Genomic DNA, 57,671 nt, shown 5'->3' with positions numbered 1-57,671 from the left:
GGTGTACCACTGGTCCACGGATGCGTACCCGGCCAACCACGTGTCGCTGCGCAGCGTGGGCTGGGACAACGTGGTCATCATCGAGCGGGGCACGGACCGGACGCTGGCGGAGATGGACTTCCGCTCGGCGCACACGATGCTGCACGAGCAGGCCATCTACCAGCACGAGGGCGAGCAGTACCAGGTCGAGCGCTTCGACTACGAGAACCACAAGGCCTACGTGCGCAAGGTGGCGCCGGACTACTTCACCGACGCAATGACGTACGTGCGCGTGCACGTCATCCAGGAGGACCAGGGCGCGCCCATGGGGCCGGACCTCCAGGCGGGCATGGGCGAGGTGAGCGTCATCGAGAAGGTGGTGGGCTACAAGAAGATCAAGTTCCACACGCATGAGAACGTGGGCTACGGCGACGTGACGCTGCCGGAGATGCAGATGCACACCACGGCGCTGTGGCTGACGGTGCCGGAGTCGGTGGTGCGCTCGATGCGAGCGCCCCGGCCCGCGGTCATCGACGCGCTGCGCGGGGTGACGAACGCGCTGCGCACAGTGGCGTGCGTGGGGCTGATGATCGACCCGAGGGACGTGGGCAAGACGCTCGGCAGCCGGGACGACGCCGAGGGGCCGCCGCGCAAGGACGGAGGCGTGGGCTTCGACCCGACCATCTTCCTCTACGACAACGTGCCCGGCGGGGTGGGGCTGGCCGCGAGGCTGTTCGACCAGCGCGACGAGCTGCTGCTCCGTGCGCGCAGGCTGCTGGAGTCGTGTCAGTGCGAGGAGGGGTGCCCGGCCTGCATCGGCCCGGCGACGGGGACGACGCCAGGGAGCGCGCCAGTGGACCCGTATCCCCGCAAGCGGCTGGGGCTGGAGCTGTTGTCCGCGCTGGGCGTCGCGGGGATTCAGTAGGTGGGAGGTGGGCCGGTGGACCTGAAGCGAAAGCTGGCGCGGCTGACCGGTGTGGGCCCTGGAGGGAAGACTCCGGCGGCTCCGGGCGGCTCCGCGCCCGTCGAACCGGGCCACGACGCGAACAGGCTCACCGGCAACGCCCCGAGCACGCCGAGCCATGATGCGAGCACGGTCGCCAGCAACACCCGGAGCGATGCGGGCCAGGAGCGTGTCCCTGGCCTCACGCCACCGCCGAGCGTGCCGCGCTGGAATGCCGGTTCCATTCCCGCGGCGCCGCGTGCCGAAGCACGTCCTGCCTCGACGCCACCGGAGGCGGGAACCCACCCGGAGTCGCCCCTCTCGCAGGGACCTCATCCCGAGGCGCGCACAGGAACCACCCCCGAGCAACCCCGCTCGCAGGACCCACGGGTCGAAGCCCTCCGCCGGATGCTCGCGGACTGGTCGCAGCGCCAGGAGCTCTCCACCGCGCGCCGGCCTCCCGCGCCCACGCCGCCGCCTCCCGGCCCGCTGCCCGTGGAGGCCCGGACCACCGCCTACGGCACCGTCCACGTCTCCGAGTGCGTCCTCCCGCCGGACCACCACCACGGCTCCGCGCCGCTGGCGGCGGCGCTGGACGTGGAGGGCCCGCTCGTCGCCAGCCTCGCGCTGCACGCGGAGCTTGCGGGCGTGGACTTCCAGCGGATGCTCTTCCTGGACACGGAGACCACGGGCCTCGCCGGAGGCACCGGCACCGTGCCCTTCCTCGTGGGGCTGGCCTGGTTCGAGGGCCGCTCGCTCCGGGTACACCAGCTCTTCCTGCGCCGGCTGGGAGAAGAGGCCCCCATGCTGCGGGTCCTCTCCGAGCGCATGGCGCAGTCCTCCTGCCTGGTGACGTTCAACGGCAAGAGCTTCGACTGGCCCCTGCTGCGCACGCGCTTCGTGCTCAACCGCGTGACGGCGCCCGCCGAGCTGCCACACCTGGACTTGCTCCACTGCGCCCGCCGCGTCTTCAAGCACCGGGGCACCGGCACGCGCCTGGTGCACATGGAGGAGCACGTCCTGGGCCACCGCCGCGTCGGAGACGTGGATGGCTCGCTGATTCCGGAGCTGTACTTCCGCTACCTCCGGGGCGGAGATGGCTCCGCGCTGACGCCGGTGCTGGAGCACAACGTCAACGACCTGCTGCTCCTGGCCGCGCTGCTCGGCGAGCTCGTGCGGCGCTTCCGTGCGGGCGGCGCGGGCGCCTCCGTCCCTCCGGACGAGGACCCGAGGGACCTGCTCGGCTTCGCGGGCGTCGCGCTCCGGGCTCGGGACTACGCGCGGGCACAGGCCTTCGCCCGGGCCGCCGCCGCGGGAGACCGGGGCGCGGTGGGCGTGGAGGCCCTGGCGCTGGCCTCCCGGCTGGCCCGCAAGGTCGGCGACCCGGACGCCGCCGCCGGGCACCTGCACCAGGCGCTCACCTCCGCGAAGGGCTTCCAGGCCGCGACCCTGCACCTGGAGCTGGCGAAGCTCTACGAGCACCGCCTCAAGGACCTGCCCAAGGCCCTGCACCACGCGAAGCTCTCCGCCGCCGCCGAGCTCCCCGCCGACCACCAGCGCCGCGTCCTCCGGCTGGAGGGACGGCTCGCCCGGGGCGCGCGGGCGTACTCGCTGGACCTCACCGGACGGCCCCAGCGCCCCCCGGCCTGAGCGGCCGCGCGGGAGTGCCCGGGCCCCGTCCCGTACCGCCACACCCACGCTTCATTCCCGGCGCCGGAATCGAACAGAAGCCCGGAAAGGGCCGCCCGCTGCATTGTCAGTCAGGCACATCCTTGAGGCATGGTGCGTCAGCGTGCGCTATGAGGGCCCCATGAACATTACCAAGGACAGCGTCGTCTCCATCGACTTCCGGCTTCACCTCGGAGACGGAAAGGCAGTGGACGAGAGCGAGCCCGGTGACCCGCTCGTCTACCTGCAGGGCTATGAGGAAATCGTCCCCGGCCTCGAGAAGGCGCTGGAGGGCAAGACGCGCGGCGACACCCTGAAGGTGGTCGTCACCCCCGACGAGGGCTACGGCGACTACGACCCGGACGGGCTGGAGGAAGTCCCCCGCAGCGAGTTCCCCGAGGGCCTGGAGCTGGCGGAGGGCGGCGTGCTCAGCGCCACCGACCCGGACGGCGACGAGGTGGACTTCTTCATCAAGGAAGTGCGCAAGGACACCGTGCTGGTGGACTTCAACCACCCCCTGGCCGGCAAGACGCTCCACTTCGAAGTCACCGTGCGTGACGTGCGCGCCGCCACGGCCGAGGAGCTGGAGCACGGCCACGCGCACGGCCCCGGCGACGACCACGACCACTGACGCCGGAAGCAGAAAGCCCGTGGCGCCGTCCCCTGTGTGAGGAGGTGCCACGGGCGTCCTGTCGCTGCCCGGTGAGGGCTGCGGCTACTCCATGTTCATGATGTCCGACGTGAAGGAGAAGCCGGCGGCGACGTACGGCATCGCGCCCTCGCGGTTCGGGTGCTTCAGGTACCACGCCACGTTGACGAAGAGCGTGGGCCGGTTGAACGAGCCGCCCTCGTCCGTGCTGAACGCATAGGCCGCCATGGGGCCGATGCGCATGTGGCTGTTGTCCGGCTTGGTGACGCCCTCGGCCAGGTCCTCATACTGGGGGAACACCGCGCTGAACCGGGCGCCGAAGGTGAGCTGCGGCGACGCCAGCATCAGCAGGTCGGAGTCGTTGGTGAACACCCAGCCCTTGCCGGGGACGAGCGTGTCCAGGAAGGCGTCGTAGAACGTCGCCTGGTCGCCCTCGTTCAGGTCCACGTTCCAGCGCTCGATGGACGTCTTGCTGCGCACCACGAAGGACTTCACCTTCGCCTGCACCGTGGGCTCCAGCATGAAGTGCGTGCCGCTCGTGCTGTACGCGTTGTCCTTCGTCAGGTCGCGCGCGTCATCCGAGAAGTCCCCCAGCGGGCCCGGGTAGGACTGGAGGTAGCCGAACGCGCCGAAGTACTGGACGTACTCGAACGTGCCCTTCACGTTCAGCATCGCGATGGGCTGGAACGTCACCTCCGGGCCCACCTTCATCGAGGCCGGGTTGAGCTTCAGCGCCAGCGCGCCGCTGAGGAAGTTGTCGCGGAACAGCATGTTCTCGCTGTCAGACAGCCGCTTCTGGAGGATGAGGCGGTTCTGCGACTCGATGCCAATGGGGTTGGCGCGCAGGAAGTCGACGTTGGCGAAGTAGAGCCGGAGGCTCGGCGCCAGGGGGGGAGCAATCGGGGCGGCGCTCGCGGGAACGGCAGGAGACGCCTCGGAGGCCTCGGGGGTGGGCGTCTGCTGTGCCGCGGCGGGGGCTGCTTCTTCCTGCGCCAGGGCCGGAGCGGCGAGACCGAGACACAGGGACAGCGAGAACATCGACATCGGGGAGCGCATCATCTTCATTACGACACCTTCTCCGGAGTGGAGTTGGGGGTGGGGGACACTGCCGAGGAGTCCTGGGCTTCTGCGTTGCCGCGGGTGACGAAGAAGCCGAAGGCCGCCGCGGTGAAGTACATGATGAGGCTGTAGATGGCCGCGGGCATGGCCATGGTGGGATTGGCCAGCAGCGTGGGGCTCATGGCGATGGTCATCGCGAGCAGCCCGTTGTGGATGCCAATCTCCATGCCGATGGCCACCGCCTGCTTTCGCGGCAGTCGCAGCGCCAGCGGCACGAGGTAGCCCACCGCCATGCTGGCCAGGTTGAAGGCGAGCGCGGCCGAGCCCACCTGCTGGAAGTAGGTGCCCACATTCGCGCGGTCCTTGTAGACGGCGGCGGCAATCAGCGCCGCCAGGAACGCGACGGACAGGAGGCGGATGGGCTTGTCCAGCTTCAGCGCCACGCTCGGGCGCTTGGAGCGGATGAACATGCCCAGGCTCACCGGGCCGAGCACGATGGCGAAGACCTGCAGCACCTTGCCGAACTGCATGGGGACCGCGCGGCCCTCGCCCATGAAGTGCGTCATCGACAGGTTGATGATGAGGGGCAGGGTGATCAGCGTCAGCGCGCTGTTCACCGCCGTCAGCGTGATGTTGAGCGCCACGTCGCCACGCGCCAGGTGGCTGAAGAGGTTCGCCGTGGCGCCGCCGGGAGACGCCGCCAGCAGCATCAACCCCACGGCCAACTCAGGAGGCAGGCCGAACGCGTGCGCGATCAGCGCGCAGGCGGCGGGCAGCAGGAACATCTGGCACACCAGCCCGACAATGACCGCACGCGGATAGACGATGACGCGCTTGAAGTCCGCGACCGTCAGCGACAGGCCGAGACCCAGCATGATGATGCCGAGCGCGACCATCATGAAGTCTGTGGCGATGGAGTTGGCCTGCATTCTCCCCCCGTCGATTGTCCGGCGTTGAACGCCAAGCGTGACGCAGTTGGGCGTCTCGCTTCAAGCCACCCCCAGTCTTTGGGGGGGCTTGCCGCGAGCCCAATGCCTGACGCCGGGCGTCAACGTGCCGCGATGCGACAGAGGAGAATGAAGTGTCTTGCGACCCCTATGGGGCTTTGCTGACTCCCCCTCGCGTCCCCGTGGTGTCGAAGCGGCGGAAGAAGCTGTCTGGATTCCAGCGGGGGCGCTCGGGAGCGTCTGCCACTGTACGCGTCAGGTCGGACAGCATTCGGACGAACTCCACGGCGCCCTGTTTGTCCATGGGCTGGGCCAGGTCATCCGATGGCGCGTGGTACCGCTCGGTGTACCAGGCCTTGAAGACGCGCTCCTCCGGGGTGCCCGGCACGTAGCCGAACTTGAAGGACAGGGCCGGCACACCCTGGCGGATGAAGGCGTACTGGTCGCTGCGGATGAAGAGCATGCGGTGCGGCTCGTGGTCCTTCAGCGACTTCACGCCGTGCGCCGCGGCCACCTTCGCGAGCGAGCCGCCGAGCGAGGACTCGTCCGCGCCATACCCGACCACGGAGTTGAAGACGAAGAGGGGCAGGAACATGTCCAGGTTGAAGTTGGCCACCAGCTGCTCGCCGGGCACGGTGGGGCGCGCGGCGAAGTAGCGCGAGCCGAGCAGGCCCTTCTCCTCGCCTGTCACCAGCGTGAAGAGCACGGAGCGCCTGGGCCTCGCGGCCTGGAGCGCGCGAGCCACCTCCAGCACCGCGGCCACGCCCGTCGCGTTGTCCATGGCGCCGTTGTAGAGGTTGTCGCCGTTGACGGGCGCGCCCACGCCCACGTGGTCCAGGTGCGCGGAGAGGACGACGTACTCCTTCGCCAGCGCCGCGTCGCTCCCGGGCAGCACGCCCACCACGTTGGCGGACTTCACCGGCGCGTTGACGAACTCCACCCGGGCCTTGAGCCGCGTGGGCAGCTCGAACCGGGGCAGCGGCTTGTTCGCGTCCGACAGCGCGATGAGGGCCTTGTAGCCGTGTGGACTGCCGGCAAAGAGCTTCTCGGAGTGCTCCGGGTTGAAGGTGACGGCCACGCGCATGCCCTTGTCCTCGTTGAGCGCCGCGTCCGCGAACTGCATCGCGGGCTGGTGGCGCGCCCCGGCGACTCGAGACCAGGGCACCTCCTGCTGCTTCGGGTTCTGGATGAGGACGGTGCCGACGGCGCCCGCCTTGAGCAGCGCCTTCACGCGCTCGGCGCTGGAGGCGGAGTGCGCGCGCAGCGGTCCGGAGATGCTCGCGGGGCCGCCGTACAGGAAGACGGCCACCTTGCCCTTCAGGTCCATGTCCGCGAAGTCGTCATGGCCGGCCTCGGGGATGGACAGGCCGTAGCCGACGAAGACCATGGGCGCGTCCACGGTGCCCGTCTCGCCCGCGCGAGGGGAGATGATGGCGTCCTGGCCCAGCACCAGCGGCGTCTCCTGGCCGTCCCGGACGAGCGTCACACCCGAGCGCTCCTCCACCAGCCGGCGCGACACCAGGTCGATTTCCTGGAGGTAGCCGCCACCCGCCCCGGGCTGCACGCCAAGCGCCTGGAGCTGCTCGGCGACGTACGCGGAGGCCTTGCGGTAGCCCTCGCTGCCGGTGTCCCGGCCCTCCAGCGCGTCGCTGGCGAGGTACTGGACATGGCCCCACCAGCGCTCCACCTCGGCGGTGGAGTCCGGGGTGGGCTTCGGGGCCGGGGCGGTGGTGCAGGCGGCCGGGGCGGTGAGCAGCGCCAGCACGGGCAGGAGGAGGGGACGGCGCATCATGGGGTGGGCTCGCTTCCAGGGGCCGGACGGGATGAAGCAGGGGTCCTGGCGCGCGAACAGCGGAGGCGCGTGGGCATTCCGCGCGCTTTTCTCCGAGGTGGCCCCGGTCTCAGTAGATGACGCAGCGGGGCAGCGCGGCCCGGAGCTTCGCCTCCGTCCCGGGCGGGAGCTTGTTGTCGCGGATGCGCACTTCCTTCAAGCGGGGGAGGCGGGTCAGCGCATCGATGGGAAGCGACTCCAGCGCGTTGTGCCAGAGGCACAGCGTCTCCAGCGCCTGGAGTCGCTCGAGGTCCGCGGACAGCTCGCGCAGCTTGCAGCCCTCCAGCCAGAGCGTCTTCAGCGCGCGCAGCTCGAAGATGACGCGGGGCACGGTGCCGAAGTCATTGTGGGTCAGGTGCAGGAAGGTGAGCCGCTGGAGCTGGGCGAGCGAGTCCGGGAGCGTCGTCAGCCCGTTGTCACCGAGCTGCAGCGACTCCAGCCGCGTGAGCTGGCCGATGGCGTCGGGCACCCTTCCCCAATCGCAGCCATCGACATAGAGGCGGGTCAGCGCGGTGAGCGTGAAGAGGGGCCCGCTCGCGGTGACGGGGAGCCCGGTGTTCGACAGGCGCAGCTCGCGGAGCTGGTTCAGCCGCGCGAGTCCCGCGGGCAGTGCCCTCAGCGGATTGAACCGGAGGTCGAGCAGGTTCAGGCTGAAGAGGTCGCCGAGCTCTTCCGGCAGCGCGGAGAGCTTGTTCCCCTCGAGGTTGAGCTGGGCGACGTCCGGGAGGTCGCCCACCTCCGGGCATAGCCGGCTCAGGCCCTTCCAGGCCAGGTTGAGCGTGCGCTTCTGGAGACACTTGGCCAGCACGCTCCGCGTCTGGGGGCCGCTCTCCTCGAGGAAGTACCCGTCTCCCCGTCCGGAGTGCCGCAAGACCTCCTCCGCGAGGGTCCGCTCGTCCAGCCACCCGGTGCGCCCGAGCACCCGGATGCGCCGCACCAGCTTGACGGGGTTCGCCGTCGCCAGCGCCGGAGCGCAACCATGGACGAAGGCCCAGAGCGGCGCTGGAGCCTCGCGGCGGAAGCGGGCCCGGGCCCGGCGGCGCTCGTCGGCCTGGGGATGGACCTCCGCCGCGACGCAGAGCCGGGCCAGCTCCCGCGAGTCCCAGGGCCGCGCGGGCAGGTCCGCCTCCACTGCGATGGGACGCGCCTCGCCGGCGAGCTTCGTCCGTCCCGAGGCGAACAACACGTCCGCCTCTTCGGGAGAGGAGACCGTCACCAGCCCGGCGGCCTCCAGCTCGCGGCGAAGCTCCGACGGCCGGCGCTGCCGTGGGGCTCCCAGGACGTGGACGCGCCGGCCGGGCACCAGCGGGCTCGGACGCGCGCCCGCGAGCGCCACCTCCGCATAGGCCCGGACGCTCGGGTCCTCATCGTCCAGGGCACGCACCAGGGCGGGCACGTCCTTCTCGTTCCGCGCCTGGATGACATCGCCCATGAAGAGACAGAAGCGCACGCGGCGCTCCGTCGCGGGCAGCTCGCGGGTGCGCCGGAGGTGGGCCACCACGGCGCGGCCCGTGCGTGGCTCCGGCGTGTGGTTCCGCCCCAGCGTGAGGTTCGCGAGCGACTCCAGCTCCACGAGCCACGCGGGCAGGCTCCGGATGCGGTTGTTCACCAGCTCCAGCAGGGTGAGGCGCCGCAACGTGCGCACCTCGTCCGGGAGCCGCTCCAACCCCAGGTTGGACAGGTCGAGCGAGGTGGGGTCCTCCTGCCAGACGCGCGCGCGCCAGTCCTCGGGCGGTGGGCGGCTCGGCTCGGGAACCACAGGAGCGGGGGCCGGAGGGGTCAGCCGGACGCCGTGCTCGAAGCGGACCTCGCGGACGATGCGGGTGCCCGTCTCGTCGTAGTCGCGCAGCACGCCGTGGTACTGCCCCTTGGACACTTCGGCCTTGCGGGCCAGCGTGCCATCCAGGCGGTACGTGCGGGCCGTGCCGTGGCGCTTGCCGCTGCGGTAGGTGACCTCCTCGCGCGGGTGGCCGTTGTCCTCGAAGACGCGGTGCACTCCATTCGCGATGTCATTGCGCCACTCCGTCTCCTCCAGGAGCACGCCCTCGCGCGTGTGGTGGCGCAAGAGGCCCATGCGCTGGCCCTTCTCGTTCCACCGGCCGCTGATCCACCGGCTCTCGTGGAACGTGGCATTCGCGTCCACGGTGGCGGGCCTGGGCGGCAGCGGCGTGCCGTCCCTGCACAGCGCATTGCCGTCCGCGTCGAAGAAGCGCGTGGCGAAGAACACGCCGTGCTCGTAGTCCATCTCCATGCGGCGCACCTTCGGGCTCATGCCCCCGGCGTGCATGCCCTCGGTGGTGCGCTGCTCCGTCGCGAACCACGTCCGCGTGCCATGGAGCTCACCGTCCACGAAGGTGCACGTCTGCGACTCCTCGCCGCTCTCGTGGAAGCGCACCGAGGACCCGTGCGGCCGGTCTTCCACGAGGTCGCAGATGCAGCAGAGCGTCCCGTCCGGCCGCCAGTAGCGCACCTTCCCGTGGAGCCGTCCCTCGGCGTCACGGGGCCCGAGGATCCACTCCTTGTCAGGTGGGCTCCACCACGCCTCGGCGGGGACGGACTTGGGGCGCACAGGCTCGGTCATTCGCGGACGATACGGGATTTCATCGGTTTCCCAACGGAGAGGCAGGCTCCAGCGCCCGAGACAGCGGCGCCCGGGTCCGGTAGGAGAGGGGGCCATGAGTCGAGTCCTGGATGAGCTGTTGGAGCTCCTCAAGCTGGAACCCATCGAGGAGAACCTCTTCCGAGGCAGGAGTCAGGACCTGGGCTTCCGCCAGCTCTTCGGCGGCCAGGTGCTGGGGCAGGCGGTGTCGGCGGCCAGCCAGACGGTGGACGTGCAGCGGCACGTGCACTCGCTGCATGGCTACTTCCTGCGCGCGGGCGACGCGAGCCTGCCCGTCGTCTACACCGTGGACCGCGTGCGCGACGGCGGCAGCATCACCACGCGCCGGGTGGTCGCCATCCAGAAGGGCCAGCCCATCTTCACCATGATGGCGTCCTTCCACGGCGACGAGCCGGGCTACTCGCACCACGCGCCCATGCCGAAGGTGCCGGAGCCGGAGTCGTTGCCCACCGACATCGAGCTGCTCCGCCGCCAGGCCGACCGCATCCCCGAGCGGCTGCGCGAGAAGTTCCTCTGCGACAAGCCCATCGAGATGCGCCCGGTGACGTACGTGGACCCGTTCAGTCCCCAGGCGCACGAGCCCGTCAAGCACGTCTGGTTCCGCGCCGACGGGAAGCTGCCGGAGGATCCGCAGGTGCACCGGTACGTGCTCGCCTATGCGTCCGACTTCAACCTCATCAGCACCGCGCTGCTGCCGCACGCCGCCAGCTTCTTCCAGCCGCACCTGCGCGGCGCGAGCCTGGACCATGCCCTCTGGTTCCACGGCGACCTGAAGGTGAATGACTGGCTGCTGTACAGCATGGACAGCCCGTGGGCCGGCAACGCGCGCGGCCTCGCGCGAGGCAGCATCTACACCCGCGATGGCCGCCTCGTGGCGTCGGTCACCCAGGAAGGGCTGCTGCGCATCGTCCAGAAGGGCGAGCCACCGAAGTCCTGAGCCGGAAGGCCCCGGCCACCTCGTGCCCGCCGGTATGGGGGCGACACTCCACACCAGGTTGGGGGGTCGAGCCCACCCTCCCACCCCCGGGAATCCACGAGGGCTGCAACTCTGCGAGACCACTGGGGATTTCCGGACATGGCACCGGCATTGCTCGGATCGGGGTCGGCTCTTACCCCCGAGGCCATGCGTGTCGAAGACGAAATCCTGGGAGCTGTCGCGCCGGAGTGTCCTGAGAGGTGCCGCGGGCGCGGTGCTCGCGTTGCCCTGGCTCGAGGCGATGGCTCCCTCCGTGGCGAGGGCGCAGTCCAGCGGCACGAAGCCCCCGCTGCGCTTCGTGGGCATGTTCCACTCCGCGGGCGTCATCCCGGACCGGTGGTTCCCCACCACCGAGGGCACGGACTACGCGCTGCCGCCGACGCTCTCTCCGCTGGAGACGGTGAAGGGTGACGTGCTGGTGCTGAGCGGGCTGCGGCTCGGTGCGTGGGACTACTACGAGCGGACGCACGAGGGCGGCTTCTGGATGATGCTCACCGCGAGCGAGAGCATCGTCGCGGGCTCCACGGACTCCATCGACCAGGTGATTGCCGGGGCCACGGCCTCACAGGTGCGGGTGCCGTCGCTCACGCTGAGCGTGGAGAACAACGGGTACTACAACCCGGGCTACCAGGACTCCAACAGCGACGGCTTCATCGACCCGAGGACGTCGTCCTACGACGACACGCAGGACCACTGCAGCGGCGGCGAGCAGTGCATGGTGACGTTCGCGAAGGGGCAGCGGCTGCCCAACGTCTACAACCCGCGCGTCATCTTCAACCGGCTCTTCGGCTCGCTCCAGCAGGAGGGACCCACGGAGGCGGAGCGGCGCATCTGGACGTACCGCCGCAGCATCCTGGACAAGGTGACGTCCCAGGCGAAGTCGCTGCAGGGGCGGCTGGGGCAGGCGGACCAGCTGCGGCTCGACGAGTACCTGACGGGCATCCGGGACATCGAGCGCGCGATTCAGCGGGCGGAGCAGGGCGCTCCGACGCTCGCGTGCACCCCGGGCGCGCAGCCGGTGGGCATCCCCATGGACCGCACCGCGTACGCGGACCTGATGTGCGACCTCATCGTGAAGTCGTTCGAGTGCGACGCCACGCGCGTGGCCACGCTGATGCTGGGCATGTGCGTGAGTCCCATGTCCTTCACGGTGAATGGCCGCGTCTTCTCGCACCATGGCGATGCGTCACACCACGGCAATGACCCGGTGAAGATGGCGGCCAAGGTGGAGATAGACAGGTGGCAGGTGGGGCGGCTCGCGCACCTGGTGCAGAAGCTGAAGGGGGTGCGCGAGGGGGAGGGGACGCTGCTGGACAACGTGGCCGTCTACTACTCCAGCGACATCTCGCACAGTGACTGGCACAACCACTACGACATGCCCGTCATCCTCGCCGGGCGCGCGGGCGGTGCGTTCCGGACGGGGCGGCACCTGAAGGCGCAGGGCAAGCGGTGCGGCGACGTGCTGGTGTCCATCCTCCAGGCCTTCGGCATTCCGCGCGGCAACTTCGGTCCACTCGCACAGGGTCCGCTGGCCGGACTGGCATGAGGAGAGGGGACATCATGAACTCCAGAAACCTGCTCTTCGGCGTGCCGCTGCTGCTCATCTCCTGCACGGGCCAGATGTCGACCGACACTCCGTCTCCGGGACCTGGGCCCTCCGCCGGGATGACGTGCTCGGACGGGCCCCATGCCCTGCGCCGGCTGAACCGCGCCGAGTACGACAACACGGTGAGGGATTTGCTCGGCGAGACGAGTCGGCCCGCGGCCACCTTCCCGGCGGACCCCACGGGCGAGGGCTTCGACAACGAGGCCGGCCTGCTGAGCCTGTCCCCCGCGCTGGTGGAGGCGTACGAGTCCACCGCGGGCCGGCTCATCGACCAAGCCTGGTCGAGAGACCTGGCGACGGGCTCGTCTGGCGGCGCGGTACGCATCCAGGCGGAGACCTCGGCCGCCACCACGGGCGGGAGCGCGGAGAACGGCACTGCGTGGAACCTGTGGTCCAACGGCGAGCTGACGGCGACGTTCAACTTCCAGGTGGCGGGCGACTACCAGTTGGCGGTGCGAGCCTGGGGGACGCAGGCGCCGCCGGACCCGGTGAAGATGGACTGGCTGCTGGACGGCACGGTGGTGGCGTCGCTCGACGTGCCGGCGACGAGCGCCACGCTGTACACGCGGCAGATAAAGGTGGCGTCGCCGGGGCAGAAGCGGTTCGTCGTGCGTTTCACCAATGACGCGTACGACCCGGCTACGTCCACGGACCGCAACCTCCTGGTGGACTGGCTGGAGGTGACGGCGCCGGCTCCGTCACAGGGTGGGGCGCAGGCGAGTCTGCGCGTGTGCGACCCGGCGAGCACGGGCGAGGAGGCGTGTGCCCGGCAGATGGTGCAGCACCTGGCCCGCCGCGCGTGGCGCCGTCCGGCGACCGACGCCGAACTGGCGGAGCTGATGAGCGTCTACACGCTGGTGCGCACGTCGGGAGACGGCTTCGAGCTGGCGGCGAAGTTCGCGCTTCGGGGCGTGCTGCTGTCGCCGCACTTCCTCTTCCAGGTGGTGCAGACGGCCGCGCCGGACTCGGGGAAGAACGAGCTCACCAGCCGTGAGCTGGCGTCGCGCCTGTCGTACTTCCTCTGGAGCAGCCAGCCGGACGCGGAGCTGATGGCGCTGGCGGACGACGACCGGCTGAAGGACCCGGTGGTGCTGGAGGCGCAGGTGCGCCGGATGTTGAAGGACGCGAAGTCGGAGGCGCTGGTGCAGAACTTCGCGGGCCAGTGGCTGGGGCTGCGGCAGGTGGACGGCATCACTCCGGACCCGAGCCTCTTTCCGGGGGTGGACACGACGCTGAAGCAGGCGATGCGGGAGGAGGGCGAGAGCTTCTTCCGGGCGTTCCTCCGCGAGGACCGGAGTGCGCTGGACATGCTGGACGCGGACTTCACCTTCGTGAACGACAGGCTGGCCACGTACTACGGGCTGACGCGGCCGGGCTCGGCCACGCCGACGCGCGTGAGCACGACGGATGGCCGGCGTGGAGGGTTGCTGGCGCAGGCGGGAATCCTGGCGCAGTCCTCGCTGGCCACGCGCACGTCGCCGGTGCGCCGCGGGAAGTGGGTGCTGGGCCGGCTGCTGTGCCAGGAGCCGCCACCGCCGCCGCCGGGCGTGGAGGCGCTGCCGACGACGCTGCCTCCGGGGTCGACGCTGCGGCAGATTACGGAGGCGCACCGGGCAAATCCGTCATGCTCGGGGTGCCACAACATGCTGGACCCGATTGGCTTCGGCCTGGAGAACTACGACGCGGCGGGCGCCTGGCGCGAGGTGGACAACGGCTCGCCGGTGGACTCGGCGGGCAACTTCCAGGGGGCCGCGTTCCAGGGGCCGAAGGAGCTGGCGTCCATCCTGAAGCAGGACCCGGCCTTCGCCAGCTGCATGAGCCGCAAGGCCCTGGCCTACGGACTCGGCCGCGAGCTGACGGACGCGGATGAGCCCGTGGTGCGGAGCGTGAACGAGCACTTCGCCAAGGGCGCCCACCGGCTGCCCGAGCTGCTGGTGGCCGTCGCCCTCAGCGACAGCTTCCGCAACCGGTGCCCCGTGCCGGCGGAGCACTGAGTCCCCGGTGTAGCCGGTGCGGAGAGCTTCGCACCGGCTACACCTGCGTGAACTTCACTCCGGTAGTACCCAATTGCCACGCTTCCCTGACTCACTCAGCTACCTGAAATTGAGCCGGACTGTCTCCTGGTTGACGCTCAGTGCAACTCCATGGCATGTGCGATGCCACGAAAAGCTGGCGATGCTGGCGTTTCGCCAGGGGACCTATGCAGACGACGTCGAAGGTGTTGGGGGCAGCAGCCGCCGCGGTGCTCGTTGCAATGTCAGCGGTGCGCTGCGGATACGAGGCGCCAGAAGCCAGCGCGCCGGCAGTGGAGGCCACGCGAAGCCAGTCATTGCAGGCACCAGGCCTCAAGGCCGAGTACTTCGATGATGACGCGCTGCAGACGCTCGTCACCCAGCGCATCGACGCGCAGGTGGACTTCGAGTGGGAGTATGGGATTCCGCCGGGGACGGCCATCTCCAACTACGACACCTTCAGCGTGCGCTGGACGGGAACTCTCACCGCACCAGTGACGGGCCTGTATACCTTCACCACCTCCACGGATGACGGCGTGCGGCTGTGGGTGGGCGGGCAGAGCGTCATCAACAACTGGACCTTGCAGAACGACTATGACCCCCTGTCCACCGGCACGGCGTCGCTGGTGGCCGGGCAGTCGTACCCGCTCGTCATGGAGTACTTCGAGGGACCGGGCCTGGCACATGCACGGCTGTCCTGGGCGTACCCCGGGCAGGCGCTGCAGGTCGTGCCCGCCAGCGCGCTCAGCCATGAGGACGGGCCTACCGTTCCGGGCGTGCCTCCGCTGGTGGAGACGGGCACCGGGACGGACTTCTCCGACGCCACCTCCTTCCTCTACACGGGCAGCAATCCGCCGCAGACGGGCGTGGTGCCCGGCACCATCGTCCCGAGCCGGGTGGCCGTGGCCCACGGGCGTGTGGTGAACCGGGCTGGCGCGCCCCTCTCGGGCGTGAAGGTGACGGCGCTCTCGCATCCGGAGTGGGGCGAGACGCTGACGCGCAGCGACGGTGCCTATGAGTTCGCCTTCAACGGAGGGGGCGTCGTCACCCTGAACTTCGAGAAGGCGGGCCTGCTGCCTGTGCAGAGGCCCGTGAAGTCCCAGTGGCGCGACTGGGTGGCCGTGGAGGAGGTGGCCCTGACGGCCCTGGACAGCGCCGTCACCGTCGTCAGCGCCAATGCCCCGGCACTGCAGGTGGCACGTGGCAGCGCGGTGACTGACGAGGACGGTGCTCGGCGGGCCACGCTGCTGGTGCCCGCGAACACAGGCGTCACCCTGACGTTGCCGGGCGGTGGCACCCAGGCGCTCTCCAGCATGTCCGTGCGCGCCACCGAGTACACGGTGGGCAGGGACGGCCCCAAGGCCATGCCGGGCGCGCTGCCGCCGATGAGCGGCTACACCTACGCCGTCGAGTGGAGCCTGGACGAGGCGCTCGCCGCCGGCGCCACCCGCGTCTCTTTCAGCCGGCCCGTCTACTTCTACCTGGAGAACTTCCTGGCCTTCCCCGTCGGCGGCGCCGTACCCACCGGCTACTACAATAGACAGCTCGGGGCATGGCAGGCGGACCTGGACGGGCGCGTCGTCAAGGTCGTCGCCATCAACGGCGGTTTGGCGGACGTGGACGTCACCGGCGACGGAGTGGCGGACACGGGGCCGGCACTCTCCGATTTGGGCTTCACGAATGACGAGAGACAGCGCCTGGCGACGCTCTACACCGCTGGCACCTCTCTCTGGCGCGTGCCGCTGACACACCTGACGCCCTGGGACTGCAACTGGCCCTTTGGCTTCCCGGACGACGCCACGGAGCCGCCCGACGACGCGCCCGAGGGAGACGAGCCGGAGCCCAACTCATGCACGACGTCCGGCAGCATCATCGAGTGCGAGAACCAGACGCTGGGCGAGGCCCTTCCTGTGACAGGCACGCCCTACACGCTGAATTACCGGAGTGACCGGGTGCCCGGCCGCACCAGCCGCTACAGCTTCGAGGTGCCCCTCACGGGCGCCAGCGTGCCCACGAGCCTCAAGGCCGTCGTCCTTCGCATCTCTGGCGCCGGCCGCACCTGGAACTACCGCTTCGCCAAGACGCCCAACCAGCGCTTCACCTTCCATTGGGATGGTCGCGACTTGTGGGGCCGCAAGCTGCACGGCACCCAGAAGTTCTACGTGGACGTGGGCTACGCCTACCAAGGCGTGTACCGGACTCCGGGAAGCGGAGGCGGCGCCGGCGGCGGCCGCAGCTTTGGCGCCGGGGGCGGGGCCCGCATGGCCACCGGAGACCGGATCGCAATTGAGGTGTTCCTCTGGCGGCGCTGGGCCCAGCGGTTGGTGGCGCACGATGCGCTGGCGCTGGCGCTCGGTGGCTGGACGCTGAATGCGCACCATACCTTCGAGCCCACCACGGGCATGCTGCACCGCGGAGACGGAACGCGGCAGTCGGCCCAGGCTGTGGACCCGGTTTGGAAGCTGGTTGCGGGCAGTGGCCAGGGGGGAGTCGCGGACGGTGGCATCGCCACGCAGTCGAGCTTCACGGTAAATCAGCTCAACGCGGGGCCGGATGGGTCGCTCTACGCAGTGGAAAGCCAGGGCGGCATCGTGCGCCGCATTTCGCCGGACGGGCGCGTCTATACCAGTATCGGCTGCAAGTCCGGGTGTGCCGTCACGGACGGGGGCGTGGGCGCTCCCGCCACGTCGACGGACTTCGGCACCATCTGGGTCCATGCGCTGGGGCCCGACGGCAGTCACTACGTTTCGACGAACAACAACAGAATCTACCGCATCACGCCGGATGGGATTGTCCACCCCTTCGCGGGCAACGGAGCCAGCCCGAACGTCGCTACCAACGGCGAGGGCGGACCCGCAACCCAGGCCAGCATCGGCAGTGTCGGGTTCATCCAGGTCTCCTCGGAAGGGGACGTCTACTTCAGCACGGCCTACAATGACTATCCAGACAGGAGGCGTATCCGCCGGGTCGACACGAACGGAATCATCACCACGGTGGTGGGGGATGGGACGAACTTGAAGAGTGCTACCCCCGTCCCAGCCCTGAGCACGGGCATTGGAGATCAGACGCACGCCGCGGCCTTTGACTCGGAGGGGGCGCTGTACTTCACGGGACAGACGGACTACCGCATTCGCCGGCTCGACGCGGATGGGTTGGTGCGGAGTGTCGTGGGCACTGGCGTCAAGGGTTACCTCGGGGATGATGGACCGGCCGATATCGCGGGCATTGGCGACTTCATCCACAGGAACGGCCTGGCTGTCGGGCCGGATGGCTCGCTGTACTTCACGGATGCCTCTCGGGTTCGTCGCGTGGGTCCGGATGGGATAGTTTCGACCGTTGCGGGAACAGGGGTGTACGGCAGCAGACATCCGGTGGAGGGCGCGAGCGCGCTCCAGACGGACCTCTATCCCAATCCAGCGCACCTGGCGGTGACCCCAGATGGCGCGCTCCACATCGTCTTCAATGCCCCCAACCGCATCTACAAGCTGAGCTCGCCATCTAGCGCGTTTGGGCTGGACGAGAGGCTCGTGCCGTCTGAGGACGGGCGCGAGGCATACGTCTTCTCGGGAGGGCGCCACATGCGCACGCTGGACGCGCTGACGGGGGCGACGCTGCTGACGTTCGGCTATGACACGGCCGGCCGGCTCGTCACCCTCACGGACGCCAATGCGCAAGTGACGACGATTGAGCGGCAGTCGGACGGCCGCCCGACGGCCATCTTGGCGCCCGGAGGCCAGCGAACCGAGCTGACGGTGACGCCGGAGGGACTGCTCACCCGCGTGGAGAACCCGAATAACGAGGCAGTGGTGCTGGCATACGGCGTTGGCGGGCTGTTGACGAAGCTCACCGACCCAGGCAACGGCGAGCATGACTTCGAATACGACTCTACTGGCCGGCTGGTGTACGACAGCAACCCGGGAGGTGGCTTCAAGACGCTGACGCGCTCGAAGCCGCTTTCGGGATCCGGCGCAGGCAAAGCGGGCTTCGCGGTGGACGTCATGACGGCGGAGGGACGTGTCACCCGTCACACCTCGGAGTGGGTGGGTAGCAAGCAGCGGCGCACCACGCGCACCCCCGCAGGCTTCACCACCATCCGCGACCTGGGAGTCAACGGCGTGGACGTCACGACGTATCCGGATGGCACGGTGGAAAACGTGCGGGCCGGCAGCGACCTCCGCCTGGGGGCGGGGACGCCCCTCACGGTGAGCTATTCAGCGGCGCTGCCTTCGGGCTTGACCCGCGTGGCCACGGCCAGCCAGTCCCTGACGCGTCCCTCGGGCGCGAACGCACTGGACCCCTTCGCGTACACCACCCAAACGTGGACGTCCGTGCTCAATGGCAAGTCGTCCAGCCTGGAGTTCGCGAAGGCCACCGGGCGCTTCACGCACACCAGCCCCATGGGCAAGAAGGTGTACACGGACATCGACGCGAAGGGCCGCGTCGCCCGCTTCGAGGTGACGGGTCTGACGCCCGTCACGTACGCGTACTACCCGGACGGCCAGCTGGCCTCCGTCACGCAGGGCGTGCGCACGCAGGCCTTCGCGTACCACGCGAGTGGGGGGGCGAAGGGCTGGCTTGCCTCCACGACGGATGCTCTGAATCGCACCGCCAGCTTCACGCAGGACGGGGTGGGGAGGGTAACGGACGCTTCGTTGCCGGGCCCTCGCGCGCTCTCCTTGGATTACGACGCGGAGGGCAACCTCACGTCGCTGACGCCTCCCGGCAAGCCACCGCACGCGTTTGGCTATTCGGCCAACGACCAGGAGGACGTCTACACGCCGCCCGCCGTCACCGGTATGGGCACCCTCAGCACCGTGGCGGCGTACAACCTGGATGACCAGCCGACGCTCGTCAGCTTCCCCGACAGCACCTCGGCCTCCGTCACCTATGACACGGGGGGGCGCCTCGCCACGGTGACGGCGCCTCGCCACACGGTGACGGCGGGCTATTCGCCCACTACCGGGCACCTGGAGAGCCTGACGGACAGCGCCGCCGCGAGCGGCAGCGGGGCAAGCCTCGCCTTCACCCGTGACGGCCCCCTGGTGACGGGCGTCAGCTGGACGGGCGGCGTCTCGGGCAATGTGGGCTACACGTACAACACCCACTTTGATGTGGCCTCCGTCAGCGTCAATGGTGGGACGCCCATTGCGTACACCTATGACAACGACCGGCTGCTGTCGGCCGCGGGCAGCCTCACCACGACGCGGAATGCCTCCAACGGACTTCTCACCGGCACCACGCTGGGGAGCGTCACGACGACGCAGGGCTACAACCTCTTCGGCGAGGTTGCGAGCCTGGCCGCGAGGTACGGCACGGCGCCGCTGTACTCGGTGACGCTGACGCGCGACAACCTGGGGCGCATCACCAGCCGTGCCGAAGCAGTGCAGGGCGGCGCCACGCAGACCTGGGGCTATACGTACGACACGGCGGGCCGCCTGGAGACAGTCACTCTCAATGGCGTGGCCCATGCTTCCTACGGTTATGATGCCAATGGCAACCGCACCTTACAGACGGAGGCTGGCGTCGTTACGGCCGCGACGCATGACGACCAAGACCGGCTGCTGACTCTTGGGACGGCGAGCTACACGTGGGGCCCGCGCGGAGACCTGCGGACGAAGACGGTGGGCACGGATGTCACCCAGTACACCTACGACACGGCCGGGAATCTCACCGCGGTGGCGCTGCCCGGTGGCACCGAGGTGGCCTACGTCATCGACGCCGCCAACCGCCGAATTGGCAAACGCGTCAATGGCAGCCTCACCCAGGGCTTCCTCTATGACGGGCAGCTGCGCGTCGTGGCGGAGCTGGACGGGGCGGGAAGCGTGGTGAGCCGCTTCGTCTACGGCACCAGGGGCCACTCACCGGATTTCATGGTGAAGGGTGGCGTGACGTACCGCTTCGTGTCGGACCACCTGGGAAGTCCCCGTCTTGTGGTGAATACCGCCAATGGCAACGTGGCACAGGCTCTGGAGTACGACGCCTGGGGCAGGGTGCTGGCCGACTCCAACCCCGGCTTTCAGCCTTTCGGGTTCGCCGGTGGACTCTTCGACAGGGACACGAAGCTGACTCGGTTTGGCGCTCGGGACTACGACGCTGAAGCCGGCCGCTGGACGACCAAGGACCCCATCCGCTTCGCAGGCGGGGATACCAACCTCTATGTGTACGTGGGGAACCAGCCGATCGGCTTCATCGACCCTCAGGGGACGTTGATGATGGACCCCTCATTGGGTGTCGTGAATGAACATGGCCTCCAGAACTTCGTTGGCTTTGTGTGGGGCACTGCCGGTCAACTCGCCGGATGGCTCATGGGCTCGCCAGTTACGAAGCGGGTGGAAAAATCCAAATTCGGGGACATCCTGATTTTCGAGAACCACCCTTTCCAGAATGGGTACGCGACGACTTACGGGCGTGTGATTTGCGCCACAAGCAAGAACATGTCGCCAAGCACATTTGACCATGAAATGCAGCACGTAGAGCAATCACAAGTGCTGGGCCCGCTCTATCTTCCGGCCCATCTGGCATTGCAGACATACTCTAGACTCACCACGGGTTCGTACAGTGCCGCAAACCCTCTTGAGGCAGGACCTCATTCCAATCCACCCCGCCCATGGCCCTAGCAAAGCTAACGCCTCGCGCTCGCGTTCTGCGCCGCCTCGCACCAGGTCTTGCTTACAAATGGCGGCGCGCAGTTGGTTCCCGTGATTGGGAACTTCTTCAGGCTCCAGTTGGCCCGGCCATTCGTCCCCAGTTCGCGCTTTTGCTGCTCCTCGCAACAGCCTGCGACCCTGTTTGGGATGCCCATGGCCGAGTGGTGGACTGCACCACCTCCCGACCGGTCACGGGGGCAAAGGTGGTTCTCGTCGTTGCGGATGGAGGCGCCGAGCGCCGGGCAGAGAGCACCAGTGATGAACGGGGCGCGTATTGGGTGCAACTCATCGCTGAGCACCGCCGACCTGCAACGATGAGTTTCTCAAAGCCGGGGTACGAGGAGCGAGTCCAGCGACTGCAGGGGGAACGAAGCCTTCGCGACCAGCCGGAGCAGGTTTGCCTGACACCTCTTCCGCCCAGTCGATAGCCACGGGGTCACGGAGCTGGAGGTGACCGCCACCGACGTGCTCCTGTCCCTCGTCACCCTCCTCATCTACACGCCGCACACCCTCCGGGTGACGTGTGAGCAGCCCGCGTCCGCCGAGGCCCGCTGACGTGGCGCACTCGCGGGGGATTCCCGCTAGGCTCCCGTCCGCGACTCACGGACGGAGGTCATGACGATGCGCGCGGTGGTGTTCCAGCACGAGGAGCACGAGGGGGCGGGCCTGCTGGGCCCGGTGCTGCAGGAGGCGGGCTTCACCCTCGTCAACCGGTTCCGGACCGTGAAGCGCGAGGACGTGGACGCGGACCTCGTCGTCGTCATGGGCGGCCCCATGGGCGTCTACGAAGCCGAGCAGCACCCCTTCCTCCACGACGAGCTCGCCCTCCTCACCGAGCGCCTCGCCTACGAGCGCCCCTGCCTGGGCATCTGCCTGGGCGCCCAGCTCCTCGCCTCCGCCGCAGGCGCCGAGGTCTTCGTCGGAAAGAACGGCTTCGAAGTCGGCGTCGCCCCCGTCCGCTGGACGCAGGACGGCCTCAAGGACCCCGTGATTGCCGGCGTCCGCCCCAAGACGGTGGTGGCCCACTGGCACGGCGACACCTGGAAGCCCGTGCCCGACGCCGCGCTGCTGGCCTCCACGGACCGGTACTCGCAGCAGGCCTTCCGGCTGGGGAAGTCCTACGGCTTCCAGTTCCACCTCGAGCTCACCGCCACGGAAATGGGCCGCTGGCTGGACCTGGGCGCCGAGGACCTCCAGCAGCGCGGCAAGGACCTCCAGGAGCTCAAGTCCCAGCTCCCCAAGCTCAAGGCCGCCGAGGCGGAGAACATCGAATTGCTCCACCGCCTCGCCCGCCACTTCGCCGAAGCCGCGGGCCGCTGACGCTCACGGCTCCACGAAGTCCAGGTCGCGGCCGAACGTCTCGTCCACCCCCCGCAGCGCCGCGAAGGCCACCAGCAGCGCGAGCCCACCCACGCACAGGGCCGCGCCCCGCAGCCCGAGCCACGGCGTGGCGAGCTGGAGCCCCGACGTCAGCAGCACCGTGGAGCCCCGGATGAAGTTGGGCACCGTCGTCGCCGCGGTGGCGCGCAGGTTGGTGCCGAACTGCTCCGCGGCGATGGTCACCAGCACCGCCATGTACCCAGCAGAGAACCCCAGCACCGCGCAGCACGCATAGAACGCCCACAGCGACTGGCTGCCCACGGTGAACAGCGCCGCCGTGCCGCCCGCGCCAATCAGCAGGAACAGCGCCACGCTCTTCTTGCGGCTGCGCGCCAGCTGGCTGAACAGGCCGCTGGCCAGATCTCCCAGCACCGTCCCCACGTTGCCCACCAGCACCGCGGTCGCCACCGACGGCACCTCCGTCATCCCGAAGGCCCGGCCGAACTCCGGCGCGAAGGTGATGAGCACGCCAATCACGAACCAGATGGGCACGCCCACCAGCACCACCGACACGTACCGCCGCGCGGACGGCCCCGGCTTCAAGAGCCGCAGGAAGTTCCCCCGCGACACCGCCTGCTCCTTCATCGCGGTGAACAAGCGCGGCTCATGCACGCTCAGCCGCAGGCACAGCAGCGCGAACCCCATGCCGCCGCCGACCATGTACGCCGTGCGCCAGTCCAGCCGGCTCCCAATCAGCGCGGCCGCAATCGCCCCCATCACCCCGTTGGTGGCCACCAGCGTCGTCCCGTAGCCCCGGCCCTCCCGGGACATCAGCTCGCTCACCAGGGTGATGCCGGCGCCCAGCTCGCCCGCGAGGCCGATGCCCGCCAGCACGCGCAGCACCGCGTACTGCTCCACCGTCTGCACGAAGCCGTTGGCGAAGTTCGCCGCCGAGTACAGGAAGATGGAGCCGAACAGCACCGACAGCCGCCCGCGCCTGTCACCCAGCACGCCCCAGAGGATGCCGCCCACCAGCATCCCCATCATCTGCATGTTCAGCAGCCGGACGCCCACACCCATCCGCTCGGCCGCGGGAACGCCGATGGACTCCAGGCTCTGCGCCCGGACCACGCTGAAGATGACCATGTCGTAGATGTCGACGAAGTAGCCGAGCGCGGCGACGACGATGGCCAGCCGAGCAGCCCGCTGGAGCTCGATGGGGACGGAAGTGGCGGTCATAGGTGAGTCTTCCCGGTGAAAACAGCAAGTCGCACGGTCGTGAATCAGGGAATCCACGTTCGTGCGTGGCCATCAGACACCAGACCCGGTCATCCAGGACAGGAGGAGGAGGGCCAGCTTGCTCTCCTGGCTTCGAACAGGGACTGTTCGTGCTGTAACAATCCATGGCGTTCAATAGGGGCGAGTCCCCAGCCCCGGTCGCGCTGGCGACCGAAATGGAGAGGTGTGGATGTCGTGGTTCACCCTGGCGGTCTCGTTGCTGGCCCAGCTCCCCGCGGATGGCGCTGCCCAGCTGCAGAAGGTGGACGGCGTGCTGCCGGCGCTGCGGCGGATGGCGGTAGACCCCGAGGTCATCCAGGCGGTGCGGGCCCAGAACGCGCGCCGCGTTTCGCTGGCCACCATCCGCGGGCAGGATGACGCCTGGCGCGCCTCCCCGGTGCTCACGCCCTTCAAGCAGCAGGTGCTCGCCACCGCGTGCTCGCGCGTCCTGCACCGTCACCGTGAGCAGCTGGGCGGGGTGGTGGCCGAGGCCTTCGCCATGGACGACCAGGGCGCCCTGGTGGGCGCCACGCGGCGCACGTCCGACTACTGGCAGGGGGACGAGGCCAAGTTCCAGGTGCCGTTCGGCAAGGGCCAGACGCTGCGCGAGAAGCCCTTCTTCGACGAATCCTCCCAGGCCTACGTCATCCAGGTCTCCCTGCCCGTGCGCGACGGCGGAAGGACCATTGGCGCCCTCACCGTCGGCCTCTCCCTCCTCGACCTGTGACTGTGCACCCCATGCGATTCCTGGACGGCCTGAAGCTGCGCGCCCGCCTCACGCTGGCGGTGTCCCTGCTCATCCTCTGCGCCCTGCTGCCGCTCAACCTCTTCCAGCGGTTCTCCACGACGGAGAACATCCACGAGCAGATCCACGCCACGCTGGAGGTGGAGGCGGAGGGGCTGAGGGACCTGGTGGAGAGCGCGCTCGCCGAGCGCGAGGCCAATGCCCGCAGCTGGTCCGAGGACGCCATCCTCCGGGGCGCGCTGCTGTTCGACACCTTCGAGAAGAGCGACGCGGTGCTCGCGACGCTCCAGAAGCGCCACCCCTCGTTCAGCGGGCTGGTGCTCTTCACCGAGGACGGCCGGGCCGTCTCCGCCAGTGCGCCCTTGCTGCGCGAGGCCTTCGTCGCCCGCCAGCCGGAGGTCGTCGCCTCGGGCTGGTTCCGCGCCGCGCTGGAGGGCCGGCTGGACACGGGGGCCGTCACCCAGGTGGACCCGGTCTTCGGCCAGCGCGTGCTGCCATTCGCCGTGCCCGTCCTCAGCCCCATCAGCGGCGCGCGCATCGGCGTCCTGCTGGCGGCGTATGACTGGGGGCAGGTGAGCAGCGTGGTGTCCACGGCGCTGGAGCGCTCGCATGCGCGGGGCCAGAAGAGCTTCGCGCTGGAGGTGAGGTCGGCGGACGGTACCTCGCTGTACGACTCGCGGGACGCGGCCACGCCGCGCGCCGCGGATGCCGTCAGCGCGCAGGCAGTCAACAACGAGACGCGGCACGACGTGGGGGACGGCTGGCTGTTCGTGGCCACGGTGGACCCCGAGGAGGCCTACGCGCCGATTCAGCGCGCCGAGACGGTGGCGGTGCTCCTCACGGTGGGCTCGTTGCTGCTGGCCGGCCTGGGCGCCTGGCTGCTGGCACACGGCATGACGCGGCCCATCTCCACGCTGAGCGAGGTGGTGGGGCGCATCGTCCGCGAGGGCGACCTCACCCAGCGCGTGGCGGTGCCGTCACGCCGTGACGAGGTGGGCGAGCTGGCGCAGGCCTTCTCGCGGATGATGAACCACCTGCGCGAGTCCACCGCCAGCCTCCAGCAGGGGACGAAGGTGCTGGGGCAGACGGTGGCCGAGCTCACCAGCGCGGCGTCCCAGCAGGAGCGCAACCTGTCACGCCAGGCCGCGGCGCTGCAGGAGACGCAGGTGACGGCGCAGGAAATCAAGCAGACGTCGATGATGGCGGCGGACCGCTCGCAGGCGGTGCTCGGCGCGTCCGCGCGGGCCCGCGAGGTGGGCTCCGCGGGTGAGGCCACCGTCAGCGCCAGCCTCCAGGGCTTCGAGCAGCTGCGCGAGCAGGTGGGGCGCATGGCCACCAGCATCTCCGCGCTGGCGGACCGCACGCAGCAGATCGACGGCATCACCCAGACGGTGAAGGACCTGGCGGACCAGTCCAACATGCTGGCGCTCAACGCGGCCATTGAGTCCGTGCGCTCGGGTGAGCACGGCAAGGGCTTTGGCGTGGTGGCGCGCGAGATTCGCAGCCTCGCGGACCAGTCCATCACCTCGACGGGGCGGGTGCGCGAAATCCTCGAGGACATCCGCCGGGCCATCCAGGCCACGGTGGGCATCTCCGAGGAGGGGCAGCGGCGCACCGAGGTGGGCCTGGGCCAGGTGCGCGCCAGCGGTGACAGCCTGCGCGAGCTGGCGGGCATCATCCAGGACAACGCAAACGCGGCGCAGCAGATTGCCGCGGCGGTCACGCAGCAGAACGCCGGCGTCGCGCAGATCTTCACCGCGGTGACGGACCTGTCCAAGATGATGGAAGAGACGATGCAGGGCCTGAAGGGCACCCAGCAGACCACCGAGCTGTTGCGCGACGTGGCGCAGCGCATGGAAGTGGTGGCGGGCACCTACCGCGTCTGACGAGACGGAACACCGGCTCCCGTTCCCGGGAACGGGAGGCCGGTCACCATGGCTCAGCCGTTCGAGTTGCGCGTGTCCGCCGAGGAGAGGTCCGCATCGTTGCCCTCGCCCCCGGCGGTGCCGTCCGCGCCGTAGGACAGGATGACAGGCTTGCCGCCCTCGTTGAGGTACACGTAGTCATTGTTCCACGGGTCCTTGGGCAGCTGATCCAGCGTGTGCCCCTCCACCAGCGCTGACAGGCCGGTCGCCGTGTCCGGGAACTTGCCCTTCTTCGTGTAGTGGAGCTTGAGCGCCGTCTGGATGTTCTTGATGTCCAGCGCGGCGGTGTCCCTCCGGGCCGCCTCCAGCTGGGGAATCACGGCGACGCCCACGGCCGCTGCGATGAGGCCGAGAATGGTGATGACCACCATGATTTCGATGAGCGTCATTCCGCGGTTGCGACGACGACGAAGCTGCTTCTGCTTGTTGGGATTCATGACTGTTTTGACCTCACGTGACGTTCTGGCAGGCCACCCCTCCGACTTCGTGTCGCCATGTCGTCAGCCCCCCTGGCTGCGGGCATGGCGGGGCCTGCGTGAGCCCGCGTCCGACCATGGGAAGCGGGCTCGGATGGGTGTCAGTGCAGGCCGCGTGCCGGGACGTCGGGCGACGCTCACCCCTCGGAGATGGCTCCTGCGCGCACGGTGAAGTCCCGCCGCGTGAAGCGTGCGGCCAGCTCCTCGGGCCGGTCCGCGTAGGAGGTCCCCGCCTCGGAGCTGGGGATGAGGTGGTAGGCGGCCCGCACGGCGTCGGCGCCCACCTCCACCACGGTGAAGCCCTGCGCGCCGGTGTCCACGAAGGCGATGCCCGGGTTGCCCTCGCGCAGCGTGGCGTTCTGCTCGGTGACGACGTAGCGGAACACCGCCGAGCCGGGAGGGAAGCCCGCCGCCGTCACCTGCTCGGCCGCTTCCTCCTGCACCGACGCGGAGGAGATGGACGGCGCGGTGAGGGCCGGCACGCCCGCCTCCACCGAGGCGAAGGCGGCGTGGATGTCACCCGACACGACGACCGTCCTATCCGACGTGAGCCCGCGCAGCTGCCCCAGCAGCCGCGCCCGCGCCTGGGGGAAGCCGTCCCACTGGTCCACGTCGAAGTAGTAGCGGTTGCGCACCGTCACGGGCTCGACGTCCGGCTTGTTGCTCAGGTCCCACACCATGGAGGTGGCCGACACCGAGCTGACCAGCACCTTCCACGTCTGCGGGCCGGCCGCCGCGTCCCGCACGAAGGCCGACTGCTCCGGGCCCAGCGCGTCCTGGGCCGCGCCTCCCGTGGATACGTCGCGCCACGCGGCGTACACGTCGTACGTGTCCTTCACCACCACGTAGCGCGAGCCCAGCCGGGAGAAGAGCGCCGTCTTCCCCAGGTGCACGAAGGCGATGCCCCGCGCCTTGCCAGCAGGGTCGATGGGAGCCCGGCCCACCTGGGCGAGCACCGGGTTGACGTACGCCAGCGCCAGCGGGCCTCGCACCACCGCGGCGGCGCGGGTGGCCGCCTCCTGCGCCGTCAGCCCCGCCGCCACCGCGAGCTGCTGGTAGGCCTGGAGCAGGATGCCCTTGGCCTCGGCGTACTCCGGCGCGTCGATGTCGACATAGGCGAAGGTGTCCGCCGCGAAGGCCGCCGCCACCCCCAGCGTCGCCAGGGCCGCCGCGTCCACGGCCACGGTAGCGGGCCAGGCGTCCTCGGGGATGAGGTGGTCGGGGCGCCGGGTGCGGTAGTCGGTGACGATGAGCCGCAGCGAGGCGCCGAAGTCGAGCGCGCGCCACAGCCGCGTGTCCGGGTAGACGCGGGTGGCATCCAGGTCGACCGGGCCGCCGGACACGTCCTCGGGGTCCACCGGGAGGTACTCGAAGAAGGCGAGCTCCGCGTTGCGGCGCCGCTCCACCTGGAGCTCGTCCTGGCGTCCGTCCGTGTAGCTGGCGTGTGCGTCCCACGAGTCGTCGGAGAACTCGTGGTCGTCCCAGACGGAGACGAACGGGTAGCGCTCGTGCGCGCCCTGGAGGAACGGGTCCGTGCGGTATGTCCGGTACAGGTCCCGGTAGTTGGACAGTGACGCGGCCGCGAGCACGGGGCCCAGTCGCAGCGCGCCCTCCGGCTCGCGGAAGCGCACCTGGCGCGCGCCCTCGGGAGGCGCCGCCTCGGGCGTCGTCTCGTAGACGTAGTCCCCGAGGAACACCACGAAGTCCAGGTCCTCGTCGAGCTGCAGCAGGCGCTGCCAGGCGTTGTAGTAGCGCCCGTTGTAGTTCTGGCAGTTGGCCACCACGAAGCGCACCGGCTCGCCCGAGCCCGCCTCCGGCGCGGTGCGCGTGCGCCCCACGGGCGACGAGACGCGCCGTCCGTTCTTCGCGTAGAGGAACCGGTAGAAGTACCGGGTGCGGGGCGCCAGGCCGACGACCTTCACCTTGACGACGTGGTCATGCGCCGCGGTGGCGGGCACGTCCACGAACTCCAGGACGCGCTCCTTGAAGCGCTCGTGGGTGGAGACCTGGAGGGTGAGCCGCAGGTCATCGCCGGGGTTGCCCACATCCTCCACGCGTGTCCAGAGCACCACGCTCCCCGGACGTGGGTCTCCCGACGCCACGGACTGCGGGAAGAAGGCGCGGTCCTCGACGATGGGCATGTCGTCGCCATCGTCCGAGCAACCGAACGCGGTGCTCGCGGCCACGGCGACGAAGCACTTCAGGACGGACCGGCGATCCAGCACTCGCGACATGAGGCGTCTCCTCGGCGGACCGGGAGTCAGGCCCCCGGGAAACGCGCGAGGTTACGGGGCGCGGGGCGCGGCTCCATGGGGCCCGGGGCTGCCCGTCCGTCCGCTTCCCGCCAGCGCCGTGCGCCGATGGGGCAGGGGGACGTCGTCGCGTGCGAGGGCTAGTCGTAGCATTCGCCAGCAGCCTGCTCGGCGTGGCGGAGCATCTCGCGCAGCTCTGCTTCGACCTCGCTGGCCGCGTCCTCCCACGTCATGTCCTGCCAGCCGGGTGGCGGATTGCGCCCGCCGGCCTCTTCGCACGACACCTGGCTGGGCTCGGGGTGCTCAGCGAATGCGTGCCAATGGGACGTATCGATGTACGGCACATGGACCCCCAAGGGTGGATGCCTCCCTTTATGCCTTGGGGGTCTGACGTGCTGACGGCCGGGAGGTCCGGACACCCTCACCAGGGGCGCTCGCGCCGGCGCTGTTTCCCCTGGAGAACAGGCTGCTGCGTCCTGGCGAGCGGCTCCCCCGCGAGGCGTGTGCGTGTCCAGGGAGGGCTTGCCTGCCCGCAGGCAGTCGCGCACCCACGCCTCGCAGCGCCATGACCAGCCCATGCGCGACGTCTGGCGCTCCCAGCGTTCCGCTCTAACGAGGCGGGTTCATGCGGCGGATGCACGCATGCACCCAGGCCTCGTACCGCCACGGGTCCTTCAACCCGGCAATCCTCACGCGGCGGGCATTGTCCTGGAGCAGCGCCTTGCGCCCCAGGGTCCGGTTCGCTTCCCGGGGCTTGAAGGTCAGGCGCAGCGAGGCCGTGCCCGTGAGCCGCTCCCAGGGGCCTCGCGAGCGCTCCACGTCGAGCAGGTCGTCATAGGGGATGAAGCCCTGGCTCCCGCACTCCACGCCGCGGTGCGTGAAGGAGTACAGCCCCGGGACCTTCGTGCGGACCAGGACGCGGATGGCCACGAACATCAGCGACCAGCTCAGGGCCATGGCCAGCCAGTAGAGCCAGAGGGGAAGGACGCCGTACTTGAAGATGGGAAGCCACCTGCCGAGCGCGGCCACGTAGCAGGGCAGCAGGGCCACGAGGAGGGACAGCACGCTGGCCGGCGCCACCAAGAGCTTTCCGAGCGGGAAGGGGGCCCTGCCGGAAGGCAGGTCACTCCGGGCCTTCGTCCGCGCCCCGGCCTTGCCGCCGCCCTTGTCGGGGGGAAGGCGCCGCTCCAACTGCTGGAGCTGCCCGGTGAGGCGCTCCACGGAGGACTCCAGCGTGCGCCGCTGCGTCTCCAGGTTCTGGAGTGCGTCCTGCTCTCGCGCGAGCTGGGCCTCCAGCTCGGCGATGCGCGCCTTGTCCGTGGTGTCATCCGCGGTGGTGACGCCCAGCTCTTGCCGGGCCTGGGTGAGTCGGGCCTCCAGCTCGGCGATGCGCGCCTTGTCCGCGGCGTCGTCCGAGGTGACGACGCCCAGCTCTCGCCGGGTGGACGTCAGCTCACCCTGGGCGCGCTCCAGTGCATCGCGCAGCTCCCGGGTATCCGCCGGCTCCGGGCGCCGTTGCTTGAACCAGCCCATGCGCGGAGTCTACCCGCAAGGTGCGCATCCCCAGCAGCCCCCCTCCCGAACGCCCTGAATCACCGGGCCCGGGAAGATTTCCCGCGGGGGCCGTTCTCAAGCCGCAGCCACACACGTCCCCCAGGAAGCCCCTCATGAAGAAGCACCTCCTCGTCTCGGCCGCCGCCGGCCTGATGGCGCTGACCAGCGTCGCGCCTGCTCTCGCCCACGCAGCCTGTGACATCGACAGTGCGGCACAGTCCGCCCCGGGGCTGAGCTCCGGCAACTGGTACCACCGCATCGACGCGGCGGGGAACGTCGCCGCCAGTCACCCCGACGGCTACTACCAGATCAGCTCCGCCAGCATGGTGAACCGCGCCGCCTGGCTGGACGGGACGGTGGCCCGCATGCCCGTCTACAAGCCCTTCCGCGACACCGCGGTGGACGTGGCCGTGGGCTGGATGTACGGCGCCAACTCGCGCCACAACGCGGTGGACTACGTCAATGACGGCGCGTCCTTCCGGGTCGACGCGGTGGCGGACGGCACGGTCGTCTGGGTGGGCTACATGTCCAGCCCCGGCAACGTGGTCATCGTCGAGCACACCGCGCGGGACGGCTCGCGCTTCCGCACCATCTACCACCACCTGCGGGACGGCCGGGACGAGGACATCGCGCGCGCCCGCCTGACGAAGACCTGGTACGAGAAGAGCGCGGGCGCCGGCACCTGGACGTCGGCGGACGCGACCTGGAAGTTCTACCAGAACCGGGCGGACGCGGACGCGGTGGTGCTGGCGGGCAGCCCCACGGCCGCGCAGCTCAGCGCCATCGAGTCGCGCTGGGGCACCAACTCGCAGGGCATCCTCGTCACGCAGGGCCAGACGGTGAAGGCGGGCCAGCAGCTCGGCATGGCCGGCCTCACCGGCGCGCACGGGATGAACAGCAACCTCAACAACACGCACCTGCACATCATGTTCGCGCGCCCCGCGCCGCACTGGAACGGCGGGGTGCAGCAGAACCTGTGGACGCTCTTCGACCCGTACGGCCTCTACGCGCTGAGCGCCTCCTGCTACCAGACGGAGTACCCCACGGGGCAGGGCGCCCAGGCGGACCAGCACGCCGCGCACTTCGCGCCCTTCTTCCAGGAGTTCGCCGGAGTGGACTCGGGGAAGTTCCAGCAGGGCTTCAACTACTTCGCGTCCTTCGGCTGGTACCCGTACACGCTCGCCACCGAGTCCAGCGGCTGGACGTGGAAGATGGGCGGCGCGTTCCAGTACAACGCCTCCTCGCCCGTCACCCGCGGCTTCCGCACGTTCGCCCAGCACCAGGCCGACGCGGAGCTCTGGGATGACTACAACTGGCGCCCGGACAAGGTGGTGGGCATGACGGCGCCGGACGCGCCGCGCTTCACCGCCATCTACGCCCCCATCACCGGCGGCTACATCGCCCGGCACAAGATGACGCCCAGCTGGTTCGGCACCCAGATTGGCGACAACTACAACGCGGCCTACCTGCTGACGGATGCCTCCGCGTACCTGGAGGCGGGCCAGCTCTTCTTCACCGGCACCTGGGTGAAGCAGCCGGCCGTGACGGCGCAGTACCTGTACCACTCCATGACGGAGGCCCAGCTGTGGGACTCGGACGACACGATGAAGGCCGCCGGCCTCAAGATGGTCCAGGTCTCCAAGTACTCGCACCCCGGCCTGGGAGACAGGTACATGGCGCTCTGGCACGTGTCGGGCAAGACGCTCGTCCCCGTGCTCGAGCTCACATCGGATCAGTTCCGGACCTACCGCGACATCTACGTGGACCTGCTCAACTACCGCATCCGCCACGTGAGCGCGTACGGCGGGAAGTACGCGGTCATCTTCGAGAAGTAGCGTAGGGATTCCAGGGGGTTGGACGCACGTACACAAGGATCCAGCCCTCGTTCGTTTTTGGAAAGTAAGAGCAGGTCGCCTTCCACCCGGGGGGCGGCCTCGCGAACGAGGGGGGGGACATGGCGCCGGCCTACGACGCACTGGTCATTGGCACCGGATTTGGTGGAGCGGTGGCGGCCTGCCGGCTGGCCCAGGCAGGGCTGTCCGTGCGCGTGCTGGAGCGGGGGCTCCGGTATCCCAAGGGGGGCTTTCCCCGGGACTGGGAGGACCCGCTCAACGGCTGGCTGTGGAAGCACGGCCAGGGGCTGTTCGACGTGAAGCTGCTGCCGGGGATGAGCATCGTCCAGGCGGCGGGCTACGGAGGCGGCTCGCTCATCTACGCCAACGTCCACCTGCGCCCGCCCGCGGAGACGTTCACCTCGGACTGGCCCACCGGCTACAGCCGCGAGGCGTTGGATCCATACTTCGACCTGGTGGCGCACATGCTGGACCTCCAGCCCATCACCGCGTCCGCGCGCGGCCTGCCCACGAAGACGAAGCGGATGAAGGACGTGGCCCGCCAGCTCGGGCGGGAGCAGCAGTTCTTCTACCCGGACCTGGCCGTGCGCTTCACTCCCGCGGGCGAGCCCCTCCCCAACAAGTTCGGCGTGTCGCAGGAGGGCTGCAACTTCTGCGGTGAGTGCGACATCGGCTGCAACGTCCGCGCGAAGAACACGCTGGACCTCAACTACCTGGCCGTCGCGGAGCAGCGCGGCGCCGAGGTGTCCACCCAGGCCGAGGCCACCCGCATCGAGCCGCTCTCTCCGGAGGGCTACCGCGTCACCTACACGGACCATGGCGCGGGCGGCCTCGCGCGCACCGTGGACGCGCGCCGCGTCTTCCTGTGCGCGGGCGCGGTGAACACCACGGAGCTGCTGCTGCGCTGCCGCGACGAGTGGGGCACGCTGCCGCGCCTCGGGGAGAAGCTGGGCTGCCGCTACTCGGCCAACGGGGACTTCCTCGCGTTCGCGATGGAGACGCGCGAGGTGTGGGACGCGTCCGAGGGGCCCACCATCACCACCAGCCTGGTGGTGGACCAGGGGGAGGGGAAGGACAAGACGTGGTTCGTCTTCCAGGAGGGCGGGCACCCGGCGCAGCTGGCCGGCCTGCTCCCGGCGCTGGACGCGGGGAAGGACCTCAAGGTGCCCGCGGACCTGCTCCAGAAGGAGCTGGTGAAGACGCTGCGGCACCGCTCGCGCGAGCTGGCCTCCATCGAAGGCGAGCGCGGGCGCTTCCACGCGGTGTTCCTGGCCATGGGGCGTGACAGGGCCAATGGCCGGCTGGCGCTGCGTCCCCTCACGGGGGAGATGGAGGTGCGCTGGGACGTGCCCTCCAACCTGCCGCTGTACCGGACGCAGGAGCAGCTGTCCCAGGACATCGCCCGGGCCCTGGGGGCGCGCGCCGTCTACAACCCGCTGTGGGAGCGGCTCCACATCCCCGTGTCCGTCCACAACCTGGGCGGCTGCGCCATGGCCGAGGAGCCCGCGTACGGCGTCCTCACCCCGGACGGCGAGGTGCACGGCCACCCCGGCCTGTACGTGCTGGACGGCGCCGCGCTGCCCGCGAGCACGGGCGTCAACCCCTCGTCCACCATCGCCGCGGTGGCCGAGCGCAACGTGGAGCAGGCCATCCGCGTCGCGCTGGGCAACCCCGCGTGGACCGCGCCGGAGCGCGCCGGTGTCCAGCCCTACAGCGCGGCGATGCGCGTCTCGGGACCGGTGGCGCCGGCCCGCGTGGTGCCGAGGGAGGACCCGATGCGCACGGTGGTGATTCCGGAGGGTGGCACGGTGGCCTCGCCCACGCAGGTGGTGGGCCTGCGCTTCACCGAGCGGATGCGGGGCTTCCACTCGCCGGGCCACGCGCCGGCGGACGACTTCGTGGGCGCGGAGCGGGCGGGCAAGCGCGCGGGGCAGGTGGCGGAGTTCGTCGTCACCATCACCCTGCCAAGCCTGGACCGCTTCCTGGAGGAGAAGGCCCACGGCGGCATCGCCCAGGGCACCGTCCACGTCCGCGGCCTCACGCCTCCCGAGGGGGCGGACGTGGAGAATGGCGTCTTCAACCTCTTCGTGGACACGGACAGCTTCTACGAGCGGCGGATGCTCTACCTGCTCCCGTTCACCGGCGTGGACGGCAAGCGCTACCTGCTGGACGGGTACAAGGAGGTTCGCGACGACGACGGCTTCGACGTGTGGAACGACACGTCCACGCTCTACACCGTCATCCGCGAGGGCTCGGAGCGCCACGGGCCCGTGGTGTCCAGCGGCATCATCCGCCTGCACCTGCCGGACTTCCTCCAGCAGCTCACCACCTTCGCCGTGCTGGGCACGACGTCGCCCGCGGTGAAGGCGGACGCGCTCAAGCGCTTCGGCGGCATGTTCATGGGCCACCTCTGGGACGTCTTCGCCCGCACGAAGCTGCAATAGGAGAGACACCGCTTGGCGAAAACAACGGCTACGGCAACGCGGTACGACGTGGTGGTGGTGGGCTCGGGCTTCGGGGGCTCCATCAGCGCGCTGCGTCTGGCACAGGCGGGGAAGGCGGTCGCGGTGCTGGAGCGCGGCCGGAGGTACCGGCCCGGCGACTTCCCGCGCGACGTGCGGCGCGCGGACGAGGTGCTCTGGCGCCACCCGTCGCGTCTGGAGGCGCAGGGCCTGTATGACGTGCGCTTCCTGTCCGGCATCGGCACGGTGACGGCCAGCGGGGTAGGGGGCGGCTCGCTCATCTACGCCAACGTCCACGTGCGGCCGGACGCCGTCGTCTTCGAGGACCCGCGCTGGCCCCGGAGCTACAGCCGCGCCTCGCTGGAGCCGTACTTCGACAAGGTGGCCCGGGAGCTGCGGCTGGAGTCCACGCCCGTGTCCATCGACCTGCGCAAGCGCGAGCTCTTCCAGCGCGCGGGCGCCCGCATGGGCCGCGAGACGTTCGACCCGCCGCTGGCCGTGGCCTGGAAGGAGTCACCGGGGCCGGGCCGGAAGGTGTGCCAGCTCTGCTCCGAGTGTGAGTTCGGCTGCCAGCACGGCGCGAAGAACACCATGGACCAGACGTACCTGGCGCGCGCGGAGGCGCTCGGCGCCACGGTGGTTGCGCGCACGCTCGTGTCCCATGTGGAGCCGGTGCGGGGTGGATACCGGGTCCACTGTCAGGACCTGGCGACCGGCGAGCGGACGGCGGTGGAGGGCTCGCGCGTCATCCTCGCCGCGGGCACGCTGGGCACGGTGGAGATCCTCCTGCGCAGCCGGGACGGCGCGCGCAGCCTGCCTCGGGTGAGCGCACGGCTGGGGCACGGCTACTCGGGCAACGGAGACTTCCTGGGCTCGCTGCACGGCGCGCGCGAGGACATGCAGCCGTGGGTGGGACCGGACGTGTCCACGGTGATGCGCTTCACGGAGGCCAAGCCGCGCTTCACGCTGGTGCCGGCCACGTTCAACCGGCCCGCCACGGAGGTGCTCGCGGGCCTGGGGCAGCCGAGGCTCGGTCCCTTCCAGGGCATCGGCGCGCCGCTGTGGACCTTGCTGGGGCCCGTCGTCCACAAGGCCTTCTCGGCGGGGCTCCTGAGCAAGCCGCTGCGCAATGGCGTGGACCCGGCGCGCACGTGCAACCTCTTCGGCATCGGCCAGGACAACGCCAACGGGCGCATGGGGCTGAAGGGCGGCCGGCTGGACGTGGAGTGGAACTACGCCGGGGAGAACAAGGCGCTGGTGGAGCGCATGACGGTGGCCATGCAGGAGCTGGCGTCCCAGTACGGCGGCACGTACGCGCCGCTGGTGACGTGGCAGCTCTTCAAGCGGCCCTTCACGGTGCACTCGCTGGGCGGGGCACACCTGGCGGACTCGCCCGAGCGCGGCGTGGTGTCCACCGAGGGCGAGGTGTTCCACTACCCCGGCCTGCACGTGGCGGACGGCTCCGTCATTCCCACCGCCATCGGCTTCCATCCGGTGATGACCATCAGCGCGGTGTCCGAGCGCATCGCCGAGGCCGTGGCTCGAGGCTTCTGACCCCTTTGCGGGCGGCGAGGGCCGCCTGATTCTCGCGGTTGAGGATACGAGTATGGACACGCTACCGACGGCCGAGCGCCACGACTTCACCGCGGGCGACGGCGCCCCACTGCAGCTCACGCGCTACCAGGGCGGGACGAAGGGCCCGGTGCTGCTGGTGCACGGGGCGGGCGTGTGGAGCGGCATGTTCATGCTGCCCACCATCCGGGAGAACTTCGTGCAGTACCTGGTGCGCCACGGCTACGACACGTGGCTGCTGGACTGGCGGGCCAGCGTGGAGCTGCCGCTGCGCCAGTTCACGCTGGACGACGCGGCGGAGCACGACATGCCGGCCGCCGTGCGCAAGGTGCGCGAGGTGACGCGCTCGGAGACGGTGCAGGCGGTGGTGCACTGTGCGGGCTCGGTGGCGTTCTTCATGGCGCTGGCGGCGGGGCGCATGCCGTCGGTGCGCAGCGTCGTGGCCTCCCAGGTGGCGCTGCACCAGATCGTCCCGCCCGTCACCCAGCTCAAGGCCATGCTCCGCCTGCCCGAGGTGCTGGACGTGACGCTGGACTACCTGTCACCGGACGAGGACCCGGCGAACCCGCTGTGGCAGGAGGCCTTCGGCAAGGTGTCCGACCTGCTCCACCACGAGTGTGACAGCACGGTGTGCCACCGGCTGACGTTCATGTACGGGCACCTGTACCGGCACGGACGGCTGAACCGCGAGACGCACGAGCGGCTGGACGAGCAGTTCGGCCCCTGCAACATGCTGACGTTCCGCCACCTGGCGCAGATGGCGCGCGCGGGGCAGGCGGTGGCCTTCGACCACGGGAAGGAGGAGAACCTCCGCAGGTACGGCCGCCCCACGCCGCCGTCCTACCTGCGGCCGGAGCACCTCAAGCTCCCCATCACCTTCCTGTCCGGCGAGCAGAACGGGACGTACATGCCCGCCTCCACGGAGCTGACCTTCGAGTGGCTCCGCGAGGAGAACGGGGCCGACCTCTACCAGCGCAGGGTGCTGGAGGGGTACGGCCACCTGGACACGTTCATGGGCAGCACGGCCGCGCGCGACACGTACCCCGTGGTGCTGGAGGCGCTGGAGGCCACGGGCTGAGCGCCGCGCCTGGCTCCGGAGCCTGGTTCCGGAGCCTAATTTCGGAGCCTAATTTCGGAGCCGGAGGAGCGTGAAGGGCTGCGGCAGCGGCAGCATGGCCGGGAGCGGTGCTTCCGGCTCACGAGCGGGGACGGGGGCGGGCGTGAAAGAGGCCTCGACGTCCGCCCAGACCACCAGCTCCGACGACAGGTCGGCGAAGAGGTGCTGGAGCTCGTCCTCGCGACCTCGCCAGTGCTTCGGCACGGGGGACTGACGGGGACTGCGTCCCATGAGTCGCGGGCCACCCTTCCGACGCCGGGCCCGCTTCGCACCCAGGCTCATGTGGGGACGGGTGCGGTTACGTCTGGAGCGCCTTTCCATCGGGCGGTATTCGCGCGGCCTCACGGTGGTCATCCTCGAGTGCTGTTCACGCCGCGCTCCATGACGGCAGGAGACCACGTACGTGATCGCCCCTGTGTCATGGAACCGTCATGGTTTCTCCATCCGTTCCCAACGGCCCGCCGTCGAAAAAGTTCCACACGAAGGCGGTGCTCGCGCATCAGCGATCCTGATCTGCCCCACAACCCGGTCTTGCTGGATCCTCAAACGATCCGGGAAGAAGGCGGCGAGCAGGAAGCCGGCGGCGAAGAAGGCCGCGCGCGGGCTCAGCCGGAGATGACGAAGCGGCGCTGCCCCAGCACTCCGCCGTCCATCTCCACCACGTCTCCCGCCTTCAGCATGCGCGGGTTGCGAGCATGGGCCCGCAGCGCGGCGGACAGCCTCGCGCCGGGCCCCAGCAGCGCCGCCAGCCGCCGCTTCCACGCGGGCACGGTGAAGGCCACGCCCGACGGTGTCCCCGTGAGCACGACATCGCCCTTCTCCAGCACGCCCGACGGCGCGGCGCGAGCGGCGCGCAGCAGCAGCTCCCGGGGCGCGGCGACCAGGTCCATGGTCCGGCCCTTCTGCCGGAGCTCACCGTTCACCGTGAGGGTGAGCGTCACGTCCAGGCACGCCGCCGCCTGTGGCACGTCCGGCGCCCAGAGCACGCGCCCGGCCACGAGGAAGCCCGCGAAGCTCTTCGCCGCGCTCCAGAAGGCCATCCGGTCCGCCCGGCCCTCACCCAGCACCTGCACCGAGCGCGCCGTCACGTCGTTGGCCAGGAAGTACCCCACCGGAGGCGCATAGCCGGGCTTCTCCACATCTTCCCGGCGCACGTCGTCCAGCATCAGCAGCCCCAGCTCCACCTCGTAGTCCAGCAGCGGGGGCAGGCTCTCGAAGCGCGAGGCCAGCCGCGAGCCCAGCGCCGCGTCCAGCCTCGACACGGCCTCCACCATCACCGCGCGCGACGGGCTGACGACTTCGTCTCCCTCGCGCAGCAGCGACGAGGCGTCCTTCGCGAAGACCGCGGGGCCCTCCGCGTCCGAGGCGCCCGTCTCGTTGATGTGGGCCGCGTACGTCAGGCCGAGCGCATGCACCCGCTTCGGCGCCAGCTCCAGCGGCCGCGTGCTCCCGGGCGTGCGCTTCGGATCCAACGCACGCATCACCGCGGGTTCCGCCGGCTGCTGGGTCATCCGAAGCATCACGTGCCCTCCACGGCCCGGAGTGAGGTCTCCTCCGGTCCGGTGAGGTGGGTACCATCCCATGCGATGTAACGCACGCCCTCCAGGGGCTCGGGGGCGTGGAACTCCAGCGCTCCCACGGTGGAGGTGAGCCGGCCCTCCGGCCTCCACGCCGCGAGGGGATGAGCACGAGTGGAAAGTTCCACTTCACATGTGGCCACGTCGCTCTGCGCCACGTGGACGTCCCAGCCCATCGGGTCCCGGTACACGTAGCCCACCAGCGTCCGCGGGTCGCACCACGCCCGGCCCTTCATCGACACCGTCGCCGACGTCGCGTGGAAGAGGAGCTCGCCCGCGCGAGGAACCTCCATCCGGGTGAACAGCAGTCCGGGCACCTCGTGGAAGGCGTGCTGCTGTCGCGCGGTGCGCAGGTAGATGGGCGTGAGGCGCGGGCTGACGGGCCCGCGCTTCGGCAGCACCGACAGCGCTTCGAGCCGGGCGTCCGGGTCCTCGCGGAAGCGAGGCACATACAGCCACGTCAGCTCCTCGAGGCGCCGGTGGCCCCACAGGTGCTTCTGCAGGCCCGGCGCGCCCTGGACGTCGTACCGGTGTCCGTCCACGGTGACGGTGCCGGTGAAGGTGATGTCGTCGTGCGCATGGGCGACGTGCGTGGTGAGCGGCAGCAGGTCGATGCCCCGCGGCGCGCGGCGGACGGCGGGCGCTGACTCCGGGGTGAAGCGCAGGTCCCAGTCGATGGCATGCCCACCCGAGGCGACGCGGCCACGGCACCGGCCCGGCGCCAGCTCCGAGTCTCCGATGCGGATGCCGAAGCGCTCCGGCGTGCCGGCGTCGAAGTCGGAGAGGGGATGGAGCGACTTCAGCGCCAGGGCGGGCGTCGAAGCCTCCGAGTCGAAGGCCGCGGCCCACACGGTGGCGCGGGGCGCTCCGGGTGCCCCCGGGGCGGGCGTGAAGAGCGTGTACCGCAGCCACCAGGCGCGCGCTCCGCCCGGGTCGAGCACCACGAGGAACCAGATCTCGAAGTTCCCGGGTTGCCCCTTCCAGCGCGGCAGGTTGGCGCGCTCGCTCGAAGGCATGTCGTCTCCCCCTCAGGGACGGCGGAAGCACGCCGTCCGGGGGCTAACGTCGCAGAGCGGGGGCGTCCGGGGCAAGCACGGTTCAGCGCCCGGAGTCGCTCCACGTCACCCGGTAGGTGACGCTGTTGTCGTCGTACTGGCGCACCTCCACCCCCGTCGCGGCACCGCCCGCGGCGCGGCTCATGGCCAGCATGACGCCCTGCTTGAAGTAGCGCAGCTTGCCGGGCTCGTTCAGCCACACCTCCGCCTCGCCCGGCCCGCGCTCGGTGATGCGCACCTCGGTGTAGTTGTTGCTCGTGCGGAAGCCGTGCTGCGCCTTCAAGAGCATCCGCCAGGGCCCCAGCAGCTTCATCACCCCGAGCAGGGCGCGGCCCATCAGCGTGTCGCGGTAGCCGTCAATCATCCGCTCGCCGAGCAGCCGCCACGCGACTTCGTCCGGCTCCTCCGGGTGCAGCGTCTTCGCCGTGAGCGCCACGCAGCGGATCCACGTCTCCAGCGGATAGGCGGGCAGCAGCGGCCGGTCCAGGTCCAGCCCCTCGCCACGGAGCCGGTCCTTGAGGAGGGGCGTCACGCGTCCCGTCAGCCCCCGGACGAAGAGGCCCTCGACAATCGGGGGGAAGACGAGTCGCTCGGACATGATGTGCATATTCCATCCCGGGCCCTACCGGCGGGGTCAAGCCCCGCGGTCGGGTTCCTGTGTTGTCTCAGGATGGAACGCACGCCAGACCACGAATTACCTTCGCGCACCCGGGTGGAGGTGGCAGGGTGGCCGACCGCCGTCTTCACCGTGCCACGGTGTCGCAGCGTCCCTCCGGCCGGAAGGGCAGGGCATACAGCCGCCGCTGGCCGGTGCCGTCCTGGGCCGTGAAGAACACATCCCAGCCCGAGCGCACGAAGTGCTCGGGCATCGAGTCCCAGGCGCCCGCCGCCAGCTCCCCGAGTGACACCGTTCCTGTCTGGGTGCCGTTGCTCGTCCAGGCCTCCCGGCCGCACCCCCCGGTGCTCGCGCTGAAGAACAGGTTGTCCTGGTGCACCGTCAGGCCTTCGGGGAACGAGCCCGCCGCGCCCGGCTCGAGGTCCGCGAAGAGGAGCGTCCCCGCCTCCGTGCCGTCGCTCACCCACAGCTCGCGCCCGCGCTGCCCGTCGTCCGCGCTGAAGAAGAGCCGGCGTCCCATGACGATGAAGCCCCCGGGCGAGGAGCCCTCCTCACCGGGGTAGAGGTCCTTCACGCGCTTCGTTCCCTTCGCGGTGCCGTCGCTGCGCCACAGCTCCGTGTCCATGCCATGCGCGTCCGTGGAGCCGGCGAAGTACAGCTTGCCGCCGAACGCCACCAGGTCGCTCGCGGTGGCCAGCTCCGCCACCATCATGGGCGGCCCGCCGTCCGTCGCCATCAGGTGGAGCCGGTGGCCGTGCAGGTCACCCTTGACGAAGAACACGCGCCGCCCCACGGGCGTGAGGGCCCCGACGATGGCGCCCTCGCTCGACAGGCGCATCAGCTCGGTGAGCTGCCCCTGTTCGTTGAGCCGCATCACCGCGGTGAAGAAGACCTGGACCTGGGCGATGAAGTAGAGCGAGCCATCTCCCGCGCGCACGAAGCGGTCCGGGTTGATGCCCTCGGGGCCGGGGTCCGCGTCGGCGACGAGCACCGTGCCGTCGTGGGTGCCATCGCTCTTCCACAGCTCGCGCCCGTGGTCCTCGTCGCCCGCCGTGAAGTAGAGCAGGCCGCCGTGCTCGAACAGCGAGCGGGGGAAGGAGCCCGTCTGCCCGGGCCACACGTCCCGCACCATCCGCGTGCCCGCGGGCGTCCCGTCACTCACCCACAGCTCGCGGCCATGCTCGGGGTCCTCGGCGGTGAAGAAGATTCTCTCGCCCACGCGGGTGAGCTGGGTGGGCGGCATGCCCGTGGGCCCCGGGGCGAAGTCCTTCACCATCCGCGTCCCCGAGCCCCGGGTGCCGCTGCTGAGCCACAGCGCGCCTCCGTCGTCGGACGTCCCCGCGAAGAAGTAGAGGGCGTCGCTGCCATGCACCGGAATGCGCGCCTCCGGATCACTGGTGAGGAGGGCGGGGCCCAGCGGGACGGCGGCGTTGGAGCACACCTGCCAGGGACTGGCCGCCTGGGCGGAGGTCGCTCCGTTCTCTGCGGCCGCACCAGGCTCGGGCGTGGAACAGCCGGCGAGCACGGCCAGCAGCACGGACAGCGGACGCCAGCACCTCATGACAACCTCCTCGTTTGAAGGGACCCGCGCAATCTGGTCGTCCGGGACCTGATGCCCACCCGTGCCAGGGGACGGGGGCAGCCACCGGCGAACGACAGTCCGCGCCGCGAGGCAACACTCGCCTGGACGCGAGGACCGATTGGCGCGCGGCGCCCGCCCCTTAGGTTCTGTCCCTCCAACCGGCAACACGGACCCGGAGGCCGCAATGTCGTGGAGCACCCTCATCACCCGGCGACAGGTGTTCACCTGCTGTCTCATCGCGGGCCTGGTGCTGGCCGGCACCGCCCGGGCGCAGACCGCGCCCGCGGACGTCGGGGTGTGGTCCAGCGTGATGACGTGGCCCATCTCCGCCACGCACACCCACCTGCAGCCGGATGGGAAGGTGATGTTCTTCGGCGAGTTCGGCGAGGGAGACGACCCTCCCAGGCGCTGGGACCCCGTCACCAACGCCGTCACCTCGCTGCCGAGGACCGACCCCGTCTACAACATCTTCTGTGCCGGACACTCCTACCTCGCGGACGGCAAGCTGCTCGTGACGGGAGGCCACATCGAGAGCCACGTGGGGCTCCCGGACGCGAGCCTCTTCGACGCCGCCACCTCGTCGTGGACCCGCCTGCCCGACATGAACGCGGGGCGCTGGTATCCGACGAACACGACGCTCTCCAACGGCGATGTGATGGTCCTCTCCGGCGAGGTCAGCGGCGTGGGGGACATCAACGAAATCCCGCAGCGCTACCTGGCCAGCACCCGCACCTGGCGGACGATGACGGGGGCGCGGCTCGACATGCCGTACTACCCGCGCACGTTCCTCGCGCCGGATGGGCGACTGTTCCTGGCCGGGCCCTCGCGGATCAGCCGCTGGATGACGGTGTCGGGCACGGGGGCCTGGACCACGGGCCCCTCCAGCAGGTTCGGCTCGCGCTCGTATGGGCCGGCGGTGCTGCTGGACGGCCGCGTGTACCTCATCGGCGGGGGAGACCCGCCCACGGCCACCGTGGAGCGCATCGACCTGCGGGCCTCGTCGCCCTCGTGGGAGTACGTGGCGTCGATGCTCACGGCGCGGCGCCAGCACAACGCCACGCTCCTTCCCGATGGCAAGGTGCTCGTCACGGGGGGCAGCCGGGGCAGCGGCTTCGACAACTCGGGCTCTCCCGTCCTGAATGCGGAGGTCTATGACCCGGCCGCCAACAAGTGGACGCGGCTGGCGAGCAACACCGTGTACCGGGGCTATCACGCCACGGCGCTGCTGCTGCCGGACGGGCGCGTGCTGAGCGCGGGAGGGCGCAACCGGCGCACGGCGGAGGTGTACTCTCCGCCCTATCTCTTCAAGGGCGCGAGGCCGGCGGTCAGCTCGGCGCCGGCCACGGTGAGCCCGGGGACGACGTTCAGCATCGGCACGCCGGACGCGGCGCGCATCTCCCGGGTGTCTCTCATCGCCCTGGGCTCGGTGACGCATTCAATCGACATGAACCAGCGGCTGGTGACGCTGGGCTTCACGCGAAGCACGGGCAGCCTCACGGTGAGCGCGCCGCCTGACAACCACGCGGCGCCGCCGGGGTACTACCAGCTGTTCCTGGTGAACGACGTGGGCGTGCCCTCGGTGGGGCGGATGGTGCGCATCACCGCGACGGCGGGGCTCGCCCAGGAGTAGCGGGGCAGGGCGTCAGACGGCCGTCCACCCGCCGTCGAGGTCGAGCACCATGCCGGTGGCGTACGTGTTCGTCGCGAGGAACAAGGCCGCGTCCGCCATGTCGGTGACGGTGCCCGGACGCTTCAGGGGGATGCGGCCGACGAACGCGTCCATGAACGCGCCGAGCTGCTCGGGCGGCACGCCCCAGTCGAGGGCGGTGTCGCGCGTGAGGCCCGGGGAGAGGACGTTGACGCGGATGCCCTTGGGAGCCAGCTCGATGGCGAGCGAGCGGCCCATGGCGTTGACGGCGCCGCACAGGCCCGCGCCGCCGGCGTAGTTGGGCAGGGCCGCGTGGCCGGCGATGCCGGAGCAGAAGAGGATGGAGCTGCCCGGGGCCATCTTCGGCACGGCGAAGTGGCAGGCGGAGAGCTGACCGAAGAAGCGGTCATGGAACAGGTTCTTCCACGCCTGCGGCGCCACGGTGTCCACGGGGCCGAACACGGCGCCACCGGCGCACGTCGCCAGCAGGTCCACGCGAGGCACGGAGTCGATGAGGCGCTTCACCTGCGCCTCGTCGCCCACGTCCGTCTGGACGGCGCGCGCGTTGCGGCCGAGCTGCGCCACCGCGGCGTCGAGCCGCTCCTTGCGGCGCCCCGCGATGACCACCTCCGCGCCTTCCCTGGCGAACCGCTCCGCGATGGCGAAGCCGATGCCCGTGGCACCTCCCGTGACGATTGCGATCTTTCCATCCAGCGCGCCCATGACTGTCTCCTTGGTGAGGACTCGAGTGCCGCGCCTCCAGCAGAACACGGCGGAGGCGCGCCCTGGAGCGGATGGTTGCCCGGTGGCAGGCAGAGCGCGTGCCCCGGTGACGCGGCTGCGTGTGCGCGCGACGCGGGCCGCGGGCCCTGCTCCCGTAACCGGCTGAAACCCGATGATGGGAGCCACGGCACGGCGGTTGCTCTGCAGGGTCTTGAAGCCCGAGGCACCTTGCCTGGGGCCCCTGTCTCGTCGTTCCCGAGGAGATTCCCATGCATCCGTTCACCCGGTCCGCACGGCGCTCGCGCGCTGGCGGCGCGGCGCTCGCGCTCGCCTTTTCGCTGCTGCTCCTCGTCGCTCTCGTCCTCACGCCCAGGCCCGCGTCCGGCTTCACCCAGAGCGGCGCGGGAATCTTCATCGGCAATGGCATTCCCATGGGCCACGAGTGGGTCACCCGGCTGGCGGTGCTCGAGCTGATTGGCGGCGACCCCATCATGAAGCCGGACCCGAACGACCCGCGCCTGAAGTGGACGCAGGGCAAGGCGAAGAACACGAACCTCTCCGACCCCGGCGCGCAGCGGGAGCTGGCGCGCATCCGTTCCCAGCGGTACGACGACCAGCGGTACCAGTCCGCGTACAAGGCCGTCTACGACGCCATCGTGGGCGAGCGCTGGGTGGACCTCGGCGGCTTCAACGCGACGAACTCGATGCTCGGCAAGCACAACTGCTTCGACGCCGTGGCGCAGGAGCCGGTGGAGGTGCAGTACGACCACTTCATGCGCCGCTATGACGACCGCGAAGCCGACGGCGGGGTGAAGGCGGCGAAGGAGTCGCGGGCCCGCTTCGTCCAGTACTTCGTGAACGCGGCCATGGCGCCGCCGACGACGATGCGCGTGTGGGACGGCGGCGGCTACAGCGCGCAGACGGACGTGGACCGGAACTACTTCCTCTTCGGCCGGGCGGCCCACCTGTTCGAGGACTCCTTCAGCTCCGAGCACGTGGTGCGCATCCCCGCGGACAACCATGTGCGGGTGCGCCAGGTGAAGAGCTACCTGTGCGCGGCGGGCTCCGAGCAGCACACGCACTCGAACACGAAGATCCTGACGTACGAGAGCGGGGACGTCATCTGGAATCCCGGCACGCAGCTGAGCAGCGGCTGGAGCTCGTACAAGCCGAGCAACATGAAGGTGCAAGCGCTGGTGGCCACGGAGGCGACGAAGGACCTGTGGGCGGCGTTCATCCGGACCATGGGCGTCCCGCTCGCGCAGCGGCAGCAGGCGGCGACGATGGAGGCGAACCGGCTGGTGGACAACTGGCTGAGCTTCGACGAGGCGGAGATGCGCGGCTGGTACAACAAGGACGCGAACCGTGATGCCACCTACGTGCTCGGGACGGGGCAGGGCGGCAAGGGGCAGTCGGTGTCGGCCTGCATGAAGGGCCTGGGCGTGGCGTCGGGTGACCAGCTGGCGAAGGTGAAGGAGCTGGAGGCGGAGCAGCGCCTGTGCCTCTACAACGTCGTCCCGGAGGAGGGGTACTCGGACCTGATCGACACGTCCATGCACATGCCCTTCAACTGGATGTGGAAGGACTCGAGCTGGCAGACGCCGCCGAGCGACTGGAAGATTCCCGTGCGTCCGGCGGACACGGGGACTCGCGTGCGCATCAAGAGCGTGGAGAACGGCCAGTACATGGCCGCGCCGGATGGCGTCTCGAAGAACCAGTGGCTCTACTGCCGTGCCGGGACGACTCCGCTCGACTTCATCCTGGTGGGCAGCAAGGACAATGGGGTCTACCGCGTGACCAGCTCCCCGGGCCTGTTCCTGAGCTACACCGAGGCGACCGGCGCCGTGAAGCTCTGGGACTCGCCGAAGCAGGCCAACTACAAGCTGGAGAAGACCGGCACGGGGGATGCCATCAAGAACCTGTACTGGAACCAGTACATGTGGCTGTCGAAGGAGTCGCCGTACATCACCAAGGGCGGGGACCCCAGGAACCGCAGCGCCTGGTGGATCTTCGAGGGGCTGTAGCCAGGTCCTGAGGGGACGGGAGGACGACCCCGGCCCCCGCTACAGCGAACCCGTCCGTTTCCGCCCGGGACGCGCGGCTACGTCACGCCGCCTCTGCCCCTCCCGGGCGGGGGCCCGGGTGGAATGAACGTTCCTTCCGGAGGCGAGCCGGCCGGAGGGGAGGGTGGCGAACAGCGCTGGCCGACCTGGCGGCGCGATCCTCCGGGGCGGTGCTTTTTCACGGGCCGCTGTTCGCGGGGGCCTCACGCTCACTCGGCGCTCACCTCCCGGTCGGCAAATGCGATGCCGCCCACGACCAGGGCCCGGTCGCCCCCGTCGTCCGACAGCCACAACATCCACGACTCCGGGGACAGGGACGCGTCGGCCTCGGCCTCCACCAGGATCTGGCTCGTTTCGTCTGGGGCGAGCGGTCGCTGCTGCCACACGGACAGGATCTTCAGGAGCTCGCCTCTGTGACTCGCGAGCGACGCGTTCCGTGCCATCCAGCGCGACCCGGGCTCGCGTGCCCGCAGCGTGAGTTCCACGAGCACCCGGCCGTCGGCACGGAAGGTCCTCAGTTGCTTCGCCACGAATGCGTCGTGTTTCCACCGGGCGACCACTTCCTTGTGGTTCCGCACCACGACGCCGCTGGAATCGAGGGCCGCGGAGAGCCGCAGCGCCGTCAGCCCGCTTGGCGCGGCCTGGACCCGGGCCAGGGCATCCTGGCACTGGCGCGCGGCGGCCCAGGCTTCTCGCACCTCCGGCGGGTCGGACTCCGCCGGGCGTGAATCGCGGGACACCTCCACCAGGCGGTCCGCCTGGTCCTCCCTCACCACCAGGACGAAGGTGGCCTTCGTCCGTGCCGCGCCATCCTCGAAGCGCACGGCCAACTGCAGTCGGTCTCCCTCCTTCAAGGTACCGGAGGGTACCAACCGGAGAACGGACTCCCCTGGCTCCACCCGAGTGAAGGCAGCGGATCGCTCCAACTCCACCTGGAGCCGCCCCATCGGCTCACGCGCGAGCTTCACGTCGAAGGTGAGCACGGTGGAGACACCCGGGCGGATGTGGATCTCCGGCTCCGCACCGGCTGCACCGGCACGCAGTGCGATGCGGCGGACACCCATCTCGGGCGGAGGAGGCTGAGACTGCGCGGCGACAGTGGCGCTTGGGCCCATCACGAGGGCGAGCGACAGCAGGAAGGCAGCAGGTAGGCGCACGAGACGGAATCTCCTGGAGGTCACGCCCCTGGTGCCCTCGGCGAGCAGCGACAGGCCACTGCCGCCGAAGGGGGCCCGGCCCGGCGGCGTGTCACTTGAAGCGCTTCACCCCGTAGACCTTTCCCTGGGGGTACGTGAGCACCGTGCCGGGCGCTTCTCCCGGCCTCAGCACTTCCAGGCCCAATTTGCGGTCTACCTCCAGCAACACCATGCAGACGGGATAGTGCTTGCCATCCTTCGTGCGAGCCTCGGTGAACCACCCGTGGATGCGGCCCTCGGCGAAGAACAGGCGTCCGACCAGCCTGGTTCCCCATCCTGGCAGGGTGCCGACCGGCTCATCGAGTGCGAACTCCGCGGGGCCCTCCCGCAAGGCCACGATGCCCGTCTCATGCGGAAATATGAAACCATCCGGCGCAGTGGCCGCGACCTTGCCGAACTGAAGTTCCTTCATCGCGTCCAGCGCGGCCTGTGGGCACTCCTGGGGCGGAGGCCGTGGCCGCTGCAGCTCCGCGAGGACGCGCGGCTGCTCGGGTTGCTGAGGACCGGCGCAGGCCGCGCCCACGCATGCGGCGACCGCCCCGACTGCGCCACGCACGGCATCCGGTGTCTTCACGCGCCGCTTCGCGAGTGGCTTCGAAGGTGTCGAGGTCTTCACGTCGGCGCTGTCCTTGGGTTGGGTCATGGGCGCAGCATCGGCTCTGGCGGGGCTCTCCACCAAGGTGGGCGCCGCGACTGCTTCCGGCTCCCAAGGCCCTCCAGGGAGAGCGCCGGCCCGTGGAGCAGTGTCCTCCCGTGACTGTGCCGGAGCGGTGGTGGACCCCGGGCCCTCGGCGGGCGCCATTGCCCCCGTCCCATGACACGTAGCCAATGCCGCCAGGAGGCCGAGCAACGCCAGCGTGCCCACCGCCAGCCCCGCGCGAGGGACACGCCGTCTTCCCGTCATGCTGACGGCCTGCTCCCGGAGCGGCGGGGCACTGTCCACGCGAACCAACGTCACGCCCTGCGCCGCGGAGGACTCCACGGCCGAGCGCGGAAGCAGCATGGCCCCGGCGCCCGCCCGCCCCGTCGTCGGGTGCCTCCCGTCCTGCCCTGGCGGAGGTGTGGCCGGCGCCGTGGGCCAGTCCGGCCGCACCGTTCGCCGAGCGCCGGCGTCTGCCTGTTCCGCGCCCTCTTCCCAGGCGAACACCGGTTCCTCCCAGGCCGGCGCCGGGCCGAGCGCCAGTGCCGCCTCCAGCGCCTGGTGCAGCTCGCGCCCGGAGCCGTGGCGCGCCAGGGGCTTCTTCTCCAGCAGCCGTGTCACGACCGCGCTCAGGGCCGGCGGCACCCGGCGGTTGATGCCGGCCACGGGCGGCGGCACATGGGCGAGGATGGTGAGCATCAACAGGTCGCCCGGGAGCTCGGGCGGAAACGGGTAGTGCCCCGTCAGGGCGCGGAACAGACACACGCCGAGCGCATAGAGGTCGTCGGTGGGCTGGAACGCGTAGCGCGCTCCAGCCTCACGGAAGTGGAGCCGATGGTAGTCGAGGGCCTCCGGACTGCGCAGGTGGACGGTGCCCGGGGGCACCACCGTCGAGGTGAGCGTGCTGGCTCCCTCCTGCCGCCCCACGCCGAAGTCGATGAGGATGGGCTGCGCGTCACTGGCCCGGATGAGGATGTGCTCGGGCTTGAGGTCCCGGTGGTGCACGCCGCGTCCATGCAGCCAGTCCAGCGTCAGGGCCAGGGTGCCTGCGACGCGCGCCAGCTCACGCAGCGGCGGGTTGGTGGTCTCCGTCCACGCGTGCAACGGCAGGCCCTGGATCCAGTCCATGACGAAATACAGGTGGTTGCCCGCCAGGCTCTGCCATGCGCCCCAGTCGTGGACGCGCACCACGTTCGGGTGTTCCGTTCGCGCCAGCAGCGCCACCTCGCGCTCGGCGCGTGGGTCCGAGGGCCGCAGGGCCAGCTTGAGCGCGTACGCCTTCCCTGGGGCGTCCACGTCTTCCACCCGGTACACGGCGCCATAGCTGCCCGTGCCCAGCGGTTCCAGGACACGCCAGCGGTTCACCCGTGCGCCAGGCCCGAGCGCCCATGGATAGGCCCTGCTGTCTTCCGCTGGTCCGGACATGCCCCGCCTCGCCACGAGTCGAGGCAGAACCTAGCAGGTGGCTCGCCTTCCTGCATACCCTCCAGAAGGGGTCCGGCGGAGGGCGTGCGACAGGAGGGAGCCAGTGCCCCCGGAAGAGCAACGCGTGGTGGGCCATCGAGGCGTTGGGTGTGGTTCTTATCCTGAGCGGCTGATCACCAGGCGGTGGTCCCTGCCGGCGACACATGGCACAAACCTGTCGGACAGTCGGACAGGATTGGAACGGCCGCGTCCGGCAGTCGCCTCGGGGACTCAGAAGAGGGGCCAGACCCAACAGATGAGCCGATTCTTCTGGTTGCGCGAGGACAGGGCTGCGACCGCCCGTTACACCGGGGACTTCAATGCCGGACGCAAGTGGTCGCTGCCAGGAGCGCGGTGCTCTGCATGTGGCGCGACGTGGAGTGCAACCGGGCACCAGTATCCTTCGGTGGACCTGTCCCACCTTCCCGAAAGAGGTGAGTTCGAGAAGCCCAGGTCTGAACCCTACGCGGAGCTCGCACGTCTGCGAGAAAGAGTGCGTCTGCTGGCACCGCCGACCGCGACGCTGCCTCCAGGGACTGGATTCGGCCCGCTGGTGGGAACTGCTCGTGGTGACCTGGGGCCGCTGACGTGGCAGGGAAACTACCTCCTGCTCTTGCGCCGGGACACCCTGGACCGCCTTCAGGCGGAAGGAGCCCGTGGACTGCTGGGTTGCCGAACGGAGCTCCAATGGAAGCAACGGAACCCGCCAGAGTTCCTTGAGCTCCAGATTGAGCCTCACGGCCAGCTGCACCCGGATTGCATTCCATCGGACGTGCCACCACCGTGCACGACCTGTGGCCGATACGGCATATCGAGGCCTGATGAGCCGATGATCGACGCGTCGTCGCTCCCTTCGGAACTGGACCTGTTCCGAGTAGGGAACTTCGCGACGATGCTCGTTGGCACGGAGCGATTCATGGATGCCGTGCGCCGCCTGGACCTGGACGGCATCAGCTTCCGCGAGCTCCCCACGCGCTGAAGGCTACGGCTCCGCCGTCCCCGTGGGTCCCGGGCTCGCCCTGGCCCGCAGGGCCTCCCACAGCTTCGCGTGGTTGAGCAGGATGTCCTTAATGCCGTTCAGGACGGCCTGGGAGTTCAACGCCTGCGTGCTCATCGTCATGTGCGCGTCGAGGGCACTGATGATGGCGTTCGTGAGCTCGCTCAGGAGATCTGGCGAGTTCGCGAACTGCTCCTTCGTGTTGTTCGCCGCCTGCTGGACCAGCGTGGTGGACTCCAGCAGCTTCCCCATCAGGACGCTGTTCACGTAGACCAGCTTGTCATCGTCGGAGAGCTCGCCCTCGAACAGCGTGTTCACCTTCTCGATGATCTCACGGAGTCGAGCGCGCTCCTTCTCCTGCACGCTGCCTCCTCCCGCCTCGGTGATGGGGTAGAGCACCGGCTTCTCGCCCGCTTCGAGCACCATCCCGTGGAGTTCCACGCAGTTGCCCCGGTGGACTCCCGGCCCGTGGCTTCCGACGCGCAGTGCGCCAACTGGGACTCCTCGCGCCTCGCCTGGGGTGTGGTGGGCACCGTGTCCGGGGCGCTGGGCGCGGCTGGAGGCGGGGGGGGCGCTCCTCACCAACCTAGTGGGCGAGGACCGGGGGCGCAGCTCGCCCTCGGCGTCACCTCGGTGCTGCTCGGGGCGCTGACGGTAGGCGCCTCCTACGCGGAGGACGGGCTCTCCGCTAGGTACATGGAGCGGTGCACCCTGTCGGCGCCGGTGCGTGCCGAACAGCACTGCTGAGTAGTCATGGCGTCGGCTGCATTCCCTGAGCGGGCCGGGCACGCAGCCGCGCAAGCTCAGCGGCGAGGCGCGCAGCTTCGTCTTTGGCTTCTTGGATCTCGAACTTCAAGGCCGTGTTCTCACGCTTTAGGTTGAAGGGATCCCTGGCGGTCAGGAAGCACGAAGAGAAGGAGAGCGAGATCATGATGGCTAGCATCTGAACCCAGATGGTTCGACGACTCGTCTCAGCATTCGTGGCAGCCGCTGCGTACTCAAGGAATGGCTTCTTCGCCGCTTCCTGTTGTTTGACCCAATGGTCAATGGAGCCTTCAGTCGATTCTGCTGTGCGCTTCAGTTCGCCGAGTACCGACGCGAAGGGAATGAGGGCGATATCCAGATTCTTCTCATACTCCTCACCCTCGACCGTCTTCCCAGATACCTTGTCGACGGCGTGAAGCACCACCCTCGCCCGGTAACGGAAAAGCAGATTCTCGGTCCCGATAACAATGTCGCAAATAAACCGAAGCGAATTCATGAACCGCAGGAACTGCGGAACGGTGGAAATGGACGAACTCTCGTCCTCTAGGCGCAGCAGTGGTTCAATGAAGGTGTCTTCACATATCCGGGCCACCCCCCCCAGGTATGCGCCGATTGGGTCAGGTTCCAGTTCCGGGGGAACGAGCTCGCGCAGCACATGCGCGAGCCGATAGGATGTCTCTGGGGCGACCGCGATTGCCTTAATCCGTTCGAAGCATTCGCGCATATAGACTACGCGGTTGCGCAATTGCGGCAGCAGCAGGTCCTTCTCGGACATCTCCAACTCGACGCGGCGTGCGTCCAAGCTCCGATGAAGTTCCTGAATTCGCTTCCACCTAGCCCGTAGCACGGGATGCATCCACGAGTGAGGGTTCTTCGTGTCGGCTGGGCCGACGGCTTCCAACGGCGGCGGTCCCCGCCTCACAGAACTCGTGGCTTCACGACCTGCGTCTTGCGCCTGTCCCAAGAATCCCCCTTACATAGTGGATGCAGTGCACATTAAACGCTGCCGCGCCAACGCGAAACCTGCCATTGGCTTCGGCGCGCGGGAAAGAACCCGGGCGGGAAGGGCGGGGGAACTCCCTCCTCCCCGGGCGGGCGCTGCGTCGCAGCGCCGCAAGAACAGCCCCGCCGGACAACCCGGCAGGTTTGGTCGGTGCTGCTGGCCGAGATGTCGCGCCAGAGAACCTGCAGCCACCACGATAGGCCTACTCGTCGTGCGTACCGTCCGCGCAGATGCGCCGGCCGCCGACGATCAGCAACTCCGCGCCGCACCTATAGCACTCGTCGGGCGCGAGATGGCGCGGGGCCGCAGGCTGCTGCTCGGGCTCGGCCCGGAACTGACGCAGCGCTATGGCGTAGTCCTCGCGGACATGCTTCCGGCGCAGTTGCTCCGGCGCTTGGGCTGGGGCACGGGCTCTCCGCACATGGGCACCTCCACGGCTTGAGAAGGGGCGTTCAGGACTTCCACGGCACCACCTGGGTGATGTCGGCCCCCCCAGCGTCGCTCGGAGTACCCGGCGACGTGGAGCCACTTCACCTCGCGATTGCCGGGGCCGTGGCGCTGGCGCTTGAGATGCCCGCGCACCTGAACCTCGGTGGCGAGGCGGCCAGCGGTGCCATCTGCGGCGGTGGGGGCCGGCGAGGGTTGTTGGGGACCCGCTGTAAGCGAATGGCGGCTCGCGCTAACGTCGTGGTGCCATTCCAGGACTCAGGAGTCTGTACTCGGATTCCTCAAGCGGTATGCCGGGGAACGGAGGTCTCGACTTGAAGCTTTGCCTGCAGTTCCTCGATGGTGAGCGTGATGCCGTGCTTCCAGTGAACCATGCGGTGGCAGTTGGAACAAAGGGGCACCAAGTCGTTTTCCGGGTCGGTCTGTCGCTCTCCAGCGGAGAGGGGGAAGGCATGGTGGACCTCAATGAATCCCTCGCCCCATCCGCTGTAGGTTTCCCCGAAGGAGAGGCCGCAGGCTTTGCAACGGGTTCCGTGGATTTTGATGGCAGCCGCCCGGAGCCCTAGGTCCCGCTCCGCGCTCTTTGAGAGACGGACGCGCTTCCCGCCCTCAGTACGTGAGATGACGACGGGCTCCGGGCCTTCCTTCTCGTCGAGCGCCTCAACAGTCCCGACGATGCCGCGCGAGAGGTACTCCTCAACATGCTTATTGGGAACGTTCAGCCCCGAGATGAACAGCCGCATTTTTCGAATGCCGTTGCTCCTCTGCGCGCTCTGAAGCTGCCGCCGCACCGAGTACGCGTCGCAACCACGCAGGTCCGTCGCAGGCACGTCGAGCACTCGCTGCTCACGGTTGGTATCCAAGTGTGCTTCATCAAGGCGCGCTCCACCCGCTCCTAAGCGGGCGATCAAGATCTGTAGTCCGCGCTCGTAGTCCGTGTTGCTAGATTTGGGATCGCCCCTCTTGCCGCCTCGAGCGTAGAACACGACCGACAACTTATCGTCGCGAGGCTGGAAGTTGAACGTGGCGAGAAGCGGAGTCCCGTTGTCTTCGAATACTCGGGCTGGCAGCGCGGATTGAAGGCCGGCGGTCATGCTGCCCAGTATACTCTCGCGAACTCGCGCCAAGCACTGAACACGAACGGGTAGAGCCTCTTCATGCTGGTCCAAGACATACGGAGGAATTCCGTTCAGGGGTACGTTGCGGAGGTGACGAGCAGCGTCCGCCGGAAGAAGTCCCAACAGGAAGTGTGGCTTGTACCGCACCGGATTGTTGAGACGCCAAGTTGTTCGTAACCAGGCCGCCTGCTTCGACTGCATCAACTCACGCCGGGCAGTCCCAGCTTTTGCCACGCGTTGACCTCTCCGCCGTACTTCGCCGCCGCCCCCCCTATCCTCGTCCAGCCAGAAGAACCGAGTCATTCGTCCTCACGCTCCCTGGCGGGAATGGTAGGGCTGCAAGGGAGCGCGTGGCGGTTGAGCAGCCCAGCGGGGACACGGCAACCAGCAGGAGGCAGGGAGTGGGCCGGGTTCGCGTGGCCTTCGAGCCCTATCATCTCCACCTGAGTGGAGTGTCCCGAGGTTAGGGATTCCTGTCCCGGTCACAGCGTCAGCTCCCACGTCTCCCCAACGAGGCCCTCTCCGAACTGCGCATGGGGCTCGGTGTGGACGAGGACGAAGCCGGCCCGCTCGTAGATGTGGCGCGCAGCGTGGAGCGTGTCATTGGTCCACAGGCGGATCTTCCGGTAGCCCGCCTCCCTGGCGAAGCGCACGCACTCGTCCACCAGCCGCGCGCCGATGCCCAGGCCTCTCGCGGAGGGCTCCACCAGCAGCAGGCGCAGCTTCGCCACCGTCTTCGACTCCTGGACGAGGAACACCGAGCCCACGTTCTCCCCGTCCTTCTCGGCAATCCAGCAGCGCTCCCGCTTCGGCTCGTACTCCTGGATGAACTTCGCCGCGATGCTGGCGACCAGGGCCTCGAAGCGCTCGTCCCAGCCGTACTCCTGGGAGTACAGCACTCCGTGCCGGTGGATGACCCAGCCCATGTCTCCCGGCCGATGCTGCCGGAGGAGGTAGGGGGCCTTCGCCGCTTCCGGCTTCCCGCCGAGCAGCTCCTCGATGGTGCGCATCGCGTCCAGCAGGCGGCGCTGCTCGGCAGGGGACAGCCGGGACAGCAGCGCGGCCACCTCCTCGCTGGAGCGCGTGTTGAGCCGGGCAAAGGCGTCCTGCCCCCGCCGCGTCAGGCGCACCAAGCTCTGCCTGCCGTCGGCCTTCGAGGGCTCCCGAGCCACGAGCCCGCGCGTACCGAAGCTACGCAGCACGCGGCTGAGGTAGCCCGGATCCAGCCCCAGCTCCCGGCTCAGCTCGGCCGCGGTGGGCTGCTCGCGGTTCGCCAGCTCGTAGAGCACCCGCACCTCGGTGAGCGAGAAGTCGCTCTCCAGGTGCCCCTCGGGCAGCACCCCGATCTTCTGCGTGTAGAAGCGGTTGAAGTGCCGCACCGCCGCGACGTTCCGCTCAGCCATGCCAGAGGCCTCCTTTCGGATTCGTTGCCATTGTCAACGAATTCGTTGCCTCAGGCAACCACCGGGGTGTCAGGTGGGGCCGCTAGAGAGGAAGAAGAGGCGCTCAGGACCCCTGTGGCCGGCTCGCGTACCGCTCCGCCACCACCGAGCAGACCAGCAGTTGGAGCTGGTGGTAGAACATCAGCGGCAGGACGATGAGCCCCAGTGCCGGGTGCGCGCCGAACACCAGCCGCGCCATGGGCACACCGGAGGCCAGCGTCTTCTTCGAGCCGCAGAACACGGCCGCAATCTCGTCCTCCTTCGCGAACCCCAGCCGCCGCGCTACGAACGTGGTCAGGCTCAGCACCACCGCCAGGATGAGCGCCACCCCGGCGAAGGTCACCGCCAGCATCCCTCCGCCGTAGTTCGTGAAGAGCCCGGAGTGCACCGAGTCACAGAACGAGGCGTACACCAGCACCAGGATGAAGAACCTGTCGAAGCCGTTGGTGTAGCGGCGGTACCGTGCGAACCAGCCGCCAATCACCGGCCGCAGGAGCTGGCCGATGACCAGCGGCAGCAGCAGCATCCCCGCCAGCTTCATGATGGCCTCGCCCAGCGGAATGGACTGTCCCGTCGTCGTGGCCAGCAGGCTGACGATGAGCGGCGTGAAGACGACACCGAGCAGGCTCGACAGGCTCGCGTTGAAGATGGCCGCCGCCACGTTGCCGCGCGCCAGCCCCGTCATCGCGACCGACGAGGAGATGGTCGACGGCACCGCGCACAGGTACAGGAAGCCCAGGGACAAATCCGCCGGAAGCCAGCGCCCCCCCAGCGAGTCCAGCAGCAGCCACAGGAGCGGGAACACGCCGAAGGTGAACGTCTGCACCACCAGGTGCAGCCTCCACTGCAGGACGCCGGCCTTCAGGTTCGCCAGGGGCAGGCCCAGGCCGTAGAGGAGGAACACCAGGAAGATGCCGATGTTGGCGACGACGTCTGCGTGCATCGCCCCGCCAGTCCGTCCGAAGTCGGGGAAGAGGGCGGCGAGCACGACGGCGGCAATCATCCCCACCAGGAACCAGTCCCGTGCAAGCCGTTTCACGAGGCGAAGAGGCATGTGGCCGCTCAATACTCCGTGCGGCGGCGGACCTCCACCCCCGCGTGCCCCCACCACGGCGCGTGCTACCTTCGACCGCCATCATGAACGTCATCGTCCAGGAACTGGCCCCGGAGCTGTTCGACCAGGTGGGCCCCCTCTGCGCTCGCGCGTTCGACGACTACCCCTTCCTGGCGGAGCTGTTCCCCGGCGCATCGGAGCGGCGCGCGAAGGTGTCCACCCGCTTCTACGAGGCCACCGTCCGCGACTGCCTGGAGCACGGCACCGTCCACGCCGTGGTCGAGGACGGGCGCCTGGCGGGTGTCGCCGCCTGGCTCCGGCCCGGCGCGTTTCCCCAGTCCCTCGAGCGTCAGTCCCGGTTCCTCCCGACGGTGTGGGCGGGCCTGCGCCACTTCCCGGGGCGGGCTCGGCTGGCCCTCCAGGCGCTCGCGCGGCTCGAGCGCTACCACCCTCACACGCCGGCACACTGGTACCTCGCCACCATCGCCGTCGAGCCCGCGTTCCAGGGGCGGGGCCTGGGCGCCCGGCTGATGCGGCGGGGACTGGAGCTGGCGGCGCAGAAGCGAGAGCCCTGCTTCCTGGAGACGGCGAAGCCCTCCAACAGGGCGTGGTACCAGGGCTTCGGCTTCGACATCCAGCGCGAGGAGCCGTGCTTCGACGGAGGCCCCCCACAGTGGTTCATGTGGAGGGCTCCCGACGCGAACTAGCGGTACCGCCGGAGTCAGCGCGCGATGTTGAACTCCACCACGACGCCCGCGTGGTCGGAGGGCCAGAGGCCCGAGGTCGTGCG

General features: G+C 69.5%; 44 protein-coding genes (2 of these 44 only partly in view). 21 read left to right on the top strand and 23 right to left on the bottom strand.

Translation table 11 applies throughout. The features are described 5' to 3' along the window. The 3 genes from LXT23_RS34055 to LXT23_RS34045 form a co-directional block, all read left to right on the top strand. Positions 1 to 904: the 3' end of a DEAD/DEAH box helicase gene (locus LXT23_RS34055; RefSeq protein ID WP_253984560.1), read on the top strand. It extends 1,514 nt beyond the left edge of the window; only the last 904 of its 2,418 coding nucleotides appear in the window; its start codon lies beyond the left edge, outside the window; its stop codon occupies positions 902 to 904. Positions 905 to 919: 15 nt separating this feature from the next. After that, positions 920 to 2,572, top strand: coding sequence for a ribonuclease H-like domain-containing protein (locus LXT23_RS34050; RefSeq protein ID WP_253984559.1), 1,653 nt, complete (start codon positions 920 to 922; stop codon positions 2,570 to 2,572). A gap of 160 nt (positions 2,573 to 2,732) precedes the next feature. Continuing rightward, positions 2,733 to 3,221 (top strand): FKBP-type peptidyl-prolyl cis-trans isomerase, encoded by a 489-nt coding sequence (locus LXT23_RS34045; protein WP_253984558.1) that lies wholly within the window; start codon positions 2,733 to 2,735, stop codon positions 3,219 to 3,221. Positions 3,222 to 3,305: 84 nt separating this feature from the next. Here the strand turns inward: LXT23_RS34045 and LXT23_RS34040 are convergent, their stop codons facing one another. From LXT23_RS34040 to LXT23_RS34025, 4 genes are all read right to left on the bottom strand, one after another. Continuing rightward, the gene (locus tag LXT23_RS34040; RefSeq protein ID WP_253984557.1) at positions 3,306 to 4,304 is read right to left on the bottom strand and encodes a hypothetical protein; all 999 of its coding nucleotides are present in this window, start codon (positions 4,302 to 4,304) and stop codon (positions 3,306 to 3,308) included. After that, positions 4,304 to 5,227, bottom strand: coding sequence for a bile acid:sodium symporter family protein (locus tag LXT23_RS34035; RefSeq protein WP_253984556.1), 924 nt, complete (start codon positions 5,225 to 5,227; stop codon positions 4,304 to 4,306). Before LXT23_RS34035 ends, LXT23_RS34040 begins: the two co-directional genes overlap by 1 nt. 166 nt (positions 5,228 to 5,393) lie before the next feature. Next, positions 5,394 to 7,037 carry a M28 family metallopeptidase gene (locus tag LXT23_RS34030; protein ID WP_253984555.1) on the bottom strand — a complete coding sequence of 548 codons (1,644 nt, stop codon included), beginning with the start codon at positions 7,035 to 7,037 and terminating at the stop codon, positions 5,394 to 5,396. A gap of 109 nt (positions 7,038 to 7,146) precedes the next feature. Further along, complete coding sequence (locus tag LXT23_RS34025; RefSeq protein ID WP_253984554.1) at positions 7,147 to 9,657, bottom strand: leucine-rich repeat domain-containing protein; 2,511 nt, start codon at positions 9,655 to 9,657, stop codon at positions 7,147 to 7,149. Positions 9,658 to 9,751: 94 nt separating this feature from the next. On the opposite strand from LXT23_RS34025, the gene tesB reads away from it, so the two are divergent. The 7 genes from tesB (at position 9,752) to LXT23_RS33995 (ending at position 22,257) form a co-directional block, all read left to right on the top strand. Continuing rightward, complete coding sequence (gene tesB / locus LXT23_RS34020) at positions 9,752 to 10,633, top strand: acyl-CoA thioesterase II (RefSeq protein ID WP_253984553.1); 882 nt, start codon at positions 9,752 to 9,754, stop codon at positions 10,631 to 10,633. Positions 10,634 to 10,823: 190 nt separating this feature from the next. Next, positions 10,824 to 12,218 carry a DUF1552 domain-containing protein gene (locus tag LXT23_RS34015; protein ID WP_253984552.1) on the top strand — a complete coding sequence of 465 codons (1,395 nt, stop codon included), beginning with the start codon at positions 10,824 to 10,826 and terminating at the stop codon, positions 12,216 to 12,218. 14 nt (positions 12,219 to 12,232) lie between these two features. After that, positions 12,233 to 14,272, top strand: a complete 2,040-nt coding sequence (locus LXT23_RS34010) for a DUF1592 domain-containing protein (protein ID WP_253984551.1) — start codon at positions 12,233 to 12,235, stop codon at positions 14,270 to 14,272. A gap of 335 nt (positions 14,273 to 14,607) precedes the next feature. Continuing rightward, positions 14,608 to 20,907, top strand: coding sequence for a PA14 domain-containing protein (locus tag LXT23_RS34005; protein WP_253984550.1), 6,300 nt, complete (start codon positions 14,608 to 14,610; stop codon positions 20,905 to 20,907). Next, positions 20,898 to 21,365, top strand: a complete 468-nt coding sequence (locus LXT23_RS50775; protein ID WP_407692930.1) for a carboxypeptidase-like regulatory domain-containing protein — start codon at positions 20,898 to 20,900, stop codon at positions 21,363 to 21,365. Before LXT23_RS34005 ends, LXT23_RS50775 begins: the two co-directional genes overlap by 10 nt. 22 nt (positions 21,366 to 21,387) lie before the next feature. Continuing rightward, positions 21,388 to 21,492 carry a Bor family protein gene (locus LXT23_RS34000; RefSeq protein ID WP_253984549.1) on the top strand — a complete coding sequence of 35 codons (105 nt, stop codon included), beginning with the start codon at positions 21,388 to 21,390 and terminating at the stop codon, positions 21,490 to 21,492. A 66-nt stretch (positions 21,493 to 21,558) separates the two neighbouring features. Further along, positions 21,559 to 22,257, top strand: coding sequence for a type 1 glutamine amidotransferase (locus LXT23_RS33995; protein WP_253984629.1), 699 nt, complete (start codon positions 21,559 to 21,561; stop codon positions 22,255 to 22,257). Between the two features lie 3 nt (positions 22,258 to 22,260). On the opposite strand, the gene LXT23_RS33990 is transcribed toward LXT23_RS33995, so the two are convergent. Then, positions 22,261 to 23,496, bottom strand: coding sequence for an MFS transporter (locus LXT23_RS33990; protein WP_253984548.1), 1,236 nt, complete (start codon positions 23,494 to 23,496; stop codon positions 22,261 to 22,263). A gap of 229 nt (positions 23,497 to 23,725) precedes the next feature. Here LXT23_RS33990 and LXT23_RS33985 point away from each other — a divergent pair, with 229 nt between their 5' ends. Together LXT23_RS33985 and LXT23_RS33980 are read left to right on the top strand one after the other, a co-directional pair. Further along, positions 23,726 to 24,262, top strand: a complete 537-nt coding sequence (locus LXT23_RS33985) for a PDC sensor domain-containing protein (RefSeq protein ID WP_253984547.1) — start codon at positions 23,726 to 23,728, stop codon at positions 24,260 to 24,262. An 11-nt stretch (positions 24,263 to 24,273) separates the two neighbouring features. After that, a complete protein-coding gene (locus LXT23_RS33980; RefSeq protein ID WP_253984546.1) occupies positions 24,274 to 26,166 on the top strand; it encodes a methyl-accepting chemotaxis protein in 1,893 nt (630 codons plus the stop codon). Positions 26,167 to 26,219: 53 nt separating this feature from the next. On the opposite strand, the gene LXT23_RS33975 is transcribed toward LXT23_RS33980, so the two are convergent. The 4 genes from LXT23_RS33975 to LXT23_RS33960 all read right to left on the bottom strand — a co-directional run bounded on the left by LXT23_RS33975 (position 26,220) and on the right by LXT23_RS33960 (position 30,466). Further along, positions 26,220 to 26,642 carry a type II secretion system protein GspG gene (locus LXT23_RS33975; RefSeq protein WP_253984545.1) on the bottom strand — a complete coding sequence of 141 codons (423 nt, stop codon included), beginning with the start codon at positions 26,640 to 26,642 and terminating at the stop codon, positions 26,220 to 26,222. A gap of 176 nt (positions 26,643 to 26,818) precedes the next feature. Then, on the bottom strand, positions 26,819 to 28,915 hold the full coding sequence (locus LXT23_RS33970) for an alkaline phosphatase D family protein (protein ID WP_253984544.1): 2,097 nt from the start codon (positions 28,913 to 28,915) through the stop codon (positions 26,819 to 26,821). 158 nt (positions 28,916 to 29,073) lie between these two features. Next, positions 29,074 to 29,277 (bottom strand): hypothetical protein, encoded by a 204-nt coding sequence (locus LXT23_RS33965; RefSeq protein WP_253984543.1) that lies wholly within the window; start codon positions 29,275 to 29,277, stop codon positions 29,074 to 29,076. A 265-nt stretch (positions 29,278 to 29,542) separates the two neighbouring features. Next, positions 29,543 to 30,466 carry a hypothetical protein gene (locus tag LXT23_RS33960; protein ID WP_253984542.1) on the bottom strand — a complete coding sequence of 308 codons (924 nt, stop codon included), beginning with the start codon at positions 30,464 to 30,466 and terminating at the stop codon, positions 29,543 to 29,545. 134 nt (positions 30,467 to 30,600) lie between these two features. On the opposite strand from LXT23_RS33960, the gene LXT23_RS33955 reads away from it, so the two are divergent. The 4 genes from LXT23_RS33955 to LXT23_RS33940 all read left to right on the top strand — a co-directional run bounded on the left by LXT23_RS33955 (position 30,601) and on the right by LXT23_RS33940 (position 37,452). Beyond that, positions 30,601 to 32,322, top strand: a complete 1,722-nt coding sequence (locus LXT23_RS33955; RefSeq protein WP_253984541.1) for a M23 family metallopeptidase — start codon at positions 30,601 to 30,603, stop codon at positions 32,320 to 32,322. Positions 32,323 to 32,441: 119 nt separating this feature from the next. Then, positions 32,442 to 34,784, top strand: a complete 2,343-nt coding sequence (locus tag LXT23_RS33950; protein WP_253984540.1) for a GMC oxidoreductase — start codon at positions 32,442 to 32,444, stop codon at positions 34,782 to 34,784. A gap of 12 nt (positions 34,785 to 34,796) precedes the next feature. Then, positions 34,797 to 36,356: a GMC family oxidoreductase N-terminal domain-containing protein gene (locus LXT23_RS33945; RefSeq protein WP_253984539.1), complete on the top strand. Its 1,560-nt coding sequence runs from the start codon at positions 34,797 to 34,799 to the stop codon at positions 36,354 to 36,356. Positions 36,357 to 36,408: 52 nt separating this feature from the next. Then, positions 36,409 to 37,452, top strand: coding sequence for an alpha/beta hydrolase (locus tag LXT23_RS33940; RefSeq protein WP_253984538.1), 1,044 nt, complete (start codon positions 36,409 to 36,411; stop codon positions 37,450 to 37,452). Positions 37,453 to 37,500: 48 nt separating this feature from the next. Here the strand turns inward: LXT23_RS33940 and LXT23_RS33935 are convergent, their stop codons facing one another. From LXT23_RS33935 to LXT23_RS33915, 5 genes are all read right to left on the bottom strand, one after another. After that, positions 37,501 to 37,722: a hypothetical protein gene (locus LXT23_RS33935; protein ID WP_253984537.1), complete on the bottom strand. Its 222-nt coding sequence runs from the start codon at positions 37,720 to 37,722 to the stop codon at positions 37,501 to 37,503. A gap of 374 nt (positions 37,723 to 38,096) precedes the next feature. Next, a complete protein-coding gene (locus LXT23_RS33930) occupies positions 38,097 to 39,011 on the bottom strand; it encodes a fumarylacetoacetate hydrolase family protein (protein ID WP_253984536.1) in 915 nt (304 codons plus the stop codon). Continuing rightward, positions 39,011 to 40,084 carry a hypothetical protein gene (locus tag LXT23_RS33925; protein ID WP_253984535.1) on the bottom strand — a complete coding sequence of 358 codons (1,074 nt, stop codon included), beginning with the start codon at positions 40,082 to 40,084 and terminating at the stop codon, positions 39,011 to 39,013. Before LXT23_RS33925 ends, LXT23_RS33930 begins: the two co-directional genes overlap by 1 nt. Positions 40,085 to 40,166: 82 nt before the next feature. Continuing rightward, positions 40,167 to 40,721, bottom strand: a complete 555-nt coding sequence (locus LXT23_RS33920) for a DUF2378 family protein (protein ID WP_253984534.1) — start codon at positions 40,719 to 40,721, stop codon at positions 40,167 to 40,169. Between the two features lie 145 nt (positions 40,722 to 40,866). Further along, positions 40,867 to 42,300, bottom strand: a complete 1,434-nt coding sequence (locus LXT23_RS33915; protein ID WP_253984533.1) for an ELWxxDGT repeat protein — start codon at positions 42,298 to 42,300, stop codon at positions 40,867 to 40,869. A gap of 205 nt (positions 42,301 to 42,505) precedes the next feature. Between LXT23_RS33915 and LXT23_RS33910 the strand changes: the two genes are divergently transcribed. Continuing rightward, positions 42,506 to 43,951: a galactose oxidase-like domain-containing protein gene (locus LXT23_RS33910; RefSeq protein ID WP_253984532.1), complete on the top strand. Its 1,446-nt coding sequence runs from the start codon at positions 42,506 to 42,508 to the stop codon at positions 43,949 to 43,951. A gap of 12 nt (positions 43,952 to 43,963) precedes the next feature. Here LXT23_RS33910 and LXT23_RS33905 read toward each other — a convergent pair whose 3' ends face one another. Further along, the gene (locus LXT23_RS33905; RefSeq protein WP_253984531.1) at positions 43,964 to 44,692 is read right to left on the bottom strand and encodes an SDR family NAD(P)-dependent oxidoreductase; all 729 of its coding nucleotides are present in this window, start codon (positions 44,690 to 44,692) and stop codon (positions 43,964 to 43,966) included. Between the two features lie 269 nt (positions 44,693 to 44,961). Here LXT23_RS33905 and LXT23_RS33900 point away from each other — a divergent pair, with 269 nt between their 5' ends. After that, complete coding sequence (locus LXT23_RS33900; RefSeq protein WP_253984530.1) at positions 44,962 to 46,716, top strand: hypothetical protein; 1,755 nt, start codon at positions 44,962 to 44,964, stop codon at positions 46,714 to 46,716. Between the two features lie 248 nt (positions 46,717 to 46,964). Here the strand turns inward: LXT23_RS33900 and LXT23_RS33895 are convergent, their stop codons facing one another. Both LXT23_RS33895 and LXT23_RS33890 read right to left on the bottom strand, forming a co-directional pair. Next, positions 46,965 to 47,912, bottom strand: coding sequence for a DUF2381 family protein (locus tag LXT23_RS33895; RefSeq protein WP_253984529.1), 948 nt, complete (start codon positions 47,910 to 47,912; stop codon positions 46,965 to 46,967). 91 nt (positions 47,913 to 48,003) lie between these two features. Next, a complete protein-coding gene (locus LXT23_RS33890; RefSeq protein WP_253984528.1) occupies positions 48,004 to 50,016 on the bottom strand; it encodes a serine/threonine protein kinase in 2,013 nt (670 codons plus the stop codon). A 295-nt stretch (positions 50,017 to 50,311) separates the two neighbouring features. Here LXT23_RS33890 and sitI6 point away from each other — a divergent pair, with 295 nt between their 5' ends. Continuing rightward, complete coding sequence (gene sitI6, locus LXT23_RS33885; protein WP_253984527.1) at positions 50,312 to 51,034, top strand: SitI6 family double-CXXCG motif immunity protein; 723 nt, start codon at positions 50,312 to 50,314, stop codon at positions 51,032 to 51,034. A 3-nt stretch (positions 51,035 to 51,037) separates the two neighbouring features. Here the strand turns inward: sitI6 and LXT23_RS33880 are convergent, their stop codons facing one another. After that, positions 51,038 to 51,478 (bottom strand): hypothetical protein, encoded by a 441-nt coding sequence (locus tag LXT23_RS33880; RefSeq protein WP_253984526.1) that lies wholly within the window; start codon positions 51,476 to 51,478, stop codon positions 51,038 to 51,040. 42 nt (positions 51,479 to 51,520) lie between these two features. On the opposite strand from LXT23_RS33880, the gene LXT23_RS33875 reads away from it, so the two are divergent. After that, on the top strand, positions 51,521 to 51,799 hold the full coding sequence (locus LXT23_RS33875) for a hypothetical protein (RefSeq protein ID WP_253984525.1): 279 nt from the start codon (positions 51,521 to 51,523) through the stop codon (positions 51,797 to 51,799). A gap of 4 nt (positions 51,800 to 51,803) precedes the next feature. On the opposite strand, the gene LXT23_RS33870 is transcribed toward LXT23_RS33875, so the two are convergent. From LXT23_RS33870 to LXT23_RS33855, 4 genes are all read right to left on the bottom strand, one after another. Then, the gene (locus LXT23_RS33870) at positions 51,804 to 52,592 is read right to left on the bottom strand and encodes a hypothetical protein (RefSeq protein ID WP_253984524.1); all 789 of its coding nucleotides are present in this window, start codon (positions 52,590 to 52,592) and stop codon (positions 51,804 to 51,806) included. A 956-nt stretch (positions 52,593 to 53,548) separates the two neighbouring features. Beyond that, the gene (locus tag LXT23_RS33865) at positions 53,549 to 54,361 is read right to left on the bottom strand and encodes an HNH endonuclease (protein ID WP_253984523.1); all 813 of its coding nucleotides are present in this window, start codon (positions 54,359 to 54,361) and stop codon (positions 53,549 to 53,551) included. 506 nt (positions 54,362 to 54,867) lie between these two features. Next, positions 54,868 to 55,788 carry a bifunctional helix-turn-helix transcriptional regulator/GNAT family N-acetyltransferase gene (locus LXT23_RS33860; RefSeq protein WP_253984522.1) on the bottom strand — a complete coding sequence of 307 codons (921 nt, stop codon included), beginning with the start codon at positions 55,786 to 55,788 and terminating at the stop codon, positions 54,868 to 54,870. 103 nt (positions 55,789 to 55,891) lie between these two features. After that, positions 55,892 to 56,881 (bottom strand): bile acid:sodium symporter family protein, encoded by a 990-nt coding sequence (locus LXT23_RS33855; RefSeq protein ID WP_253984521.1) that lies wholly within the window; start codon positions 56,879 to 56,881, stop codon positions 55,892 to 55,894. A gap of 83 nt (positions 56,882 to 56,964) precedes the next feature. Between LXT23_RS33855 and LXT23_RS33850 the strand changes: the two genes are divergently transcribed. Next, positions 56,965 to 57,588, top strand: a complete 624-nt coding sequence (locus LXT23_RS33850; RefSeq protein ID WP_253984520.1) for a GNAT family N-acetyltransferase — start codon at positions 56,965 to 56,967, stop codon at positions 57,586 to 57,588. A 14-nt stretch (positions 57,589 to 57,602) separates the two neighbouring features. On the opposite strand, the gene LXT23_RS33845 is transcribed toward LXT23_RS33850, so the two are convergent. Beyond that, positions 57,603 to 57,671, bottom strand: the end of a protein-coding gene (locus tag LXT23_RS33845) for an endonuclease/exonuclease/phosphatase family protein (protein WP_253984519.1). Its footprint extends 1,044 nt past the window's final position; only the last 69 of its 1,113 coding nucleotides appear in the window; its start codon lies off the right edge, out of view — the gene reads right to left on this strand; the stop codon is at positions 57,603 to 57,605.

Origin of the sequence: Pyxidicoccus xibeiensis, assembly GCF_024198175.1 — a bacterium.
In the GTDB taxonomy this organism is placed as follows: domain Bacteria; phylum Myxococcota; class Myxococcia; order Myxococcales; family Myxococcaceae; genus Myxococcus; species Myxococcus xibeiensis.
This window is presented reverse-complemented; position numbering and strand designations above follow the sequence as displayed.

What these genes read in the sequence shown, in the direction of transcription:
- LXT23_RS34045 (WP_253984558.1), top strand. Translation starts at nt 2,733, where the DNA reads ATGAACATTACCAAGGACAGCGTCGTCTCCATCGACTTCCGGCTTCAC.
- LXT23_RS34040 (WP_253984557.1), bottom strand. Translation starts at nt 4,304, where the DNA reads ATGAAGATGATGCGCTCCCCGATGTCGATGTTCTCGCTGTCCCTGTGT.
- LXT23_RS34035 (WP_253984556.1), bottom strand. Translation starts at nt 5,227, where the DNA reads ATGCAGGCCAACTCCATCGCCACAGACTTCATGATGGTCGCGCTCGGC.
- LXT23_RS34030 (WP_253984555.1), bottom strand. Translation starts at nt 7,037, where the DNA reads ATGATGCGCCGTCCCCTCCTCCTGCCCGTGCTGGCGCTGCTCACCGCC.
- LXT23_RS34025 (WP_253984554.1), bottom strand. Translation starts at nt 9,657, where the DNA reads ATGACCGAGCCTGTGCGCCCCAAGTCCGTCCCCGCCGAGGCGTGGTGG.
- tesB (WP_253984553.1), top strand. Translation starts at nt 9,752, where the DNA reads ATGAGTCGAGTCCTGGATGAGCTGTTGGAGCTCCTCAAGCTGGAACCC.
- LXT23_RS34010 (WP_253984551.1), top strand. Translation starts at nt 12,233, where the DNA reads ATGAACTCCAGAAACCTGCTCTTCGGCGTGCCGCTGCTGCTCATCTCC.
- LXT23_RS50775 (WP_407692930.1), top strand. Translation starts at nt 20,898, where the DNA reads ATGGCCCTAGCAAAGCTAACGCCTCGCGCTCGCGTTCTGCGCCGCCTC.
- LXT23_RS33995 (WP_253984629.1), top strand. Translation starts at nt 21,559, where the DNA reads ATGCGCGCGGTGGTGTTCCAGCACGAGGAGCACGAGGGGGCGGGCCTG.
- LXT23_RS33990 (WP_253984548.1), bottom strand. Translation starts at nt 23,496, where the DNA reads ATGACCGCCACTTCCGTCCCCATCGAGCTCCAGCGGGCTGCTCGGCTG.
- LXT23_RS33985 (WP_253984547.1), top strand. Translation starts at nt 23,726, where the DNA reads ATGTCGTGGTTCACCCTGGCGGTCTCGTTGCTGGCCCAGCTCCCCGCG.
- LXT23_RS33980 (WP_253984546.1), top strand. Translation starts at nt 24,274, where the DNA reads ATGCGATTCCTGGACGGCCTGAAGCTGCGCGCCCGCCTCACGCTGGCG.
- LXT23_RS33975 (WP_253984545.1), bottom strand. Translation starts at nt 26,642, where the DNA reads ATGAATCCCAACAAGCAGAAGCAGCTTCGTCGTCGTCGCAACCGCGGA.
- LXT23_RS33970 (WP_253984544.1), bottom strand. Translation starts at nt 28,915, where the DNA reads ATGTCGCGAGTGCTGGATCGCCGGTCCGTCCTGAAGTGCTTCGTCGCC.
- LXT23_RS33960 (WP_253984542.1), bottom strand. Translation starts at nt 30,466, where the DNA reads ATGGGCTGGTTCAAGCAACGGCGCCCGGAGCCGGCGGATACCCGGGAG.
- LXT23_RS33955 (WP_253984541.1), top strand. Translation starts at nt 30,601, where the DNA reads ATGAAGAAGCACCTCCTCGTCTCGGCCGCCGCCGGCCTGATGGCGCTG.
- LXT23_RS33950 (WP_253984540.1), top strand. Translation starts at nt 32,442, where the DNA reads ATGGCGCCGGCCTACGACGCACTGGTCATTGGCACCGGATTTGGTGGA.
- LXT23_RS33940 (WP_253984538.1), top strand. Translation starts at nt 36,409, where the DNA reads ATGGACACGCTACCGACGGCCGAGCGCCACGACTTCACCGCGGGCGAC.
- LXT23_RS33935 (WP_253984537.1), bottom strand. Translation starts at nt 37,722, where the DNA reads ATGGGACGCAGTCCCCGTCAGTCCCCCGTGCCGAAGCACTGGCGAGGT.
- LXT23_RS33930 (WP_253984536.1), bottom strand. Translation starts at nt 39,011, where the DNA reads ATGCTTCGGATGACCCAGCAGCCGGCGGAACCCGCGGTGATGCGTGCG.
- LXT23_RS33925 (WP_253984535.1), bottom strand. Translation starts at nt 40,084, where the DNA reads ATGCCTTCGAGCGAGCGCGCCAACCTGCCGCGCTGGAAGGGGCAACCC.
- LXT23_RS33920 (WP_253984534.1), bottom strand. Translation starts at nt 40,721, where the DNA reads ATGTCCGAGCGACTCGTCTTCCCCCCGATTGTCGAGGGCCTCTTCGTC.
- LXT23_RS33915 (WP_253984533.1), bottom strand. Translation starts at nt 42,300, where the DNA reads ATGAGGTGCTGGCGTCCGCTGTCCGTGCTGCTGGCCGTGCTCGCCGGC.
- LXT23_RS33910 (WP_253984532.1), top strand. Translation starts at nt 42,506, where the DNA reads ATGTCGTGGAGCACCCTCATCACCCGGCGACAGGTGTTCACCTGCTGT.
- LXT23_RS33905 (WP_253984531.1), bottom strand. Translation starts at nt 44,692, where the DNA reads ATGGGCGCGCTGGATGGAAAGATCGCAATCGTCACGGGAGGTGCCACG.
- LXT23_RS33900 (WP_253984530.1), top strand. Translation starts at nt 44,962, where the DNA reads ATGCATCCGTTCACCCGGTCCGCACGGCGCTCGCGCGCTGGCGGCGCG.
- LXT23_RS33890 (WP_253984528.1), bottom strand. Translation starts at nt 50,016, where the DNA reads ATGTCCGGACCAGCGGAAGACAGCAGGGCCTATCCATGGGCGCTCGGG.
- sitI6 (WP_253984527.1), top strand. Translation starts at nt 50,312, where the DNA reads ATGAGCCGATTCTTCTGGTTGCGCGAGGACAGGGCTGCGACCGCCCGT.
- LXT23_RS33880 (WP_253984526.1), bottom strand. Translation starts at nt 51,478, where the DNA reads ATGGTGCTCGAAGCGGGCGAGAAGCCGGTGCTCTACCCCATCACCGAG.
- LXT23_RS33870 (WP_253984524.1), bottom strand. Translation starts at nt 52,592, where the DNA reads ATGTCCGAGAAGGACCTGCTGCTGCCGCAATTGCGCAACCGCGTAGTC.
- LXT23_RS33865 (WP_253984523.1), bottom strand. Translation starts at nt 54,361, where the DNA reads ATGACCGCCGGCCTTCAATCCGCGCTGCCAGCCCGAGTATTCGAAGAC.
- LXT23_RS33860 (WP_253984522.1), bottom strand. Translation starts at nt 55,788, where the DNA reads ATGGCTGAGCGGAACGTCGCGGCGGTGCGGCACTTCAACCGCTTCTAC.
- LXT23_RS33855 (WP_253984521.1), bottom strand. Translation starts at nt 56,881, where the DNA reads ATGCCTCTTCGCCTCGTGAAACGGCTTGCACGGGACTGGTTCCTGGTG.
- LXT23_RS33850 (WP_253984520.1), top strand. Translation starts at nt 56,965, where the DNA reads ATGAACGTCATCGTCCAGGAACTGGCCCCGGAGCTGTTCGACCAGGTG.